General features: G+C 73.7%; 52 protein-coding genes (1 of these 52 only partly in view). 23 read left to right on the top strand and 29 right to left on the bottom strand.

What is annotated here, in order from left to right; translation table 11 throughout:
- Positions 1-96 precede the first annotated feature (96 nt).
- A complete protein-coding gene (locus ANAE109_RS08415; RefSeq protein WP_049768549.1) occupies positions 97-753 on the top strand; it encodes an alpha-ketoglutarate-dependent dioxygenase AlkB in 657 nt (218 codons plus the stop codon).
- Between the two features lie 21 nt (positions 754-774).
- Here the strand turns inward: ANAE109_RS08415 and ANAE109_RS08420 are convergent, their stop codons facing one another.
- Positions 775-1,239, bottom strand: coding sequence for a VOC family protein (locus ANAE109_RS08420; RefSeq protein WP_011985964.1), 465 nt, complete (start codon positions 1,237-1,239; stop codon positions 775-777).
- Positions 1,240-1,457: 218 nt separating this feature from the next.
- Here ANAE109_RS08420 and ANAE109_RS08425 point away from each other — a divergent pair, with 218 nt between their 5' ends.
- The 3 genes from ANAE109_RS08425 (at position 1,458) to ANAE109_RS08440 (ending at position 5,091) form a co-directional block, all read left to right on the top strand.
- Entirely contained in the window at positions 1,458-2,876 is a 1,419-nt protein-coding gene (locus ANAE109_RS08425) for a cytochrome ubiquinol oxidase subunit I (protein WP_011985965.1), read from the top strand.
- Positions 2,876-3,904 (top strand): cytochrome d ubiquinol oxidase subunit II, encoded by a 1,029-nt coding sequence (gene cydB / locus ANAE109_RS08430; protein ID WP_011985966.1) that lies wholly within the window; start codon positions 2,876-2,878, stop codon positions 3,902-3,904. The genes ANAE109_RS08425 and cydB overlap by 1 nt, the downstream gene beginning before the upstream one ends.
- 776 nt (positions 3,905-4,680) lie before the next feature.
- Positions 4,681-5,091, top strand: a complete 411-nt coding sequence (locus ANAE109_RS08440; protein ID WP_011985967.1) for a four helix bundle protein — start codon at positions 4,681-4,683, stop codon at positions 5,089-5,091.
- 50 nt (positions 5,092-5,141) lie between these two features.
- Here ANAE109_RS08440 and ANAE109_RS08445 read toward each other — a convergent pair whose 3' ends face one another.
- Complete coding sequence (locus tag ANAE109_RS08445) at positions 5,142-5,543, bottom strand: four helix bundle protein (protein ID WP_011985968.1); 402 nt, start codon at positions 5,541-5,543, stop codon at positions 5,142-5,144.
- A gap of 471 nt (positions 5,544-6,014) precedes the next feature.
- Positions 6,015-6,410 carry a hypothetical protein gene (locus ANAE109_RS08450; protein WP_041448211.1) on the bottom strand — a complete coding sequence of 132 codons (396 nt, stop codon included), beginning with the start codon at positions 6,408-6,410 and terminating at the stop codon, positions 6,015-6,017.
- A gap of 211 nt (positions 6,411-6,621) precedes the next feature.
- Between ANAE109_RS08450 and ANAE109_RS08455 the strand changes: the two genes are divergently transcribed.
- The 8 genes from ANAE109_RS08455 to ANAE109_RS08490 all read left to right on the top strand — a co-directional run bounded on the left by ANAE109_RS08455 (position 6,622) and on the right by ANAE109_RS08490 (position 15,730).
- Positions 6,622-8,391, top strand: a complete 1,770-nt coding sequence (locus ANAE109_RS08455) for a hypothetical protein (protein WP_041448212.1) — start codon at positions 6,622-6,624, stop codon at positions 8,389-8,391.
- Positions 8,392-8,596: 205 nt separating this feature from the next.
- A complete protein-coding gene (locus ANAE109_RS08460) occupies positions 8,597-9,079 on the top strand; it encodes an adenosine-specific kinase (protein WP_011985970.1) in 483 nt (160 codons plus the stop codon).
- A 147-nt stretch (positions 9,080-9,226) separates the two neighbouring features.
- Positions 9,227-10,558: an ABC transporter substrate-binding protein gene (locus tag ANAE109_RS08465; RefSeq protein WP_011985971.1), complete on the top strand. Its 1,332-nt coding sequence runs from the start codon at positions 9,227-9,229 to the stop codon at positions 10,556-10,558.
- A 137-nt stretch (positions 10,559-10,695) separates the two neighbouring features.
- Entirely contained in the window at positions 10,696-11,739 is a 1,044-nt protein-coding gene (locus ANAE109_RS08470; protein WP_011985972.1) for an ABC transporter ATP-binding protein, read from the top strand.
- The gene (locus ANAE109_RS08475) at positions 11,730-12,662 is read left to right on the top strand and encodes a carbohydrate ABC transporter permease (protein WP_011985973.1); all 933 of its coding nucleotides are present in this window, start codon (positions 11,730-11,732) and stop codon (positions 12,660-12,662) included. Before ANAE109_RS08470 ends, ANAE109_RS08475 begins: the two co-directional genes overlap by 10 nt.
- A 17-nt stretch (positions 12,663-12,679) precedes the next feature.
- Positions 12,680-13,525 carry a carbohydrate ABC transporter permease gene (locus ANAE109_RS08480; RefSeq protein WP_011985974.1) on the top strand — a complete coding sequence of 282 codons (846 nt, stop codon included), beginning with the start codon at positions 12,680-12,682 and terminating at the stop codon, positions 13,523-13,525.
- A 17-nt stretch (positions 13,526-13,542) separates the two neighbouring features.
- Entirely contained in the window at positions 13,543-15,021 is a 1,479-nt protein-coding gene (locus ANAE109_RS08485) for a CoA-acylating methylmalonate-semialdehyde dehydrogenase (protein WP_011985975.1), read from the top strand.
- A 58-nt stretch (positions 15,022-15,079) separates the two neighbouring features.
- Entirely contained in the window at positions 15,080-15,730 is a 651-nt protein-coding gene (locus tag ANAE109_RS08490) for an NADPH-dependent FMN reductase (protein WP_011985976.1), read from the top strand.
- A 16-nt stretch (positions 15,731-15,746) separates the two neighbouring features.
- On the opposite strand, the gene ANAE109_RS08495 is transcribed toward ANAE109_RS08490, so the two are convergent.
- Genes ANAE109_RS08495 through ANAE109_RS08505 form a run of 3 tightly spaced genes read right to left on the bottom strand, consistent with a single transcriptional unit; the run spans position 15,747 to position 18,151 of the window.
- Positions 15,747-17,543 (bottom strand): ThiF family adenylyltransferase, encoded by a 1,797-nt coding sequence (locus ANAE109_RS08495; protein ID WP_011985977.1) that lies wholly within the window; start codon positions 17,541-17,543, stop codon positions 15,747-15,749.
- A 10-nt stretch (positions 17,544-17,553) separates the two neighbouring features.
- On the bottom strand, positions 17,554-17,745 hold the full coding sequence (locus ANAE109_RS08500; RefSeq protein WP_041448213.1) for a hypothetical protein: 192 nt from the start codon (positions 17,743-17,745) through the stop codon (positions 17,554-17,556).
- Between the two features lie 16 nt (positions 17,746-17,761).
- Positions 17,762-18,151: a hypothetical protein gene (locus ANAE109_RS08505; RefSeq protein ID WP_011985978.1), complete on the bottom strand. Its 390-nt coding sequence runs from the start codon at positions 18,149-18,151 to the stop codon at positions 17,762-17,764.
- A gap of 200 nt (positions 18,152-18,351) precedes the next feature.
- Here ANAE109_RS08505 and ANAE109_RS08510 point away from each other — a divergent pair, with 200 nt between their 5' ends.
- Positions 18,352-19,938, top strand: a complete 1,587-nt coding sequence (locus ANAE109_RS08510; protein ID WP_049768550.1) for a DUF438 domain-containing protein — start codon at positions 18,352-18,354, stop codon at positions 19,936-19,938.
- A gap of 159 nt (positions 19,939-20,097) precedes the next feature.
- Here the strand turns inward: ANAE109_RS08510 and ANAE109_RS08515 are convergent, their stop codons facing one another.
- Positions 20,098-20,577 (bottom strand): membrane protein, encoded by a 480-nt coding sequence (locus ANAE109_RS08515; RefSeq protein ID WP_011985980.1) that lies wholly within the window; start codon positions 20,575-20,577, stop codon positions 20,098-20,100.
- Positions 20,578-20,846: 269 nt separating this feature from the next.
- Here ANAE109_RS08515 and ANAE109_RS08520 point away from each other — a divergent pair, with 269 nt between their 5' ends.
- Positions 20,847-23,114, top strand: coding sequence for an ATP-binding protein (locus ANAE109_RS08520; RefSeq protein ID WP_011985981.1), 2,268 nt, complete (start codon positions 20,847-20,849; stop codon positions 23,112-23,114).
- On the opposite strand, the gene ANAE109_RS08525 is transcribed toward ANAE109_RS08520, so the two are convergent.
- From ANAE109_RS08525 to ANAE109_RS08580, 12 genes are all read right to left on the bottom strand, one after another.
- Positions 23,111-23,845 (bottom strand): phosphatase PAP2 family protein, encoded by a 735-nt coding sequence (locus ANAE109_RS08525; protein WP_011985982.1) that lies wholly within the window; start codon positions 23,843-23,845, stop codon positions 23,111-23,113. The two genes, ANAE109_RS08520 and ANAE109_RS08525, sit on opposite strands and share 4 nt — an antisense overlap.
- Before the next feature lie 213 nt (positions 23,846-24,058).
- Positions 24,059-24,565 (bottom strand): blue (type 1) copper domain-containing protein, encoded by a 507-nt coding sequence (locus ANAE109_RS08530; RefSeq protein ID WP_011985983.1) that lies wholly within the window; start codon positions 24,563-24,565, stop codon positions 24,059-24,061.
- 237 nt (positions 24,566-24,802) lie between these two features.
- On the bottom strand, positions 24,803-25,588 hold the full coding sequence (locus ANAE109_RS08535; protein ID WP_011985984.1) for a 3-hydroxybutyrate dehydrogenase: 786 nt from the start codon (positions 25,586-25,588) through the stop codon (positions 24,803-24,805).
- The gene (locus tag ANAE109_RS08540; RefSeq protein WP_011985985.1) at positions 25,585-26,529 is read right to left on the bottom strand and encodes a branched-chain amino acid ABC transporter permease; all 945 of its coding nucleotides are present in this window, start codon (positions 26,527-26,529) and stop codon (positions 25,585-25,587) included. Before ANAE109_RS08540 ends, ANAE109_RS08535 begins: the two co-directional genes overlap by 4 nt.
- A complete protein-coding gene (locus ANAE109_RS08545; RefSeq protein WP_011985986.1) occupies positions 26,526-27,389 on the bottom strand; it encodes a branched-chain amino acid ABC transporter permease in 864 nt (287 codons plus the stop codon). Before ANAE109_RS08545 ends, ANAE109_RS08540 begins: the two co-directional genes overlap by 4 nt.
- A gap of 6 nt (positions 27,390-27,395) precedes the next feature.
- Positions 27,396-28,610, bottom strand: coding sequence for an ABC transporter substrate-binding protein (locus ANAE109_RS08550; RefSeq protein WP_011985987.1), 1,215 nt, complete (start codon positions 28,608-28,610; stop codon positions 27,396-27,398).
- 22 nt (positions 28,611-28,632) lie between these two features.
- On the bottom strand, positions 28,633-29,352 hold the full coding sequence (locus ANAE109_RS08555) for an ABC transporter ATP-binding protein (RefSeq protein WP_011985988.1): 720 nt from the start codon (positions 29,350-29,352) through the stop codon (positions 28,633-28,635).
- A complete protein-coding gene (locus tag ANAE109_RS08560) occupies positions 29,349-30,101 on the bottom strand; it encodes an ABC transporter ATP-binding protein (protein ID WP_011985989.1) in 753 nt (250 codons plus the stop codon). Before ANAE109_RS08560 ends, ANAE109_RS08555 begins: the two co-directional genes overlap by 4 nt.
- Before the next feature lie 269 nt (positions 30,102-30,370).
- Positions 30,371-34,162, bottom strand: coding sequence for a cell wall/surface repeat-containing protein (locus tag ANAE109_RS08565; protein ID WP_011985990.1), 3,792 nt, complete (start codon positions 34,160-34,162; stop codon positions 30,371-30,373).
- Between the two features lie 353 nt (positions 34,163-34,515).
- Entirely contained in the window at positions 34,516-35,466 is a 951-nt protein-coding gene (locus ANAE109_RS08570) for an aldo/keto reductase family protein (protein ID WP_011985991.1), read from the bottom strand.
- 215 nt (positions 35,467-35,681) lie between these two features.
- A complete protein-coding gene (locus ANAE109_RS08575; RefSeq protein ID WP_011985992.1) occupies positions 35,682-36,254 on the bottom strand; it encodes a hypothetical protein in 573 nt (190 codons plus the stop codon).
- Entirely contained in the window at positions 36,254-37,033 is a 780-nt protein-coding gene (locus tag ANAE109_RS08580; RefSeq protein ID WP_049768551.1) for a metallophosphoesterase, read from the bottom strand. The genes ANAE109_RS08575 and ANAE109_RS08580 overlap by 1 nt, the downstream gene beginning before the upstream one ends.
- A gap of 424 nt (positions 37,034-37,457) precedes the next feature.
- On the opposite strand from ANAE109_RS08580, the gene rnk reads away from it, so the two are divergent.
- Positions 37,458-37,874 carry a nucleoside diphosphate kinase regulator gene (gene rnk / locus ANAE109_RS08585; protein ID WP_011985994.1) on the top strand — a complete coding sequence of 139 codons (417 nt, stop codon included), beginning with the start codon at positions 37,458-37,460 and terminating at the stop codon, positions 37,872-37,874.
- Positions 37,875-37,908: 34 nt separating this feature from the next.
- Here the strand turns inward: rnk and ANAE109_RS08590 are convergent, their stop codons facing one another.
- Positions 37,909-38,355, bottom strand: coding sequence for a hemerythrin domain-containing protein (locus ANAE109_RS08590; RefSeq protein WP_049768707.1), 447 nt, complete (start codon positions 38,353-38,355; stop codon positions 37,909-37,911).
- A gap of 11 nt (positions 38,356-38,366) precedes the next feature.
- Complete coding sequence (gene ric, locus ANAE109_RS08595; protein WP_011985996.1) at positions 38,367-39,062, bottom strand: iron-sulfur cluster repair di-iron protein; 696 nt, start codon at positions 39,060-39,062, stop codon at positions 38,367-38,369.
- Between the two features lie 111 nt (positions 39,063-39,173).
- On the opposite strand from ric, the gene ANAE109_RS08600 reads away from it, so the two are divergent.
- The 6 genes from ANAE109_RS08600 (at position 39,174) to ANAE109_RS08625 (ending at position 47,287) form a co-directional block, all read left to right on the top strand.
- Positions 39,174-40,175, top strand: coding sequence for a sigma-54-dependent Fis family transcriptional regulator (locus ANAE109_RS08600; RefSeq protein WP_011985997.1), 1,002 nt, complete (start codon positions 39,174-39,176; stop codon positions 40,173-40,175).
- A 50-nt stretch (positions 40,176-40,225) separates the two neighbouring features.
- Positions 40,226-40,864: a recombination-associated protein RdgC gene (gene rdgC, locus ANAE109_RS08605; RefSeq protein ID WP_011985998.1), complete on the top strand. Its 639-nt coding sequence runs from the start codon at positions 40,226-40,228 to the stop codon at positions 40,862-40,864.
- The gene (locus ANAE109_RS08610; RefSeq protein ID WP_011985999.1) at positions 40,851-41,489 is read left to right on the top strand and encodes a hypothetical protein; all 639 of its coding nucleotides are present in this window, start codon (positions 40,851-40,853) and stop codon (positions 41,487-41,489) included. The genes rdgC and ANAE109_RS08610 overlap by 14 nt, the downstream gene beginning before the upstream one ends.
- A gap of 94 nt (positions 41,490-41,583) precedes the next feature.
- Positions 41,584-42,930, top strand: coding sequence for a TolC family protein (locus tag ANAE109_RS08615; protein WP_011986000.1), 1,347 nt, complete (start codon positions 41,584-41,586; stop codon positions 42,928-42,930).
- Entirely contained in the window at positions 42,927-43,934 is a 1,008-nt protein-coding gene (locus ANAE109_RS08620; protein ID WP_011986001.1) for an efflux RND transporter periplasmic adaptor subunit, read from the top strand. Before ANAE109_RS08615 ends, ANAE109_RS08620 begins: the two co-directional genes overlap by 4 nt.
- Complete coding sequence (locus tag ANAE109_RS08625; protein ID WP_011986002.1) at positions 43,931-47,287, top strand: efflux RND transporter permease subunit; 3,357 nt, start codon at positions 43,931-43,933, stop codon at positions 47,285-47,287. The genes ANAE109_RS08620 and ANAE109_RS08625 overlap by 4 nt, the downstream gene beginning before the upstream one ends.
- A 145-nt stretch (positions 47,288-47,432) precedes the next feature.
- Here ANAE109_RS08625 and ANAE109_RS08630 read toward each other — a convergent pair whose 3' ends face one another.
- From ANAE109_RS08630 to pdxH, 8 genes are all read right to left on the bottom strand, one after another.
- Positions 47,433-47,756, bottom strand: a complete 324-nt coding sequence (locus ANAE109_RS08630; protein ID WP_011986003.1) for a carboxymuconolactone decarboxylase family protein — start codon at positions 47,754-47,756, stop codon at positions 47,433-47,435.
- Positions 47,757-47,886: 130 nt separating this feature from the next.
- The gene (locus ANAE109_RS08635) at positions 47,887-48,912 is read right to left on the bottom strand and encodes an ABC transporter ATP-binding protein (protein WP_011986004.1); all 1,026 of its coding nucleotides are present in this window, start codon (positions 48,910-48,912) and stop codon (positions 47,887-47,889) included.
- A complete protein-coding gene (locus tag ANAE109_RS08640; protein ID WP_011986005.1) occupies positions 48,909-49,712 on the bottom strand; it encodes a carbohydrate ABC transporter permease in 804 nt (267 codons plus the stop codon). Before ANAE109_RS08640 ends, ANAE109_RS08635 begins: the two co-directional genes overlap by 4 nt.
- Positions 49,709-50,584: a carbohydrate ABC transporter permease gene (locus ANAE109_RS08645; protein ID WP_011986006.1), complete on the bottom strand. Its 876-nt coding sequence runs from the start codon at positions 50,582-50,584 to the stop codon at positions 49,709-49,711. The genes ANAE109_RS08640 and ANAE109_RS08645 overlap by 4 nt, the downstream gene beginning before the upstream one ends.
- Entirely contained in the window at positions 50,581-51,840 is a 1,260-nt protein-coding gene (locus tag ANAE109_RS08650) for an ABC transporter substrate-binding protein (protein WP_041448215.1), read from the bottom strand. The genes ANAE109_RS08645 and ANAE109_RS08650 overlap by 4 nt, the downstream gene beginning before the upstream one ends.
- 122 nt (positions 51,841-51,962) lie before the next feature.
- Positions 51,963-52,220 carry a hypothetical protein gene (locus ANAE109_RS25265; protein ID WP_041448216.1) on the bottom strand — a complete coding sequence of 86 codons (258 nt, stop codon included), beginning with the start codon at positions 52,218-52,220 and terminating at the stop codon, positions 51,963-51,965.
- The gene (locus tag ANAE109_RS08660) at positions 52,190-52,471 is read right to left on the bottom strand and encodes a YciI-like protein (protein ID WP_011986008.1); all 282 of its coding nucleotides are present in this window, start codon (positions 52,469-52,471) and stop codon (positions 52,190-52,192) included. The genes ANAE109_RS25265 and ANAE109_RS08660 overlap by 31 nt, the downstream gene beginning before the upstream one ends.
- A gap of 17 nt (positions 52,472-52,488) precedes the next feature.
- A complete protein-coding gene (gene pdxH / locus ANAE109_RS08665; RefSeq protein ID WP_011986009.1) occupies positions 52,489-53,073 on the bottom strand; it encodes a pyridoxamine 5'-phosphate oxidase in 585 nt (194 codons plus the stop codon).
- A gap of 998 nt (positions 53,074-54,071) precedes the next feature.
- On the opposite strand from pdxH, the gene ANAE109_RS08670 reads away from it, so the two are divergent.
- Complete coding sequence (locus ANAE109_RS08670; RefSeq protein ID WP_011986010.1) at positions 54,072-55,238, top strand: HNH endonuclease; 1,167 nt, start codon at positions 54,072-54,074, stop codon at positions 55,236-55,238.
- A gap of 292 nt (positions 55,239-55,530) precedes the next feature.
- On the top strand, positions 55,531-55,837 hold the 5' portion of the coding sequence (locus ANAE109_RS08675; protein ID WP_011986011.1) for a YbaN family protein. 239 nt of this gene lie beyond the right edge of the window; the window shows 307 of its 546 coding nt (coding positions 1-307); its start codon is at positions 55,531-55,533; its stop codon lies off the right edge, out of view.

Genomic DNA, 55,837 nt, shown 5'->3' on the forward strand with positions numbered 1-55,837 from the left:
GCCGCCTCGACGAAGGGCACGGGCGGGGGAGATCGTCCTCGCGGGGCGCCCGCCGGCCGCCGTGGAATCCGCGTGGCGGGCGGTTATCTGGAGCGAGTGCCGACCGTTCCATTCCAGCCCGGCCTGTTCGATGCCGCCGCGCCTTCGTTCGACCGCTCGTTCGGAGCCGTGCGCCGGATAGCGCTCGACGAGGAGAGCTGGATCGAGCTCGCCCCGGGCTGGGTGAGCGGGTCGGACGCGCTGTTCGAGGAGGTCCTTCGGGTCCGCCGCTGGGGTCAGCGCTCGCGCAGGATGTACGACCGCAAGCTGCAGGAGCCGCGCCTCACGTCGCCGTGGAGCGCCGCCTCTGGCGAGCCGCTCGTGCCGCCCATCGTGGAAGAGATGCGCCTCGCCCTCTCGCGCCGGTACGGCGTCGAGCTCGACTCCGCCGGCTTCAACCTGTACCGGGACGGTGCGGACGGGGTGGCCTGGCATGGCGACCGGATCGTCAAGCAGATCGCCGAGCCCATCGTGGCGCTCGTGTCGCTGGGCGAGCCGCGCCGCCTCCTGCTGCGCAGGAGGGCGGGCGGGCGCAGCCTCGCCTTCGCGCTCGGGCGCGGCGATTTGCTCGTCACCGGCGGCCGGACGCAGCGCACCTGGCAGCACAGCATCCCGAAGGTCGCGCGGGCCGGCCCGCGGATCAGCATCGCCTTCCGGCACGGCCTCGACCCGCGCGCGTACGGCGGCGTCGAGGGCGAGGGCCCTCCGGAATAGCGGCGGGCACCGGCGCGCCGCTCACGGCTTCTGAGCGGACGCCCGCCGCTCCAGCTCGTCCGGCGGGACGTCCTCCACGTGCGTCGAGACGAACCAGGAATGGCCGAACGGATCGGTGAGGATGCCCGACCGATCGCCGTAGAACTGATCGGCGACCGGTCGGGTGAGCTGCGCGCCGGCCGCCACCGCCCGCGCCACCACCGCGTCCACGTCCGGCACGTAGAGGAGGAGCGACAGCGGCGTCCCACCGATCGTCTGCGGGCTGCGCGCGCCCATCTCCGGGTGCTCGTCCGCGAGCATCACCACCGAGTCGCCGATGCGGATCTCGGCGTGCCCCACGCGACCGTCGGGCCGTGCCATGCGGAAGAGCTCGGTCGCGCCGAAGGCGGCCACGTAGAAGTCGATGGCCTTCGCGGCACCCTTCACGATGAGATAAGGCGTGATGGAGTGGTAACCCTCGGGGATCGGCTTGACGGGCTGGGGCATGGCTCCTCCTCGCCCGCGCGCGGGCGTGGCCCTCCGTTGTCCGGCGGGCCGCGACCTGTCGAGTCCCGTTAGAGGCGTGAAGGGCCTCCCGGCGGCCTGGGACGCGCGCCGGCGCGCAGGCCCGCCCGGCACGTCACTCCGTGCTTCACCGCACTCCGCGGGGCGCGCAACTTGGATGTCTCCCAGCAGCGCGGGGCTTCCCGCGCCGGAGCCGCCCGATGGACGTCCTCACGCTCTCACGCGTGCAGTTCGCGCTGACGATCATGTTCCACTACCTGTTCCCGCCGCTCACCATCGGGCTGGCGGGCGTGATCGCGGTCCTGCTCTGGCGCTATCTGCGAACGAAGGACCCCGTCTACCACTCGGCGGCGCACTTCTGGACGGCGCTCTTCGCGGCGAACTTCGCCATCGGCGTCGCCACCGGCGTCGTGATGGAGTTCCAGTTCGGCACCAACTGGTCGCGCTACTCCACCTTCGTGGGCGACATCTTCGGCTCGGCCCTGGCCGCGGAGGGGATCTTCGCCTTCTTCCTCGAGTCGGGCTTCCTCGCCGTGCTCGTCTTCGGCTGGGACCGCGTCTCGCCGCGCATGCACTTCATCGCGGCGACGCTGGTCGCGGCCGGCTCGGTGTTCTCGGCGGTCTGGATCGTGGTGGCGAACAGCTGGCAGCAGACGCCCGCCGGCTTCCGGCTCGCCGGCGAGGGCGCCGCGCGGCGCGCCGAGATCACCGGCTTCTGGGACGCGGTGCTGAACCCGTCGAGCGTGGTGCGGCTGCTGCACACGCTCAACGGAGCGTACGTGCTGGGGGCGTTCTTCGTCCTCAGCATCTCCGCCTTCTACCTCTTGCGCGGGCGCCACGAGGAGTTCGCGAAGCGCAGCTTCTCGGTGGCGCTCCCGTTCGCGGCGGTGTTCTCCCTGCTCCTCCTCGTCACCGGCGACATGAGCGCCCGGGTGGTGGCGGAGCACCAGCCCGCGAAGCTCGCCGCCATGGAGGGGCACTTCGAGGACGGGCCGGCGGACCTGCACCTGTTCGGCGTCCCGCGGCCGGAGGAGGGCCGCGTCGCGCTCGGCGTCGCCATCCCGGGTGGCCTCTCGCTGCTCGTCCACCGCGACCCCGACGCCCCGATCCAGGGGCTCGCCTCGGTGCCGCCGGACGCGCGCCCTCCGGTGACGGTGCCTTTCCACGCGTTCCACCTGATGGTGGCGCTCGGCACTGCGTTCATCGCCGTGACCCTCGTCGGCCTCTGGCTGAAGCGGAAGGGGACGCTCTTCCGCACCCGCTGGCTCCTCTGGATCTTCGTGTTCGCGGTGCTCGGCACCTACGCGTCGAACCAGCTCGGCTGGATCGTCGCGGAGGTGGGGCGCCAGCCGTGGACCGTGTGGAACCTGCTGCGCACCGAGCACTCCTTCTCGCCCTCGGTCACCGCGGGCCAGGTGCTCCAGTCGGTGATCCTCTTCGGCCTCGTCTACTTCGGGCTGCTCCTCGTGTGGCTCTACGTGATGAACGCCAAGATCCAGGCCGGCCCTCCGCCCGCGGCGCCGCCTCCCGGGAAGACGAAGGGCAAGGAGCTCGTGGACGTGGCGGCCACCTACGAGGAGCCGGGCGGCGGTCACCTCGCCGGCGAGGGGAGGCACTGATGGACCTGCAGGTGCTCTGGTTCGCCCTCCTCGGCGTGCTGCTCGCGGGCTACGCGGTGCTCGACGGGTTCGACCTCGGGGTCGGCACGCTCTACCTCCTCGCCCGCCGCGACGAGCAGCGGCGGGTGCTGCTGAACTCCATCGGGCCGGTGTGGGACGGGAACGAGGTGTGGCTCGTCACGTTCGGCGGCGCGCTGTTCGCGGCGTTCCCGCGCGCCTACGCGACGACCTTCAGCGCGCTCTACACCCCGTTCATGCTGCTCATCCTGGCCCTCATCTTCCGGGCCGTCGCCATCGAGTTCCGCAGCCGGCGGCCGTCGAGGGCGTGGCGCACGACCTGGGACGTCGCCTTCTTCGCGGCGAGCGCGCTCTCGCCGCTGCTGTTCGGCGCGGCCATCGCGAACCTCATGCGCGGCCTGCCGGTGCGGGCGGACGGCGAGGCGCAGATCGCGCTGCTCGGGCTCCTCTCCCCGTACGCGCTGCTCGTCGGCGCCTTCACGCTCTCCCTGTTCGCCCTGCACGGCGCGACCTGGCTGCTCCTCAAGACCGAGGGCGAGCTGCACGAGGACGTGCGCCGCTGGGCCTGGACCGCGGCGGGGGTGTTCTCGACGCTCTACCTGCTCACCACCATCTTCACGCTCGTGGCCATCCCGCGCGCCACCGCGAACCTCGCCGAGCTCCGCTGGGGGTGGGTGGTGGTGGTGCTGAACGTGCTCGCCGCCGGCAACGTGCCACGCGCCGTGTACCTGCGGCGGTACGGCCAGGCGTTCGTGTCGTCCGCGGCGACCATCGTCGCGCTCGTCGTGCTGTTCGGCCTCGCGCAGTGGCCGAACCTCGTGACGTCGACGCTGGATCCAGCCTTCTCCATCACCATCCGCAACGGCTCCTCCACCGCGCCGACGCTCCGCAACATGGCCATCATCGCGGCCATGGGGATGCCGTTCGTCCTCGGCTACACCGGCCTCATCTACTGGGTGTTCCGCGGGAAGGTCCGCGAGGGCGAGCACCGCGGCGGGCACGGGTACTGACCCGCCGCGCTCACGTGAACGCGCCGAGGAGTACCGCCTCCGTCTGTCGAGGGCGAGGGCGGGGTCAGGGTCGCGGTCGGGGTCGGGGTCGCGGTCGCGGTCGGGGTCGCGGTCGGGGTCGCGGTCGCGGTCGGGGTCGCGGTCGCGGTCGGGGTCGCGGTCGGGGTCGCGGTCGCGGTCGGGGTCGCGGTCGGGGTCGCGGTCGGGGTCGCGGTCGGGGTCGCGGTCGGGGTCGCGGTCGGGGTCGCGGTCGGGGTCGCGGTCGGGGTCGCGGTCGGGGTCGCGGTCGGGGTCGCGGTCGTGGTCGCGGTCGTGGTCGCGGTCGTGGTCGCGGTCGTGGTCGCGGTCGCGGTCGCGGTCGGGGTCGCGGTCGCGGTCGGGGTCGCGGTCGGGGTCGCGGTCGGGGTCGCGGTCGGGGTCGCGGTCGGGGTCGCGGTCGGGGTCGCGGTCGGGGTCGCGGTCGGGGTCGCGGTCGGGGTCGCGGTCGGGGTCGCGGTCGGGGTCGCGGTCGGGGTCGCGGTCGGGGTCGCGGTCGGGGTCGCGGTCGGGGTCGCGGTCGGGGTCGCGGTCGGGGTCGCGGTCGGGGTCGCGGTCGGGGTCGCGGTCACTAGTCGTGAACGGCGCTCTCATCCCGGGCAGGCTCGTGCCACCGGTGGGTGGCACTGCCCCTGCGGCTCTCGGGTCCACGCGCCGTTCGGGGGGACGGCCTTCGTCCGGGGGCTCACAGTCGTTGGTCATGGGGCGGCTCCTTCTCCGGGGGTGAAAGGAGCCGCCCCATGGCCAACACCCTCGCTTCCCTTGCAGACGCAGCCCGCTCCACCGTCCCCTCCTCCCGCTCCCGCAATTCTTCCCCCGTCCGCGTCCTCCCTCACCACAAGCTCCACGCGTTCGCCGTCGCCCGCGACCTGCTCCTCGCCGTCCTCGGTTCGCCCATCCGCGACGCGAAGCTCCGTGACGAGGCCATCCGCTCGGCCAAGTCGGCCTGCCTCAACACGGCGGAGGGCGCCGGGCGAGTGACGAGGGGCGACAAAGCCCGCGCGTTCGCCATCGCCCGCGCCGAGACCGTCGAGGCCGCGGCGGCGGTCGAGATCGCGGCGCTGTGCGGGGACACCTCCGCCGCCCACGCGGAGGAGGTGGCTCGGATCGCGGACCGCCTCGTGGCGATGCTGACGGGGCTGGTGCGCTAGACCGGAGCGGCGCGGTGACCTCGCTCGGGTCACCGCGCCTCGTGCTGCGTTCAGCGCGTGGGGGCCCTGCGGAGCAGCCCTCGCAGCATGGCCCGGAGCCGGTCGGCGAGGGCGAGGATCTCGGCTGCGTCGGTCTCCTGGACCGCCCCGATGGCGGCTGCGAGGTCCACCGCCGCGACGACCTCGTGGAGCGAGCCGTCGGAGGCGAGGAAGTACTTGCGCCGCATGGCGACGCGATCGTCGGGGAGTCCCTCGCTGAGGTTCAGGAACGCGCTCTTGGCCGCGCGGGTGGCGTGATCGCGGAGCTCCGCGTCGGAGAGGTGGGCGCGATGAACGCGCACCGCGAGCTCTCGGGCGCAGCGGTAGACGTCGAGGGTCTGGAAGGGGAAGGGTGTGGGGGAGGGAGTGGAAACGGAACCGGGCTTCAGCTGGACGAGAACGGTGTTTGGCATCGCGCCTCCTTCACCCCGGACAGGAGGCGCGATGCCAAACGCCCAAGCTCGAACCCGTCCCCCATTCACGAGGACCACGCGCTGCAGCCGCCGTGACGGGCGAAGCCCGGCGCGGCGGCTGATCGAGCGGTTCACGTCCTCGCGGTCGGGGTCGCCCCTCGACTCCGCGCCGTCCTTCGCCAGGCTCAGGACGGCGCTACGCTCGGGACGAGCGGAAATTTCTAACGGTCGCGGTCGGGGTCGCGGTCGCGGTCGCGGTCGACGTCGCGGTCGAGGTCGCGGTCGGGGTCGCGGTCGGAGTCGCGGTCGAGGTCGAGGTCGCGGTCGCGGTCGAGGTCGCGGTCGAGGTCGCGGGTCGAAGTCGGGGTCGCGGTCGAGGTCGAGGTCGAGGTCGAGGTCGAGGTCGAGGTGGCCCGCCGAGCGAGGACATCTCCCGCTCGAAGGGCGCAGCCCGGCCGTCGTGCGCCGAGCTCAGCGGAAGCGCGCGGCGGCGTCCGCCAGCCCTTCCCGCTCGCACCACCCTGCGAAGCGCCGGGGCAGACCCTCGTCGCTCACGGTCTGGACCGCCTGCGCCACGAGGTGCTCGGCCTCCTCCAGGTCGCCGGAGAGGCAGTGGAGGAAGGCGAGCCGGACCGTCTCCCGCTCCGAGTGTGGCTCGCCGAGTCCCGCCTCCGCGAGCTCCGAGACTTCGTCCCAGCGCTGCGCCCGGGCGGCCGCGAGGGCGCGCCACCACCGGAGCTCGGCGGCGAGCTCCGGAGGCGGGCTCGCGCCGGCGTCCCTCTCGAAGCGGGCGGCGTCGGCCGGGGTAGGGGACCAGAGGGGCTCCCGGGCGAGGAGCGTGGCGAGGGGCTGGCAGTCGTGGTGCACGCAGCAAGCGTAACGCGGCGCGGGACGCGCCAGGCACCCGTCGCGCGACGGAGGGCCCGCGCAACGCTTGCGCTTGACGCGACGATGCCCTTTCCCCGATTCCTCCGACCGTCCTCCCGTGGGGTCGGAAGCCCGCAAAGTGGCTCCGGGTCCGCGCCGAGTTCATAAAATGCCCGCGCCTTCCGAACCCGTGAGCCCTCCGGAGACCCCCGTGCAAGACATCGACAAGCGCAACCTCATCGCCCAGTGGGCTTTCGACACCCGCCCGGTGCTCCTGCGCTTCCACCTCTGGCTCGAGGACGTGGAGGTCGAGCGGGCGCAGCCCGACCCGGTGTCGGCGCACGCCTTCACGCCGCGCGGGATCGCGCGCTGCCTCGCCATGACGTCGGCGGCCACCGCGCTCGGCACGAAGCTCTTCGGCGGGTACGGCGCCGGCGCCGGCAAGGACAAGGCCGCCTACAACCAGGTGAAGAAGGAGGCGGACGCGATCAGCGCGTATGTCATGAGCGAGGGGCTCTGGCACCTCACCCGCACGCTCCCCGAGAACCACGCCATCATGGTCTCGCTCGGCGAGGGGCTCATGCCCAAGGCCGGGGAGACGCCGGAGATGGGCGCGAACCCGCTGCTCGGCTTCGGCCGCGTCTACGCGCGGCCCGAGGTGGCGAGCATCGTGGACCGCCGCGTCCGCCGCCTGCTCAACGAGCCGGACCACACGTTCGAGCAGTTCTACGGCTGGCTCCAGGACCGGGGCATCACGGTGTGGGGCGCCGCGGTGGACACCCTCGAGAACACCTCCCGCTTCGCCGAGGGGAAGCCCACGGGCCCGATGGCGGTGTTCCACCTGTTCGACTCGCCGCTCACGGTCTCGCGCCCGTACGAGTCGTACATGGGGTGCCTCACGCTCCCGCGGAAGGTCGCGGCCTCCGCCGAGCGCGACTCGGTGCTGCTCGACTACCGCACCCCGCGCAAGCAGGTGATGGAGGCGATCGAGGCGACCTACCCCGGCATCCGGCGCGAGCACGTCCACGTCTGGACCCTGCGCGGGAAGAGCCGCGTCGGGCGGCTCGGGAAGCTCTGGGAGGAGTGGAGCTCGCTCGGTGCCCACCTCGTGGAGGACGGCTGGAAGGCGCCCTCCGGGCTCGAGGTGTTCACCGACTCCGGCACCTACGCGCCGACCTTCCTCGTGGGGAGCTGGATGGACGGGGCCGGGGCCACGCACGTCTTCCTGTGCGACGGCTACGCCGCCACCGCCGAGGCGATGCAGGCCGCGAGCCTCTCGTCGGTGCTCGACGTGGACGCGACCATGGCCACCTTCTCGCCGGCGTTCACGCTGCCGTGCGACGCCGAGGGCAAGCTCATGCAGCTCGACCCGCGCGCGCCCGACTTCGCGCGCCGGCTCGGCGAGCTCTTCGGCGGAAAGGTGCTCGAGGCCGGAGAGGTGAAGACGTACGCGGAGGCCATCGAGGACGCGGAGGCCGCGGGGATGCCGCTCAAGCAGCGCGTCATCCGCGCCGACGACTTCCTCCCCGAGAAGAAGTGGGGCGTGCTCGCGAGCCTGGGGTACATGAGCGACGATCCGTACACCGGCGCGCCCGGCGTCACGCAGGTGGGAGAGGGGCGCTACGAGGTGACCACCCGGCTCGCGACGAGGAAGGCCTCCGCGAAGATGAAGTTCACGTTCCGGCTCATGGAGTCCCTCGACGAGACCCGGCTCATCTTCAGCCCGCTCCTCTCGCGCTTCGTCTCCGGGGTGGATCCGGCGAGCCGCGCCGTGAAGATCTCCGACTCCGGCCGCCTCCGGAACGAGCTGCAGACCATGCTCTCGCAGGCCCTGGAGCACGACGGGGAGCGGATCCGCGTCCACTTCGACCGGGTGGACGAGAAGGTCATGCCGAAGGACAAGCAGGCTGCCATCCGGAAGGTCCTCCACTGGTACAAGGCGAACCACCCGGTGTGGTTCTCCTGGCTCGAGATCGCCTGAAGCCGCCGCTCCGCGCGGTTCGCCGCGGCCACGGCCGCTCGCCCTTCGACAGGCCCGGGGCGCGCGGATGCGGTGGCGTCCGGGCGCGGGAGGCCCCCGGCTTCGCGCCTTCCGCCAAGAGCGTCCGAGGGAGGCAACCCGCCGCGCGGCGTGCGCTCGCCCAGCGCGGCGCGATGATCGGGCCGTCCCGTCCCGGGAGGCCTCCATGGAGCTCTCTTCCGTCCGCATCGACAAGCCCGACGACCTGAACGTGATCGTCGGCCAGGCGCACTTCATCAAGACCGTGGAGGACCTGCACGAGGTGCTGGCCGGTTCCTCGCCGCACCTCCGCTTCGGCCTCGCGTTCTGCGAGTCGTCTGGGCCGCGCCTCGTGCGCCGGTCGGGGAACGAGCCCGAGCTCGTCGAGCTGGCGGTGCGGAACGCCGAGGCCATCGGCGCCGGCCACTCGTTCGTGGTGTTCCTCCGCGACGGCTTCCCGGTGAACGTGCTGAACGCGCTCAAGCTCGTGCCGGAGGTGTGCACGATCTTCTGCGCTACCGCGAACGCGGTGGAGGTCCTCGTCGCCCAGACCGACGGCGGGCGCGGGATCCTCGGCGTCGTGGACGGCGGGGCGCCGCTCGGCGTGGAAGGCGAGGGGCAGGTCGCCGAGCGCAGGGAGCTGCTCCGGCGCTTCGGCTACAAGCTGTGAACGTGGTCGTGGCGAGCACGCGGGCGCTCCCCCGGCGCGTCGCTCATGACGCGCCGCGGGAGCCCCCTCGGACCCGTGCCGGCTCCGGCGGCGACGTTAGGGCCATCCCCGACGTCACTGTTCGTGTGACGGCGGCGGGGAGGGAGCATGGCCAAGGACGGATCGCGCGGCCTGACGCGCAGGGATCTCTTGAAGGCGGCCGGAGCGGGCGCCATCGCGGCGGCGGCGGGGAGTGCCGGGCGCGCGCGCGCGCAGCCGAAGACGCTCAAGATCGTGCAGTGGAGCCACTTCATCCCAGCCTACGACAAGTGGTTCGACGGCGTGTTCTGCAAGCGGTGGGGGGAGAAGAACGGCACGCAGGTGATCGTCGATCACATCGCGATCGGCGAGATCAACGCGCGGGCGGCGGCCGAGGTGTCGGCGCAGCGCGGTCACGATCTGTTCATGTTCCTGTCGCCGCCCGCCGCGTACGAGAAGCAGGTCATCGACCACTCGGAGATCTACCAGGCGGTGGAGAAGAAGTGGGGCAAGGTCATCGACCTCGGCCACAAGTCCACCTTCAACCCGAAGACGAAGAAGTACTTCGCCTTCTCCGACAGCTACGTGCCGGATCCGGGCAACTACCGTCAGGACCTCTGGTCGCAGGTCGGGTTCCCGAAGGGACCCGACACCTGGGAGGACGTGCGCAAGGGCGGCAAGGCCATCAAGGACAAGTTCGGCAACCCCGTCGGCATCGGGCTCTCGCAGGAGCTCGACACGAACATGGCCATGCGCGCGCTGATGTGGTCGTTCGGCGCGTCGGAGCAGGACGCCGAGGGGCGCGTGACGATCAACTCGCCGCAGACCATCGAGTCGCTCAAGTTCATGCGCGCGCTCTTCAAGGAGGCCGAGACGAGCGAGGTCTTCACCTGGGACCCTTCGTCCAACAACCGCGGGATCCTCGCGGGCAAGCTGTCCTTCGTCTGCAACGCCATCTCGGTGACGCGCACCGCCGAGAAGGAGAACCCGGACATGTCGAAGAAGCTCCAGATCGTGCCCGCGCCGAAGGGTCCGGTGCGCCGCATGGCGGCCGAGCACGTGATGGACTGCTACGCGATCTGGAAGTTCGCCGAGAACAAGGAGGGCGCGAAGCAGTTCCTGGCCGACTACATCGACGCGTTCGGCGAGGCGTTCAAGCAGAGCGAGTTCTACAACTTCCCGTGCTTCCCGAAGACCGTCCCCGACCTGAAGCAGCAGATCGCGAACGATCCGAAGGGCGTCCCGCCCGACAAGTACAACGTGCTCGGCGACGTGCTCGAGTGGGCGACCAACGTCGGCTATCCCGGCTACGCGTCCGCCGCGGTGGACGAGGCGTTCAACACGTTCGTCATCCCCACCATGTTCGCGAAGGTGGCGCGTGACGAGCTGTCGCCCGAGGACTCGGTGCGGGCGGCGGAGAAGGAGCTGAAGCGCATCTGGGACAAGTGGAAGACGGCCTGAGCAGGCTTCGTGAGCGGGCGAGCGGGGGCGCGGGCTTCATGGAGGGGAACGGTCGCGAGCCCGCGCGGGCGCGACCGTTCACGGGCCCCGCCGAGCGGGGGCGGGGGCGCAGCCCCCGTGTGTGATCGGGAGGTCCCGTGGCCGTCGTCGAGACGCGCAAGCTCACGAAGGTGTTCAAGAAGGGGGAGGAGGGCGCCGTCAACGACGTAGACCTGGTCACGCGGGACGGCGAGTTCCTGGTGTTCCTCGGCCCCTCGGGCTCGGGCAAGTCGACGCTCCTCAGGATGATCGCCGGGCTCGAGGAGCCGACGCGGGGCGAGGTGCTCATCGGAGGCAACGTCGTCACGGAGCTCCCGCCGCGGGCGCGCGGCATCGCGATGGTGTTCCAGAGCTACGCGCTCTACCCGCACCTCTCGGTCGAGCAGAACATCGGCTTCCCGCTGAAGGCGCACGGCGTGGCGAAGGAGGCGCGCCGCGAGCGGGTGGGCTGGGCCGCGGAGCTGCTCGGCATCCGGCACCTCCTCGCGCGCAAGCCGCGCGAGCTCTCGGGCGGCGAGCGCCAGCGCGTGGCGCTCGCGCGCGCGCTCGTGCGCGAGCCGACCGTGTTCCTGCTCGACGAGCCGCTCTCCAACCTGGACGCGAAGCTCCGCGCCTCCGCGCGCGAGGAGCTCACCGCCTTCCACAAGCGCGTGCGCACCACCACCATCTACGTCACGCATGACCAGGTCGAGGCGATGGCGATGGGCAACCGGATCGTGGTGCTGGACAAGGGCGTCGTCCGCCAGATCGGGACCCCGCGCGAGGTCTACGACGAGCCAGCCGACACCTTCGTCGCGACGTTCCTCGGCTCCCCGCCGATGAACCTGGTCGAGGACTCGGACTTCGTCGCCGGGTTCCGGCCGGAGAGCGTCGTCCCCGCCGCGATGGTCCACGGCCCGAGCGCGCCGGTCCGCCTCCGCGTCCGGCTCGTCGAGTACCTGGGCTCCGAGCGGATCCTGCACGGCGTCATCGAGGGTGGCCGCTTCGACGGGCGCAAGGTCGTCTCTCGCGTCGCCACCGCCGCGAGCGGCGAGCTCGGAGAGGGGGCGGTCCACGACTTCGCCGTGCCGGCGAGCGAGGTGAAGTTCTTCGACCGGGCGACCGGCAAGCGCTGCCCCCCGCGGGAGCTCTCGTGGCGGTGACGGGCGCGGCGCTCGAGCGGGCGGCGCCGCGGCGGCGGCGGCGGGTGAGCGGCGCGACGCGGCTCGGGGTCGCGCTCTTCTCGCCGGCCGTGATCTACATCGCGGCCCTGCTCGGGCTGCCGCTCGCGCTGGCCTTCCTCTACAGCGTCGGAGACGTGACCGTCGGCTCGGTCGGGTACGGGTTCGTCGGCCTGGAGAACTTCCGGAGCGTCCTCGAGAGCCCGAGCTTCCGGCGGGCGCTCGCGAACTCCTTCGTCTTCACCATCGCGTCGCAGGTCGTCGTGATCGTCTGCGCGAACGCGCTCGCGCTCGCCCTGCGCGACCGGTTCCGGGGGCGCGGCCTCGTCCGCTTCCTCGTCCTGCTCCCCTGGGTCGCCCCCATCAGCCTGGGGGCCATCGGATGGAAGTGGATCCTCGACTCCATCTACTCGGTCGTGAACTGGGTGCTCGCGCAGCTCCACCTGGTGAACCTCTTCGACCCGCCGATGTGGCTCGGCGAGCCCGGCCTCGCCATGGCCTCGGTCGTCGCGGTCCACTCCTGGCGGATGATCCCGTTCTCGACCGTGATCCTCCTCGCCGGGCTCACCTCCATCCCGAAGGAGATCCCCGAGGCCGCCGCCGTGGACGGCGCCGGGTTCTGGCGCACGCACTTCGAGATCACGCTCCCGATGATGCGGCCGATCATCAACGTCGCGGTCCTCTTCGGCGTGGTGTTCACCTTCACGGACATGACGGTGGTCTACATCCTGACCCGTGGCGGTCCCTACGACACGACCCAGGTCCTCCCTTCGCTCGCGTTCCAGACCGGCGTGCTCGGGTCCGATCTGGCCGAGGGCGCGGCCATCTCCATGTTCCTCGTCCCGATCCTCGTGGCGGTCGCCGCGCTCATGCTGCGCGTCGCGCACCGCGCCGAGGTGGCCTAGCGGAGGGAGGCGCGGCCATGGCAGGCCCGCGGAGATCACCGCTCACGCGCGCCGGGCGCTGGGTCATCGTGCTCGGGTTCGCCGCGCTGCTCGCGTTCCCCTTCTACTGGATGGGGATCACCGCCTTCAAGCAGACGGGCGATCTCTACAACGTCGAGCACAACCCCTTCATCTTCAACGCCGCGCCGACCCTCGTGCACCTGAAGCTGCTCTTCGAGGAGACGCTGTTCCTGCGCTGGTTCTGGAACACGACCCTCGCCGGCGCGGCGGTGGTGGCCATCACGCTCGTGCTGGCGGTCCCGGCGGCCTGGGCGCTGGCGCGGCTCACCGGACGGTGGGGGCAGCAGCTCGGGATCGGGATCTTCCTCACCTACCTCGTCCCGCCCACGCTGCTCTTCATCCCGATGTCGCGCGTGGTGGCGGAGCTCGGCCTGCAGGACACGCTCTGGGCGATCATCGTGACCTACCCGACGTTCACCGTGCCGTTCTCGATCTGGCTGCTCATGGGGTTCTTCAAGGCGATCCCGCGCGACCTCGAGGACGCCGCGCTCGTGGACGGGCTCACCCGCTTCGGCGCGTTCGTGAAGCTCGTCATCCCCATCTCCGTCTCGGGGATCCTCACCGTCGTCATCTTCTCCTTCACCCTCGTCACGCAGGAGTTCGTCTACGCGCTCACGTTCATCTCCTCCGCGGAGCACCAGACGGTGGGCGTGGGGGTTCCGATCTACCTCGTGCGCGGCGACGTCTACTACTGGGGCTCGCTCATGGCGGCCTGCCTCATTACGAGCCTCCCGATCGCCGTCGTCTACAACCTGTTCCTCGACCGCTTCATCGCCGGCTTCACGGTCGGCGCGGTGAAGTGACGAGAGAGGAGTCGCAGATGGCCAGCAACGTCTCCCCAGCGCGGGGCCAGCCCCCGGCGCCGCTCCCGCTGCTCGTGGACGGCGCGGCCCGTCCCGCCGAGGCCGCCGAGGCGGCGCCCGTCCTCGAGCCGGCCACCGGCAGGACGCTCGCGCAGGTCCCGCTCTGCGGCCCGGCCGACGTCGACACGGCGGTCCGGGCCGCCGCGGCGGCGTTCCCGGCCTGGCGCGCCACGCCCGTGCCGGAGCGCGTCCAGGTGCTGTTCCGCTACAAGGCGCTCCTCGAGCGGGAGCAGGACGCGCTCGCGGCGTCGGTGTCGCGCGAGAACGGCAAGCTCCTCGCCGACGCGCGCAACGAGGTCCGCCGCGGGATCGAGGTGGTCGACTTCGCCTGCGGCATGCCGACGCTCGCGCAGGGCCGGACGGTGGAGGGGATCGCCCGCGGCGTCGACTCGCACACCTGGCGAGTCCCGGTCGGCGTGGTCGCGGGGATCTGCCCGTTCAACTTCCCGGCGATGATCCCGCTGTGGATGTTCCCCATCGCCATCGCGGCGGGGAACACCTTCGTCCTGAAGCCGTCCGAGCGGACGCCCATGACCGGGCTGCGGCTCGCCGAGCTGCTGCACGAGGCGGGGCTGCCCCCCGGCGTCCTCGACGTCGTGCACGGGGGTCGCGACGCGGTGGACGCCCTGCTCGATCACCCGCTCGTGCGGGCCGTCTCCTTCGTCGGCTCGGAGGGGGTGGCCCGCCACGTCTACGCCCGCGCCGCCGCGAACGGCAAGCGCGTGCAGGCGATGGCGGGCGCGAAGAACCACCTGCTCGTGCTGCCCGACGCCGATCTGGAGCTCACCGTCGCGGCGGTGATGGGCTCCGCGTTCGGCGCGGCCGGCCAGCGCTGCCTCGCGGGCAGCGTGCTCGTCGCGGTCGACGGCGCCGCGGAGCCGCTGCTCGAGCGGCTCACCCGCGAGGCACGCGCGGCGCGCGTCGGAGATCCGTTCGCGGCCGACTCCGCCATGGGTCCGGTCATCCGCGAGGACGCGCGCGACCGCGTGCGGCGCTTCATCGAGACCGGGCTCGCCGAGGGCGCCGCGCTCCTCGTCGACGGGCGCGAGGCGGCGGCCGTCGGCGACGGGTACTTCATCGGGCCGACCCTCTTCGACGGCGTGCGGCCGGAGTCGGCGCTCGCCCGCGAGGAGATCTTCGGCCCGCTCCTCGCCACGGTGCGGGCGGGGAGCGTCGAGGAGGCGGTCGCGCTCGCCAACCGCGCGCGCTACGGCAACGCCGCCAGCATCTTCACCTCGAGCGGCCGCGCCGCCGCCTACTTCCGCCGCAACGTCGAGGCCGGGATGATCGGCGTGAACGTGGGGGTCGCCGCGCCCATGGCGTTCTTCCCGTTCGCCGGCTGGAAGAGCTCGTTCTTCGGCGACCTGCACGCCACCGGCGAGGACGCGGTCCGCTTCTACACGGAGACCCGGGTGGTCATCGAGCGATGGGCCTGATGCGGATCGCCCGTCGTCACGCAGGCGACGGCGCGTCCGGCGCGCCGGGGAGGGATGCATGAGAGTGCTCGCGTTCGCGGGTTCGCTGCGCAAGGAGTCCTGGAACCACAAGCTCGTCGTGCTCGCGGGCGAGATCGCGCGGCGGGAGGGCGCGGAGGTGGACGTCGCGCGCTTCTCCGAGTTCGACATGCCGATCTACGACGGCGACCGCGACCGGGCGGAGGGGCTGCCCGCGGGCGCGCTCGAGCTGAAGCGCCGGGTCGAGGCCGCGCAGGCGATCCTGCTCGCCGCGCCGGAGTACAACTACTCCATCGCGGGGCCGCTCAAGAACGCCATCGACTGGGTGTCGCGCGCCCGGCCCATGCCCTGGCGCGGGCGGAGCGTGTTCCTCCTCGCCGCCGCTCCCTCCCCGATGGGCGGGATCCGGGGGCTCTGGCAGACCCGCATCCCGCTCGAGGGCTGCGGGGCGCTCGTCTTCCCGGACATGTTCGCGCTCGCCCGGGCGAACGAGGCGTTCGACGAGGGCGGCCGCCTCCGCGACGCGGCGCTCGCCGAGCGGCTCGAGCGCGACGTCGTCGGCTTCGTCCGCATGGCCGAGGCGGTCGCGCCGGTTTGCGAGGGCGCCCGCACGAAGGACGAGAAGGCCCGCCAGGAGGAGATCGCCGCCGCGCTCGAGGACGAGTCCAGGATCCAGCCTCCTTCGCGCTGATGATCGGCCTGGCGCGTCAGGGGTCCTCGCGCAGCGCCTGCTGGAGCGCGTCGCGGCGCGGCCCACGGAGCGGCACGTCGCGGGGATCGACGCGCCCGGCAGGATCGCCGCACACCGGGCAGTCGGCGCGCGGGGAGGGCGTGAGCCAGACGCTCTGGTAGGCGTGCTGCCCGGGCGTCTCTCCGAAGACCTGCGGGTAGAACCAGTACTCCGCGACGGTGGAGAGGGTGAGGTACGGCGTCCCCGCTGCGAGCGCGCCCTCGGCGACGCCGGCCAGGGGGGCGTCGCTCCCGGCGAGGAGCAGCGACAGCCCGAGCTTCACCGCCGCGCTCGCCACGTGGTGGACGTCCGCGCCGAGGGCGATCTCGCCGCGCAGGCGCGCCGTGCCGTAGTCGACCTCTCGCGCGACGCCGCCCGCGCGCTCGAGGGCGCCGCGCGTGCGCGTCGCGCACAGGTAGCAGGGCGTGCGGCCGGGCACCGTCATCACCACCTCGCCGCCCTGCGCGCCCGCGTAGAGGCCGACGAGGACCGCAGGCCGACCCCGGCCGTAGGCGAAGCGATCGAGGGCGCGCTGCGCGGCGGGATCGTCGGTCGCGGCGACGACGAGGTCGGCCGCGCGCACCTGCGCGTCGAGCGCCTCGGGTCCGAGCGCGTCGACGGCGCAGGCGAGGACCTCGATCTGGAGCGCCGGCTGGACGGCGAGGAGGCGGCGCGCGAGCGCCTCGACCTTGAGGCGGCCGACATCGCCCACCTCGTACGACGTCCGCGAGAGGTTCACCGCCTCGACCGTCTCGGGATCCACGAGGGAGAGCGCGCCCACCCCGCTCCGCGCGAGTTGCTCGGCGACGTACGACCCCACCGATCCGCACCCCGCGACGAGGACGCGCCGCTCCCGCAGCGAGTCCCCGGCCGTACCCGCGCCGCGCGCGAGCAGCGCGGTGCGCAGCCCCTCCGCCACCAGCGCCGGCTCGCCGCCGGCGAGCCGCCGAGCCCACCCGGCCAGCCTCGCCCGCTCCGGATTCGAGGTGAGCCCCGGCCCGCCGGGCGGACCGTAGACGGGGCGATACGGCCCGGGCGGCTCGACGGCGGTGCGCACCGCGGTGCAGAGCCGGACCTCCTCCGGCGCCCCGAGCGGCCAGGGGATGGAGAGCTGCTCGGTGTCGCCCCCTGCGCGCGTGGCGAGCACGAGCGGCGGCAGCGTGGGATAGCCGTCGCCCACGACCACGAGGAGCTCGAGCTCGTCCGCGCGCACCCTCGCCGCCGGAAGGGCGGCGTCACCCACGTCCACCACCGTCACGCCCGCGGCGACGCCGTCGAGCTCGCGCGCGAGCCGCTCGGCGTCGCGGAGGAGCGGCACGATCGCGACGCGCAGGGGGCTCACCTCGGGGCCGTGCGCCGTCCGCCTGGCGGCGAAGAACGAGATCTTCCCGGAGGGGAGGGCGAGCTCGTGCGGGCCGAGCGGGCCAGGCCCGCGGGTCACGATGGGCGCGAGGTAGATCGCGATGTGGCCGTTGCGCGCCAGCCCCTCCGCGAGCTCCGCGACGTCCTGGGCCGAGGGCGCGTCGAGCAGCGCGGGGTGGGAGTGGACGAGGCCCTTCAGCTCGAGCCCCTCGTCGCGCTCGAGCGCCTTGACCCGCGCGTCGAGCGCGCGCGAGGGGCGGTAGGTCGAGGGCGTCGCCGCCGCCTGAGGATCGGGGACGAGCTCGGTGACGAGCGGCACGCCGCGCGGGCCGACGAGGGCGCCGCCGCGCTCGGGGGCGTGTGCCGCGAGCTCCGCCTCGATCGCGCGGACGACGGCGTCGAGGACGCGCACGGATCCAGGGCTACGCGAAGACCGCCTGGTGGACCTCGGAGAGCGACTGTCCCTCGTCGCCCCGCGGCAGCCGGTCGCCGATCACGATCCGTCCGCCCGGATCCACGAACACGCGGCGCCGCTTGTCGCGGGGCGTCACGTCCCCCGTACGCCGGTTGTCGAACAGGACCTCACGAAGCTGGGCGAGCGCTGCATCGGACATGGTGATCCTCCTTCGGTCAGAACGGGAACGTTCCCGTGCGCTGGTAGACGCTGAAGCCGTTCGCCCACAGGACGCTCTTCGCGTAGGCGCCCTCGAGCGTGGGCATCCCGCCGCCCTCGTCGGAGGAGAGGCAGATGCGGGCGTGCGGGAACAGGTGGCAGGCGTGCGGATCGTGGCGGGACACGTCTGGATTCGCGACGGCGACCTGGTAGGCGGCGCCGTCGAACCAGAGGAAGAGCTGGAGCCGATCGCCCGCCTCGGTGATGACCGGGTACAGCCAGCCGCGCACGCCGTCCACGACGATCGCCCGCGTGGCCGAGGGGAGGCTCTGCTCGACGGCGGCGCGGTCGCGGAGCGCGTCGTGCACCGGCCCCGCGCCGAGCTCGCCGCCGAACAGCCGCCTCATCCCCCGCCTCCCGCGCGCCAACGCGCGCTTGCCCCGAGATCGAACCGTAATGGCGCCGAGCGCGCGCGGCAGCCTGTCGCGGCCACCGTCATCGCGGTGCGAGCGACAACCGCGGGGCGGTGCGCCAGCAGGGTCGTGCTCGGAAGCGCTGGGATCCCGGGGACTTGGCGCTGGCCAGGACCTTGCTCTCAGGTCGCCGCATGAGCGAGCTCATCGAGACCGGCGCACCGCCCCGGAAGGACCTTCTCAAGCACCTCATCCTCCAGCTCCATGGCGGCGTCGCCCCCGACGCGGTCCAGCGGCAGCTCGTTCGCCTGCTGGGGCAGGTTCCGTACGGGCTCGTGGTGGAGGTGGAGCAGGAGCTTCTGGCGGACGGCATGCCCGCGGCGGAGGTGACGCGACTCTGCCACCTCCACTCGGCGGCGCTGCAGGGCGCGATCGACCTCTCGGGAGTGCGCACGCCGCCCGCGGGTCACCCGGCCCGCGTCTTCTCCGAGGAGAACGCCGCGCTCGCCAAGCAGGTCCAGGCGCTCGAGCACGCCGCCGACGCGCTCGATGCGGTCGTGTCGGAGGGCGGCGCGGGCGTGCACCTCCTGCAGGCGCGCGTTCGCGTCAACGCGCTCACCGACGTCGAGAAGCACTACCTCCGCAAGGAGCACCTGCTCTTCCCGTTCCTCGAGCGGCACGGCATCACCGGCCCGCCGCAGGTGATGTGGGGCAAGCACGACCAGACTCGCGCGCTGCTGCGCGCGGCGCACGCGGCGCTCGCGTCCGCCGCCGGCGATCCCGCCGCGGCGCGAGCGCTCTCGGACGGCGCGCTGCGGCCGCTGGCGAGCGCGATCCGCGACATGGTGGACAAGGAGGAGAACATCCTCTTGCCCATGGCGCTCGACGTGCTCGACGAGCGCGAGTGGTGGGAGATCGCGCGGCAGAGCGACGAGATCGGCTACTGCCTCGTCGAGCCCGAGGCGAGCTGGCGCCCCGACTCCGTGGACGCGACCGAGGCCGCCGCGCCGGCCGCGCGCGTGAAGCTCCCCACCGGCAGCCTCGCGCCCGCGGAGCTCGAGGCCATCCTCGGCGCCCTGCCGCTCGACGCCACGTTCGTGGACGCCGAGGACCGCGTCCGCTGGTTCAGCCACGGCAAGGAGCGCGTGTTCTCGCGCAGCCGCGCCGTGATCGGCCGCAAGGTGCAGTTCTGCCACCCGCCGTCTTCCGTCGGCACGGTCGAGACGATCCTCGCGGGCTTCCGGGCGGGGACCCAGGACCGCGCGTCGTTCTGGATCCAGCTGCGCGGGCGCTTCGTCCACATCGAGTACCGCGCCCTGCGGGACGTCTCCGGAGCATATCTCGGCTGCCTCGAGGTCACGCAGGACCTCACCGAGAAGCGCGCGCTCGCCGGCGAGCAACGGCTCCTCTCGTGGGAGGCCACCGCGCAGCAGGCCAGCGCGCCGGTGCAGGCGTGCCCGGCGCACCCAGGGGCCCCGTCCGCCGCCGCGCCGCACCCGGCACGGGCCGAATCGGCGGCCGCGAGGCCTGCCTGGCTCGAGGGCGCACGCGTCTCCAGGTCGCTCGACGCGCGCCCGCTCCTCGCCGCCGGCGCGCACCCGGTGCAGGAGGTGATGCAGGAGCTCGCCACGCTCGCCCCGGGCGCCGTCTTCGAGCTCGTCGCTCCGTTCGTGCCCGGCCCGCTCCTCGAGCGGGCGCGCGCCGCCGGCTGCCTCGCGCACTCGGAGCAGGAGGCGCCGGGGCTGGTGAGGACGTGGTTCACGCGGGGTGGGGCGGCGTAAGGGACCCCGAGCCCGACCCCGACCTCGACCCCGACCCCGACCGCGACCTCGACCCCGACCCCGACCGCGACCTCGACCGCGACCTCGACCCCGACCGCGACCTCGACCTCGACCTCGAGCCCACCGCGACTCTCATCCGGGTTGCCGCGGAGCCCGCTCCTACCTCCTCTCGAGCCCCCGCGGCGTCTGCACGACCTCTTCCCCCACCTGGAAGGTGAGGGGCGGACCGGACGCGAAGGTCTCGCTGCCGCCGTCCTCGAAGCGGACGAAGATCTCGTAGGTCCGCTGCTCGGCACCGCCCTGGCTCGCGGCCGCGCCCACCACCGCGCCGCCGATCGCGCCGGCCACGGCGCCCGCCCCGCTGCCGTGGTGGTGGACCCGGCCGTAGCGGTCGTAGTGCGCCCGGCCGCCGATCGCGCTGCCGAGGAGCCCGCCCACGACCGCCCCCGCGACGGCGCCCGCGCCCGGGTTTCCCTGCTGGCGCGTGACGGTCTCGCGGATGGAGGCGACGTAGCCGACGCGCGCCCACTCTGGCGAGGAGCCCTCGCCCCACGTGGTCGAGGTGGTGGTCGTCGTCGCGCACGCTGTCGACAGGAAGGCGGCCAGGGTGGCGAGCGAGGCGAGGCGGCCGGGCTTCATGGAGCACCTCCGAGCGGTCGTCCGGGGGAAGGGTTGGCGGACGACCGTTCGTAGTGCACACCGCGGACCAGCGGTCACAGCTCCAGAACCGGCCTGATCCGGAGAGATTGCGGGAGCCAGGAGGGGGCGACGGCGTGACGCCACCGCACACGTGGCGCGCGCCGGAGTCGGGTGGGGCGTTCTCCCACGGTCCCGGGTTCCGCCTGGCATGCGCGACGCCGCGGCGCCCCTCCCGAGGGTTGGAGGGTCCGCCTGACCGCTGATAAGCAATGCGCGCGACGTCGACGATGTCCGCCCCCGCCCATTGGCCGCGAAGGCCTATCGCGCTGCGGCGGCTCCTCGTTGCGCTCGCCCTCGGCTCGCTCCTCCCGATCGGCGGCTTCGCGGCCATCGTCGTCTGGCGCCTCACCGGGGAGGAGCGCGCCAGCATCGAGCGGCGGCTGATCCACGCCGCCCGGCTGCTGGCGGGCGACGTCGACCGCGAGATGATTGCCACGTTCCGGACGCTGCGCGCCCTCGCCGAGTCGGACCGGCTGGACGCCGGGGCGCTGGGCGCCTTCGACGGCGACGCGCGGCGCGTGCTCGCGACGCAGCCGTCCTGGCGCGCCGTGCTGCTCAGCACGCCGGACGGCGTTCACCTGCTCAACACGCTGCACCCGCCGGGCGCCGAGCCCGAGCACACGTTCGATCGCGCGAGCCTCGCCCGCGTCGTGGAGACCCGCGCGCCGGCGGTGGGCGACCTCGCGAGGCGTCCGGAGGGCTGGTCCGTCGCGCTGCGCGTCCCGGTGATCCGCGACGGCCAGGTGAAGTACGTGCTGACCGCGCTCATGTCCCCGGCGGCCTTCGCCGACCTCGCCGGCCGGGCCCAGCGGCCCGAGGAGGAGTGGACGCGCGTCATCACCGACTCCGCCGGCGTGGTCGTGGCGCGGACGCGCGACCCCGAGCGGTTCGTCGGGGTGAGCGCCACCGCCACGTACCAGGAGCGCACGCGCGGCGCGGCGGAGGGCGTGTACCGGGACACGACGCTGGACGGCGCGGAGGTGTACCTGGCGTTCGCCCGCGCCGCGGTCTCGGGCTGGACCGCGGGCATCGCGGTGCCGAGCCACCTCATCGAGGGTCCGACGCGGCACTCCTCGCTCGCCATCATGGCGGCAGGCCTCGCGCTCCTCGTGCTCAGCGTCGGCGGCGCGATCGTCATGTCCCGCCGGCTGTCGGCCGGCATCGCCTTGGCCGCCACGGCCGCCGAGACGCTCGCCCGGGGCGGTCGGCCGCGGCCGGCGCCCTCCCGGGTCGCGGAGCTCGAGCGCCTGGGCGAGGCGCTCGAGCGATCCGCGGCGCTCCTCCGCTCGCGCGAGGCGGAGCGCGACGAGCACCTCGCGCGCGCCGAGGCCGCGCGGGCCCAGGCCGAGACCGCCAGCCGCACGAAGGACGAGTTCCTCGCCATGCTCGGGCACGAGCTCCGCAACCCGCTCTCGCCGATCGTGACCGCCCTCCAGCTCATCAAGCTGCGGGGGGACGGCCAGCCGCGGGAGTACTCGATCATCGAGCGGCAGGTGAGCCACATGTCGCGGCTGGTCGAGGACCTGCTCGACGTCTCGCGCATCACGCGCGGCAAGATCGTGCTCCAGCCGGAGCTGCTCGAGCTCTCCTCGGTGGTGGCGAAGGCGCTCGAGATGGCGGGGCCGCTGCTCGAGGCGCGCGCGCACCGGCTCGCCGTCGACGTCCCCGCCGAAGGGCTCCCCGTCCGCGGCGATCCCGTGCGCCTCGCGCAGATCGTCGCGAACCTGCTCACGAACGCAGCGAAGTACACCCCGCCCGGCGGACATGTCGAGGTGTGGGCGGGGCGCCACGGCGCCGAGATCTCGCTGACCGTGAGCGACGACGGCCAGGGGCTCTCGCCGGAGCTGCTCCCGCGCCTGTTCGATCTGTTCGTCCAGGGGCCGCGTGCCCCCGATCGCCACGAGGGGGGCCTCGGGCTCGGCCTCGCGGTGGTGAAGAGCCTGGTGACGGCTCACGGCGGCACGGTCGAGGCGCAAAGCGCGGGGCTCGGGCGAGGCAGCACCTTCACCGTCCGGCTGCCCGCGGCGGCTGCCGAGGCCGCCCCGCCGGCGCTCGGGCCGCGGCCGGGGGCCCTCCGCCGCGCCGCCCGGCCGCTGCGGGTGCTCGTGGTGGACGACAACGCCGACGCCGCCGAGCTGCTCGCGGCGGTGCTCTCGGCGGCCGGGCACGCGGTGCGGGCGGCGCACGACGGCGTCGGCGCGCTCGCCGCGCTCGACCAGTTCACCCCCGAGGTCGCGGTCCTCGACATCGGCCTGCCGGTGATGGACGGGCACGAGCTCGCCGCGCGCATCCGCGACCGGATGGGCGCGGCTCCGCCCGCGTTCATCGCGCTGACGGGGTACGGACAGGCGACCGATCTCGCGCGCAGCCGCGCGGCCGGATTCGAGCACCACCTCGTGAAGCCCGTCGACGCCGACGCGCTGCTCGCCGTGCTGGAGGCGCTCGCGGCGGACCGTTCGGCGCCGCGCGCCAGCTAGACGCCGTCGGACCGGCCGCGGCGATCGAGGAGATCCACGGCGAGCCAGCACGCCACCGCCCAGCTCGCGCCGACGGTCCAGCCGGCGAGGACGTCCGTGGGCCAGTGCACCCCGAGGTAGACGCGGCTCGCGCCGGCGAGCGCGGTGAAGAGCAGCGCCCACCCCAGCACGAACGCCTTCAGGCGCCGGCGAGGCAGCACCCGGGCCACGAGCGCCCCGAGGGTCAGGTACGCCACCGCGGACAGCATCGAGTGTCCGCTCGGGAAGCTCGCCGTGTAGACCGTGGTCTCGTGAGGCACGAGCGACGGGCGGGGCCGGTCGAAGCCGCGCTTCAGCGCGAGCGAGAGGAGCGCGCCCGAGACGACCGCGAAGACGAGCAGGGTCGCCGAGCGCCGCTGCCCCACGAGCCAGAGCGTGGCGGCGACCGCCGCCACGACGCAGCCGATCAGGGTGACGCCGCCCAGGGCGGTGAGGTCGCGCGCCGTCTCCTCGACCCACGGGGGCCCGATGGGATCCGCCGGGTCGCCCGGGTTCCGCATCGCGAGGAGGATCGCCTCGTCGAGCGCGCGCGTCTCTTCCTCGCGCACGGCCTCGGCGATCTCGACGAAGGCGAAGAGGCCTCCTGCGAGGGCGGCGACGAGCCCGAGCGTGCGGAGCTCGCGGGCGGCGATCCAGCGGCGGACGGTCCCCGTCGCCGCGCCGAGCCGGGCGTACCATCGCGGGCCGTGCATGGCGCCGGAGTCTATCCGGCGCGCGGGGCGCGGGCGCGGGAAGGGCGGGGCGGCGCGCTACTTGCGCGGGAAGTCGGGGGTGGGGCGGAGCGCGCTCCGCCGATCGGCCTCGAGGAGGCCGTTCCAGAGTCGCACCAGGAGCGAGGTGAGCTGCTTCATGCCGGTGAAACCATCGGCGGGAGGCTGCCATTCCGGTGCCGGCGCGGTGGCTCGTCACTCCGTGTCGTACGGGCCCGGGGAGCCGCCCGGCGTCGACGGCGTCGCCGGCGTGCCGGAGGGGTTCGCGGGCGTGGCCACGATCGCGATCTCGCCGGTCGGGGTCACCATCGTCTGCAGGTGGGACGAGCAGTAGTACGGGACGCTCGCGCCGACCGGCGCGTTCGCCGGGATCGTGAACGTCGTCACGCCGGTGAAGAGGCCGGTGTCGAACGAGACGCCGCTCGCCGCGCCCGGGCGGAACGTGCCGGGAGCGCCCTCGCTCGTCACCGAGTGCACCATGTCGTCGAGGTTCCGCACCGTCACGGTGCCGCCGGGGGTCACCTCGAGCCGAAGAGGGCTGAACGCGTTGCCCTGGATGGTGATGACGGACGAACCGCCCGGATTGGCGGCGGGCGTTCCGTCCGGCGTGCCGTCCGTGGACGTCCCCCCACCCCCGTACGACGACCCGCCCCCGCATGCCACCAGCGCCGCGATCAGCGGTCCCCACGTCGCCCCGCGCATACCTGCGACCTCCCGACTTGCTTTGACGCCGGAGCGGTCGGCGGAGTGACGCCGAGCCCCCTCGGGGACGCTCAGTGGGCGGGTGGGAGGCAGGCGCTCTAGCGCCCGGGCGTGAGGCCCCTCCGGACGGTCGCGGTCGAGGGTCGCGGTCGAGGGTCGCGGTCGAGGGTCGCGGTCGAGGGTCGCGGTCGAGGGTCGCGGTCGAGGGTCGCGGTCGAGGGTCGCGGTCGAGGGTCGCTACTGCGCGGTGTATCCGCCGTCGATCACCGCCGCCGCGCCGGTGATGCCGGCGGCGCCGTCGCCCGCGAGGAACAGCGCGTAGTCGGCGACCTCGCGCGCGGTGAGGAGCCGCCGGAGCGGGACGAGCGGGTAGATGACGTCCTCGAGGACGCGTTCGAGCGGGACGTCGCGGGTGCGGGCGAGGTCCGCGAGCTGGTTGCGGACGAGGGGGGTGTCCACGTAGCCAGGGCAGAGCGCGTTCACGGTGATGCCGTGCGGCGCCCCCTCGAGCGCGGCGGCCCGCGTGAGCCCGATGAGCCCGTGCTTCGCGGCGTTGTAGCCCGACTTGCCGGCGAAGCCGACGAGGCCGTTGATGGAGGCGAGGTTGACGATGCGCCCGAAGCGCTGCTGCTTCATCACCGGGAACGCGTGCTTGATGGCCAGGAAGGGCGCGACGAGCATCACCCGCAGGAGGAGCTCGAACCGCTCGGTCGGGAACTCGTCGATGGGCGCGACGTGCTGGAGCCCCGCGTTGTTGACGAGGACGTCGAGGCGGCCGTCCTGGGCGACCACCTCGGCCAGCACGGCCTCGATCTCCGCCTCGTGCGTGACGTCGCACGCCACCCCGCGCGCGCCGAGCCCCTCCCCCGAGAGGGCGGCGGCGGCGTGCGCGGCGGCGGGCCCGTCGAGGTCGGCCAGCGTCACGCGCGCCCCCGCCCGGGCGAGCTGCCCGGCGATCTCGAGGCCGATCCCGCTCGCGGCCCCCGTCACCACCGCGATGCGTCCCTGGATCTCCACGGTCATGGCTTCCCTCCGATGAAGGACCGGCGCACGATCGCCCGCACCTCGCCGACGATGCCGCGGCGGAAGGCGAGGACGCACGCCACGAACACGGCCCCGGTGATGACCGTGACCCAGGAGCCCATGTCCGCGAGGTAGTTCTCGAGCGTGAGGACGAGCAGCGCGCCGACGGAGGGGCCCATCACCGTCCCCATGCCGCCGAGCAGCGTCATGAGCACGACCTCTCCGGAGCGGTGCCAGTGGACGTCCGAGAGGGACGCGAACTGGAGCACCACCGCCTTCAGCGACCCGGCGAGCCCCGAGAGCCCGGCCGAGAGCACGAACGCGAGCAGCTTGTAGCGAGGCACGTCGTAGCCCAGGGAGAGCGCGCGCGGCTCGTTCTCCCGGATCGCGCGCAGCACGTGCCCGAACGGTGAGTGAATGGCGCGCTGGACGAGCCAGAAGCCCGCCAGGAACGCGCCGAACACGAAGTAGTACATCGTGAGCGGCCGATCGAGCGCGATCAGGCCGAGCGCCCGGCCGCGCGGGATCCCCTGCAGCCCGTCCTCCCCGCCGGTCCACGGCAGCTGGACCACCAGGAAGTAGACGAGCTGGGCGAAGCCGAGCGTGATCATCGCGAAGTAGATCCCGGAGCGGCGGATCGCGAGCGCGCCGAACACGAGCCCGAGCAGCGTCGCGACCGCCGTCCCGGCGAGCACCCCCAGCTCCGTCGGCAACCCCCAGCTCCGCAGCGCGTACCCGGTGACGTACGCCGCGGAGCCGAGGAACGCCGCGTGGCCGAAGGAGAGCAGGCCCGCGTAGCCGAGCAGGAGGTTGAACGCGCTCGCGAACAGCGCCAGGCAGAGCACGTTCATCGCGAACACGGGGTACACGAGGTACGGCGCGACGAGCCCGAGGAGGACCAGGCCGGCCCAGGCCCACCGCCGCAGCGCGCGCCCGCTCACCGCTGCCTCCCGAAGAGCCCGGCCGGGCGGACGAGCAGCACGAGCGCCATCACCACGAACACCACCACGCTCGAGGCCTCAGGGTAGAGGTAGCGCGTCAGCCCCTCCACCAGCCCGATGCCGATCCCGGTGACGATCGAGCCCGCGATGGACCCCATCCCGCCGATCACCACCACCGCGAACACCACCATGATGACCGAGCTGCCCATGAGCGGCGTCACCTGGTACACCGGCGCCGCCATGACCCCCGCGAACGCGGCGAGCGCGACGCCGAAGCCGTAGGTGAGCGTGAACATGAGCGGGACGTTCACGCCGAACGCCTGCAGGAGCTTCGGGTTCTCCGTCCCCGCCCGCAGGTACGCGCCGAGCTTGGTCCGCTCGATCACGAACCAGCTCGCCGCGCAGACCGCGATCGACACGACCACCACCCAGCCGCGGTAGATGGGCAGGTACATGAAGCCCAGGTTCACGCCCCCGCGCAGCGCGGCGGGGACGGCGTAGGTGTTCCCCGAGTTCCCGTACGCGTGGTGGAAGAGCCCCTCGGCGATGAGCGTGAGGCCGAAGGTGAGGAGGAGGCCGTACAGGTTGTCGAGCCCGTACAGCCTCCGGAGCAGGAGCCGTTCGACCGCGACGCCGACGAGCCCCATCGCCGCGGGGACGAGCAGCAGCGCCCAGAAGTACCCGACGCCGAGGTACGTCGCCGCCATCCAGGCGGCGAAGGCGCCCATCATGTACTGCGCGCCGTGCGCGAAGTTCACGACGTTGAGCAGCCCGAAGATGACCGCCAGCCCCAGCGACAGGAGCGCGTAGAACGACCCGTTGATGAGGCCGACGAGGAGCTGCCCGAAGAGCGCCTGCATCGGGGACTACTTCTTGGCGAGCGGGCAGGCCTGCTGCTCGACCGAGGGGAACGCCTCGGCGGCCGGGATCGTCTTCACGATCTCGTAGTAGTCCCAGGGCTTCTTGGACGCGCCGGGCGCCTTCACGCGCGCGAGGTACATGTCGTGGCGGAGCAGCCCGTCCGGCCCGATGCGGGCGTTCTTCGCGAAGAAGTCGTTCACGGGCGTCGCCTTCATCTTCGCCATCACCGCGTCCGCCCCGTCCGTCCCGGCCGCCTTCACCGCCTGGAGGTAGTGGGTCACCGCCGAGTACACCCCGGCCTGGACCATCGTCGGCATCTTCTTGTGCTTCTCGAAGAAGCGCCGCGACCACTTGCGCGTCTCGTCGTTCAGGTCCCAGTAGAAGGCCGTCGTGAGGTACATGCCCTGCGCGGTCTCGAGGCCGAGGCTGTGGACGTCGGTGATGAACACGAGCAGGCCCGCGAGGCTCTGCTTGGGCGTGATGCCGAACTCGTTCGCCTGCTTGATGCAGTTCACGGTGTCGGCGCCCGCGTTGGCGAGCCCGACGATCTTCGCCCCCGAGGACTGGGCCTGGAGCAGGTAGCTCGAGAAGTCGGTCGTGCCGGGCGACGGATGACGGGCGAACCCCTGCACCTTGCCGCCGGCGGCCTTCACGACCTTCGTGGTGTCCTCCTCGAGCGAGCGGCCGAAGATGTAGTCGGCCGTCACGAAGAACCAGCTGTCCCCGCCCTGGCGCACCACCTCGCGGCCGGTGCCGTTCGCGAGCGCCCAGTTGTTGTACGTCCAGTGCACGTTGTACGCGGTGCACTTCTCGCCGGTGAACGCGGTCGTGCCGGGCCCGGAGAGGAGGGTGATGCGCTTCTTCTCCGCCGCGACCGGCATGACCGCGCCCGCGGTGGACGACGACACGAGATCGACGATGGCGTCCACCTGATCCTGGTCGAACCACTTGCGCGCGGTGTTGGAGGCCACGTCGGCCTTGAGCTGGTGGTCGGCCGAGACGAGCTGGACGGGCTTGCCGAGGACCTTCCCGCCGAAGTCCTCGATGGCCATCCGGGCGGCGAGCACCGATCCCGGCCCGGCCAGATCGGAGTAGTAGCCCGTCATGTCGGTGAGGACGCCGACCTTGACGACGCCGTCCGAGACCTCGTCGGCGGCGGGGGCGGAGCCCGCCGCGAGCAGCGCGGCGAGGCAAGAGGCGAGGCGGATCGACTGGCTCATGTGCGCTCCTTGGTGGTTGGGCTCAGACGCCCAGGAAGCGGTGCAGCGACTCCATCCGTCCGGGCAGCTCGTCCCGGGTGATCGCGTCCACCACCCGCCCGCGCTCCAGCAGGAAGTGGCGGTCCGCGAGCGGCGCGACGAAGCGGAAGTTCTGCTCGACGAGGATCACCGTGAAGCCGCGGTCACGGAGGGCGCGCACGGCGCGCCCGAGCGCCTGGACGATCACCGGCGCGAGCCCCTCGGTGATCTCGTCGAGGAGGAGCAGGCGCGCCCCGGTGCGCAGGATCCGCGCCATGGCGAGCATCTGCTGCTCGCCCCCCGAGAGGCGCGAGCCCGGGCTCTTCCGGCGCTCGCGCAGGTTCGGGAACATCTCGTAGAGCTCGTCGAGCGACATGCCGCCCGAGCGGACCGCCGGCGGCAGCGTCAGGTTCTCCTCCGCGGTGAGGCTCGCGAAGACGCCGCGCTCCTCCGGGCAGAAGCCGACGCCGAGCTGCACGATCCGGTGAGTGGGCATCCCCATCGTCTCGCGGCCGCTCACCACGATGGACCCCGTGCGGCGGCCGACGAGGCCGAGGATCGCCTTCAGCGTGGTCGTACGGCCCGAGCCGTTGCGGCCGAGGAGGGTGACGAGCTCGCCGGCGCCGACGGCGAGGTCCACCCCGTGCAGCACGTGCGACTCTCCGTAGAAGGCGTGCACGTTGGCGAGGCGCAAGAGCTCCGGGCGTGCCGCGGGCTCGGTCACGGCGTCGCTCCGAGGTACGCCTCGAGCACGGAGGGATCGCGCGAGACCTCGGCGTAGCTGCCCTCCGCGAGCACCGCGCCGCGCGCGAGCACCGTCACGCGCCGCGCCAGGTCCTGCACCACCGACAGGTTGTGCTCGACGAGCAGCACCGTGCGTCCCTCCGCGACCCGGCGGATGAGCGCCACCACCCGGCCGACGTCCTCGTGGCCCATGCCCTGGGTCGGCTCGTCGAGCAGGAGCAGCTCGGGATCGAGCGCGAGGGTGGTCGCGAGCTCGAGCGCGCGCTTGCGCCCGTAGGGCAGCTCGACGGCGACGGTGTCCCGGTCGCGCTCCAGCCCGACCGCCGCCAGCAGCTCGACCGCGCGCGCGTCGAGCGCGTCCAGGGTCCGCTCCGAGCGCCAGAAGTGGAACGAGGTCCCGAGCGGCCGCTGCAGCGCGACGCGCACGTTCTCGAGCGCGGTGAGCGCGGGGAACACCGCGGACATCTGGAAGGAGCGAACGATGCCGCGCCTGGCCACGTCGGCGGGGCGCGCGTGCGTCACGTCGTCGCCCTTGAACAGGATGGCGCCGCGGGTCGCGGGGAGGAACCGGGTCAGGAGGTTGAAGACCGTGGTCTTCCCGGCGCCGTTCGGGCCGATGACCGCGTGGATACTGCCGCGCGCCACGCGGAGCGAGACGCCGTTGACGGCCACGAAGCCGGCGAACTCCTTCACGAGGTCGCGCGTCTCGAGGATCGTCTCCTCGGGCATCCGGCCTCCGGTGGGGGACCCAGGTGAGAAAGGATCCTTTACAGGTCGTCGAATGCGACGAAACGCCCCAGGGGGAGCGGGGACCACTGCGGGAACTCCAGGCGCGCCGCCCAGCGGACCGTGCGGCGCGCCGGAGGCGGTCCCGCGCCGCGCGCGCGGTGCTCCGCGAGCGTCTCCCGACGCCCGCAAAAGAACGCACGCGCGGCCCGGCAGGCCCGCGCGTGCGTGAGGGGACGAGCCGGACGGCCGGCCCGCGGGTCACGGCATGATCAAGGAGCGCAGAGCGGGTCTCCCGACTTGCCGAAGGCCGCCGTCACGGTCTTCGCCATCGTCATCGTCACGTTGCAGGGACCCGTACCGGAGCACGAGCCGCCTCCCCATCCCGTGAAGGTGTCGCACGCCGTGCGGGGCGTCGCGGTGAGCGTCACGGTCGCGCCCGCCTCGACCGACGCGGTGCAGCCGGCGGTGGCGCCGGTGGAGCACGCGATGCCCGCTCCGTCGACGCTGCCCTGGCCCGTCCCGCTGGTCGTCACCGTGAGCTGGTACGTGTCCGGCTGGAAGGCGGCGGTCGCGCTCCTCGCGGCGGTCATGGTGATGGAGCAGACGGCGCCGCTCGTCGAGGAGCATCCGGTCCAGCTCTTGAAGACCGAGCCCGGCGCGGGCTCCGCCACGAGCGAGACGGTGGCGCCGTTCGCGACGGCCGTGGTGCAGCCCGTCGACGCGCCCGGCGTACAGCTGAGGCCGGGCCCGGTGATGGTCCCGTTCGCCCCGTAGATCGCGGAGGCGGTGACGGTCAGCGTGAACTCGCTGGGCGCGAACGAAGCGGTCACCGTCCGCGGGCTCGACAGGGTGACGGTGCACGCCGCGCCGCTCGTCGACGAGCAGCCCACCCAGCTCTTGAAGATCGAGCCGGGCGCGGGCTCGGCCACGAGCGTGACCGTGGCGCCGTTCGCCACCGCGGTGGAGCAGTCGCTGGCGGCGTCGGCCGTGCAGCTGATGCCCGGGCCGCTGACGGAGCCGCTCGCGCCGTAGGTGCCGGAGAGCGTGACGGCCAGCGGGTACTCGCTCGGCATGAAGGTGGCCGTCACGGTCCTCGGCGTCGAGAGGGTGACGGTGCAGGACGCGCCGCTCGTCGAGGAGCACCCCACCCAGCTCTTGAAGAGCGACCCCGGGGCAGGCTCCGCCACGAGCGTGACGGTGCCGCCGTTGGCGACGGGGGCGGAGCAGCCGGTGGTGGCGCCGGGGCTGCAGGCGATGCCCGGGCCGGTGACCGTCCCGGTTCCGCCGTAGGACTCGGTCGCGCTGACGGTGAGGGCGTACTCCGCCGGCTCGAAGGCGGCGGTGACGCTCCTCGCGCTGCTCATGGAGACCGTGCAGGTGGCGCCGCTGTACGAGCTGCACCCGGTCCAGCGCTTCAAGATCGCGCCCGCGTTGGGAGTCGCCGTGAGCGTGACCGTCTCACCGTTGGCGATGGGCGCGGAGCAGCCGGTGGTCGCGCCGGGGCTGCAGGCGATGCCCGGGCCGGTGACCGTGCCGGTCCCGCCGTAGACCTCGGTCGCGCTGACGGTGAGGGCGTACTGCGCCGGCTCGAAGGCGGCCGTGACGCTCCTCGCGTTGGTCATCGAGACGGTGCAGGTCGCGCCGCTGTACGAGCTGCACCCGGTCCAGCGCTTGAAGATCGAGCTCGCGTTGGGGGTCGCCGTGAGCGTCACCGTGGCGCCGTTGTCGATCGGGGCGGAGCAGCCGGTGGTCGACCCCGTCGTGCAGTCGATCCCCGGACCGGCGACGGTGCCCCCTCCGCCGTACGTCCCGGCCGAGCTCACGGAGAGCAGGTACTTGCTCGGCTGGATCGAGGCGGTCACGTTCCTCGGGCCGGAGACGGTGATCGTGCAAGCGTTCCCCGACGTGCTGGAGCACCCGTACCAGGCCTTCAGGATCGAGTCGGCGTCGGGCGCGGCCGTCAGGGTGAGCACCTTGTACGGCGTCGTGTTCGCGACGGCGGTGGCGCAGATCGTCGTCGTGCCGGTCGTCGTGCAGGAGATCCCCTCGCCGGCGACCGAGCCCGCCCCGCCTCCAGAGAGGGTCACCTTCACCTCGTAGGTCGCGGGCTGGAAGCTGGCGGTGACGTTCTTCGCGGAGCTCATCGCGAACGTGCAGTCGCCGAGGCCGGTACACCCGCCGGTCCAGCCCTTGAACACGGCGTCCTGGCCGGGCGCGGCGCGCAGCGTGACGCCGTCACCGGTCGCCACGACCGCGCTGCAGCCCGCCGTGGAGCCTGCGCTGCAGGAGATCGTGCCGGCTCCCACCGGGCCCGTGGATCCGCCGCTCACCGTTCCGGCGGAGCCGCCGGTGGTGGACACCGCGAGGCGATAACCGGGGAGGAAGCTCGCGGTGACGTCCTGCGCCGCGTCCATCGCGACGACGCAGGTCTCCATGCCGGAGCACGCGCCCGACCAGCCGGCGAAGACGGAGGTCCCGCCCGGCGTCGCGGAGAGGGTCACGAGGGTCCCCTCCACGAGCTGCGCCGTGCAGGTCGCGCCGCAGACGATGCCCGCCGGATTCGAGATCACCTCCCCGGTCCCGAGCCCCGTGCGCGCGACCGTGAGCGGGTACAGCGGAGAGAACCTGGCGATGGCGAGCCGCGACTCGTCCACCGTGAGCGTGCAGGGCCCGAGTCCCGCCTGCGAGCAGGCGCCGGACCAGCCGACGAACTCCGATCCGGGCGCCGCGGAGGGGGTGAGCGTCACGACGGTGGGCGCGTCGAACATCGCTGCGCAGGCGTCGCCGCAGGCGATGCCTGCCGGCTCGGAGGCGACCGAGCCCGCGCCGTTCCCGATGAGAGAGACGGCGAGCTCGGCCCGGATGGTGATCGCCTGGGTCCGGACGCGCGTCACGGTGGTGAGGGCGTCGAGCGAATGGAGACCACCGAACGCGACGAGCACGCGGCCCGCGCCGTCGGACGCGACCGACGTCCCGGTCCCGGCCGCGCCGGTGCCGACGAGGAAGCCGGACGGATCCACCACCGCGCCGGCGGGAGTCACCCGCGCCGCATGCGCGTCGAACGCGACGCCGCTCCGCCGATCGTGCCAGGCGACGACGTAGTAGGCGCCCTCGAAGGCGACCTCCGGGGACTGCTGCGCGTCCGCCTCCGCCGTGATCGCGAGGCCGGAGAGATCGAGGATCTGGCCGTCCGCGCCGACGCGGGAGCCGTACACGTCGCTCGTCCCCGAGCGCGTGTCGTTCCAGACCACGAGGTAGCCGCTGCCGTCCGAGGCGACGGCCGGCCGCCCCTGGCTGCTTCCCGCCCGCGAGATCGGCAGCCCGCCGGCGTCGACCACGCTCGCACCGGCGACGCGGGCGCCGTACACGTCGGGTCCGCCCGCGCGACCGTCCCGCCAGGCGACGAGGCACGCGCCGGATGCGCACGCGACGGCGGGCTGCGTCTGGTGCAGAGGGGCCCCGGAGATCAGGAGCTCGGAGGCGAGCACCGAGCCGTTCGGGCTCACGCGTGCGCCGCGCACGTCGGCGAGGCCGCCCCGGCGATCCTCCCACACGACGAGGTAGCTCGTCCCGTCGAACGCGACCGCCGGCTCGACCTGGTGCTCGGCCGCGGTGCTGATGGCGATCCCGCCCGGATCGAGCACGGTGCCGTCGGGGCTCACGCGTGCCCCGTAGACGTCACGTCCCGTGCTGCCGCGCTGGTCCTGCCAGACGACGAGGTAGTTCGTGCCGTCGAACGCGACCGCCGCGGTGATCTCGTCGCCCGGGCCCGCGGAGATGACGAGCGGGGCGGGGTCGAGCAGGACGCCGGCGGCGCTCACGCGCGCGCCATGCAGGTCCTGGCCCGCGCCACCCCGCGCGTCCGACCACACGACGAGATGGCTCGTCCCGTCGAATGCGACGGCCGGGCTCGACTGGGAGCCGGTGGGAGGCGGGAACACGCTGGCCTGGTTGCCGTTCACGACGGCGGAATCGGTCGATTCCAGGGTGACGCGTTCCGGCGAGCCCGCCCCTTCGCAGGCGAGCAGCATCGTCAGCAGCACCAGCGAAGGCTTCCTCATGGCGTACTCCTCCCGGCGAGGCGTCGACCGAGATCCCCTCCTACGGGTGATCTCGTGTCGGTCGGGGCGCACCGTAGGTGGACCATTCACGACATGTCGTGATCCCGGATGGGGCGAGTCTACTCTGACCTGCGACCCATAGGGAAGAGTGCCCGCTTGCCGCGCGGTTGCTGGCCCATGGATCGCATGAGTGATATCGCCCAGCGACCCAGGGTGAACGTCCTGGACCTGGAACGTGCGCGCGGACGGACGATCCCGCCGACGGGTGCGCTCGTCCCCCGGCGCTGCCGGCGGCCGGGCTGCTCACCGCTGGTGATGAGTGTTCGAGCCGGCTCGGCGCGCCCGGCTCGAATTCACGGATAGTGCGATACCGGTCCGTCGAAGGCGGCGTCGATCCGGCGCAGCACGTCCGCCGAGAGCTTCACGCCGGACGCCTGCGCGTTCTCCACCACCTGCTCCGGCCGCGACGCCCCGATGATCGCCGAGGCGACCTCCGGCCTCCGCAGCACCCACGCGAGCGCGAGCTGCGAGAGCGTGATCCCGAGCTCGGCGGCGATGGGGCGGAGGGCCTGCACGCCCGCGAGGACGCGATCGTCGAGCCGCTTCTGGATGAAGACGCCCATCGACTCGCTCGTCGCGCGCGAGCCCGGCGGCGGCGCGGCGCCGGGCCGGTACTTGCCCGTGAGGATCCCCTGCGCGAGCGGGGACCAGACGATCTGCCCGATCCCGGCCGCCTGGCAGACGGGGAAGACCTCCGCCTCCGGCGCACGCCAGAGGATCGAGTATTGCGGCTGGCTCGAGACGAAGCGCTCGCCGGGCAGCGCGAGCGCGGCGCGGATCTGATCGGGGCTCCACTCCGAGAACCCGACGTAGCGCGTCTTCCCCTGGCGCACCGCCTCGGTGAGCGCCTCCATCGTCTCCTCGAGCGGGGTCTCGGGATCGTAGCGGTGGCACTGGTAGAGGTCGACGTGGTCCAGGCGCAGCCGCCGGAGCGAGCCGTCGAGCTGCTTGCGCACCTGCGCGGCGGAGAGGCCGCGGTCGTGCTGCGACATGGGGAAGTAGAGCTTCGTCGCGAGGACGTACCGGTCGCGGGGCATGCCCCTCAGCGCCTCACCGAGGAGCTCCTCCGCGCGGCCGCCGGAGTAGACGTTCGCGGTGTCGATGAAGTTGATCCCCGCGTCGAAGGCCGCCTGGACGCAGGCCTGCGCCTGCTCGCGCGCGACGCCGCCACCGTAGGTCAGCCAGGAGCCGAGCGAGATCTCGGAGACGACGAGGTCGCTGCTGCCGAGCTTGCGGTACTCCATCGGTCTCCCCGTCTCCGGCCGCCAGCCGGCGCGCCCGTCGGGCGCGGCCCTGTCCATACGCCGGAGAGCCCGGGGATGCACGCACGGATGGTCGTCCCTCGACTGAGCGACGCCGCCAGGTCGGCGTCGCCACGGTCGAGGTGAGCGCCGTTCGATCGATCGGGCTGCGGGTCGAGGTCGCGGCTCCCCTCGACCGGGGCTCCACCACGACGGTCCTAGAACGCCGCCCTCACCCCGAGCGCGACGCTGACCACGTCGTCCGCGTCGAGCGCCTCCGGGTTCTTCGCCCAGAAGAACAGCATGGCGTCGAGCGCGACGAGCTCGCCGTAGAGCGACAGCTCGGGGAGTCCCCACGCCGGCCGGCCGACGCTGGCGCCGACCGCGAGCCCGCCGCGGAGCGCGCTCGGGATCGAATAGTAGCGCCTAGGATACTGGTCGGGGAGGCGCAGGACGTACTCCTCGCCGAACGTGTACGTGAGCTGCAGCGCCGCGGTCAGCGGGCGCAGCGACCAGCCGGCGCCCGGCCGCAGCCGCCAGGGCGCGAACGTGAGCTTCCCGGTCAAGGCCCAGATCGACTCGCCGCCGATTCCCGGCGGGACCCATCCCAGGAAGAGATCGGTCTCGAGCCGCTCTCCGAGCCACGCCCAGCCCACGCCGGGCGAGAGAAAGCCGACGTTCCCCGCGAGCTGGACCTTGGCGTGATCCGGGACCGCCCAGTGGCGCTCGCCCTCGGCGCCCGACGCCGGCGCGGCGGCCGAGAGCAGCGCAGCGGCGAGGATGGCGCGCATCAGAACCCCACCCGCTCGACGTCGAGCCCGCCGTCCTCCCGCTCCGACACGAGCAGGTACTCCCGATCGTTCACGTGCGCCGCGAGGTAGTAGCGGACCCCGTCGCGCTCCTCGAGGCCGTAGCGATGCTCGTGCGCGTGGAAGGACGCGGCCACGCCGCCGTCGCGCAAGAGCGCGTGGAAGCCGTCTCGCAGGCGGGGATCGAACGCGTCGCTCGCCGGCTCGACGTGGGCGAAGACGAGGGCGCGGTCGTGCTCCGCGGACGGGGCGAGGCTCGCGGCCAGCCACGGCAGGTTCGGGACCTTCCCGTCGTACGCGCTCTCCATCGAGCAGGTGTTGAGGACGACGAAGCGCGTCCGTCCCCAGGTGAAGGCGAAGTCCCGGGGGCCGAACATGCGGTCGTAGATGTCTCCGCCGTTGGCCAGGTGGTCGTGGTTCCCGATGGCCACCAGGTACGGGACGGGGAGGCGCCGGAAGAGGTCGTTCATCGCCTCGTACTCCGGCGCGAGGCCGAGGTCGGTGAAGTCGCCGACCTGCACGACGAAGGAGAGATCGCCTCGCCTCGACAGCGCCTCGATGGCGCGCGCCGCGTCGTCGAAGGCGGTCTGGGTGTCGCCCAGGACCGCGAACCTCAGGCGGGAGGGCGGGGGCTCGGCCACTATCCGCGCGAGGTTCTTCCGGTTCACGTCCCGGTGGCGGTCCTCCGACGGCAGGGCGTGGGGGCTGTACTCCAGGCACGAGGTGGCGAGCACCAGCGCCGCGGCGGCGACGACCCGCATCCGCACAAACATGCGGACCGCGTCGGCGGCTGTCAGCCGCGAGATGGGGGCAGGGAGGCGCGGCCGTGAATTCACTCATCGTCATGATGCGAGCCGCGGCATCCCCAAGACGCCCGCGCCGCTCGCCTTGACGTTTCGGCCCGCCGCCGCTATGCGAGGAGGCGACGTGTCGTCACTCGCCTGCCAGCGCCCGCGCCCGAACCGCGCGCCATCGGGTCCCCGGTCCCCGACGCGGCGGGCCGCGGCGTACCCGCTGCGCGCGCGCGAGCCGGCCTGCCTCCTCGCAGGCGCCTCGCGCTCCCTGCCGTAACGAGCGCGAGGCGCCTCCACGTCACGACCCGCCGCGCCGCGGCGGTTCCCGCGCAGCTTCGCTCTCACCCAAGGCCTCCCGCCGCGTCACCGGCCGGCCTCGCCAGGAGTCTCCATGTCCGCCCGCAAGCCCATCCACGTCACTCACGCAGATCTCGACCGGCTCCGCGCGCTCGTGGACCAGCACCTCGCCGGACGGGACGCCCGGGCCGCCGAGCAGCTCGACGCGGAGCTCGATCGTGCGGTGCCCATCGAGGTCGCGCCCCCGGACCTCGTCACCATGAACGCCCGCGTGGCCTTCGTGGATCTGGCGAGCGGCGTGCGCCGCGAGCTGGTGCTCGTCTATCCGCGCGACGCGGACGTGGCGGCCGGTCGGGTCTCCGTGCTCGCGCCCATCGGCGCGGCCCTGCTCGGCCTCTCGGTGGGGGAGGAGATCGACTGGCCGCTCCCGGACGGCCGCGTGGCGCGCCTTCGGATCCTCTCGGCGGCGGCCCCGAGCCCCGAGGAGCCGCGGGAGCGGCCGGAGGCATGAGGGCGCCGAGGGGCGCCCTCACGGCGCGCCGCCATCAGCGCGGCGGGTCGCCGACCTGCGCGCGGCAGGCGTCCCCGCCCAGCGTCCGGTCGAGGATGGGGAAGAGGACGTGCTCCTCGAGCTCGAAGTGCGCGAGCACCACCCCGAGCAGCCGGTCCGCCTGACGCGCGAACGCGCGCGGGTCGTCCCCGGCCAGCCGGGCGAGCTCGGCGCTCCAGCGATGGATGATCTCGTGCTCGTAGCGCATCGACGCGCTGAACGCGGCGGGACCCTCGCACGCGTACTTGTCGACCACGGGGTGCAGCGTCCGTTCCTCCCACGCGAGGTGGGGGCGGAGGATTCCGTCGAGCCCGGACACGAGCGCGAGCATCTCGCGGCGCGCGGCGTCCTCGGTCAGGGACGGGAGGGCTCCCACGCGCTCCGACAGCACCGCGAGCACCTCGCGGAGGTGGGCGCGCTGCGCGCGCAGCGGAGCGGTCACCGGATGCGAGCTCAGCACCTCGCCTCCCGGCCCGCGGCGAAGCGCGGCATGAGGACGTGGTTCTCGAGGTGGACGTGGCGGAGCACGTCGCCCTCGAGCTGCTCGAGCTCGCTCATGAGGACCCGGTAGCTCGAGCAGCCCCACTCCGGGGTGACGTAGCCGTCGGCGGCGCCCCGCAGGCGCGCGAGCAGCTGCCCGACCGCGAGGTGATCCTCGTACATGGCGGCGAGCTCGCGCCGGACGAGGGCGAGGTCCGGGGTGCGCGACATGAGCGCCGGGAAGAGCACCTCCTCCTCCTCGTCGAGGTGCGGCTCGAGCGCGTCGGCCAGCTCGAGGAGCGTTCGGCGCAGCTCGGCGAGCTTGCCGTTGTGGGAGCCGTGGACGCGGGCGACCTTGTCGGCGAGCGGCGCGATGAAGGGGAGGGCGCGCCGCAGATAGCCGTGGTGGTGCTCGATGATATGGGCGACCAGGGCGGGGATCGGCAGCGAGCGCGGATCCGCCTCCAGCGAGGACTCGCCGCTCGCGGGGAGGGCCGCCTCGAGCTCGGCGAACACGGCCTCCGGGTCGAGGCGTCCCCCGCAGGCCTCCGGCACCGTCACGTCGCCGTGACAGCAGAAGTCGATCTGGAGCCGCTGGAAGACACGCGCGGCGACGGCGTGGTCGGAGACGAGCTGGGCGACGGTGGCGCTGCGGTCGAGCTGGGGCATTCTGGGTTCCTTTCGGGCACCCCAGGAGCACGCGGCATGCCGCCGGGAAAATCGCCGTCCCGCGCGGTTGTGCCGCGGCGACGGCGGCGCTAAGCACCAGGATGGAACACCATGGAACAGCGGCGGAAGCTCCCCGTTCACGAGCCCTGCGACGTCTGCGGCCTGGGCACCGTCGTCCCGCGGACCTCGCGGACGGCCCACCTGGTCGCCGGCAGCCCCGGCATGCAAGCAGCCCTTCGCCGGGCGCACGACTTCGCCGACTCCGACGCCCCGGTGGTCATCCTCGGGGAGAGCGGGACGGGCAAGGAGGTGGTGGCCCGGGCGCTCCACGCGGCGAGCCCCCGCGGCGCCCGCCCGTTCGTCCCCGTCAACGTCGCCGCGCTCCCGGCGGAGCTGCTCGAGTCGGAGCTGTTCGGCCACGTGCGCGGGGCCTTCACCGGGGCCACCGGGGACAAGCAGGGCCTGCTCGAGGCGGCCGACGGCGGGACGCTGTTCCTGGACGAGATCGCAGAGATGCCGCTCGCGCTCCAGGCGAAGCTGCTGCGCGCGCTGGAGGACGGCGAGATCCGCCGCGTCGGCGACACGCGGTCGTTCGGGGTGGACGTCCGCTTCGTCTGCGCCACCCATCGCGACCTCGCGCAGCGGGTCACCGCGGGCCAGTTCCGCGAGGACCTCTACTATCGCCTGAAGGTCCTGGTGCTCCGCCTGCCTCCGCTCCGGGAGCGCGTCGAGGACATCCTCCCGCTGGCGAGGCAGTTCCTCGCCGCCGAGCGACGCCCGGCCGCCGGCCTGTCCGCCGAGGCCGAGGAGAGGCTCCTCGCGCATCCCTGGCCCGGCAACGTGCGCGAGCTCCAGAACGTGATGCGGCACGCGGCCGTGCTGGCGCGCGGCGCGGAGGTCCGGCCCGAGCACCTGCCCGAGGAGCTCCAGCGGCCCGCCCGCCGCGCGGAGGGGCCGGCGCGGACGCTCGCGGAGGTCGAGCGCGAGCACGTGCTCCGCGTGCTCGAGGTCTGCGGCGGCTCGCAGGTCGAGGCCGCGCGCGTGCTCGGGATCGGCCGGAACACCCTGTGGCGCAAGCTGCGCTCGTATCGCGCCGGCGAGGCGGGAGGGTAGCGGGCCGTAGCCTTGACGCCGGGACCGGAGTCGCTCATCTTGCGCGGCCCATGCCCGTCCTCGGTGGTGCAGTCACGTTCGCCCGGTTTCGCTCGGAGCCCGGCAAGAAGATTCCCTCGGACACCCGCCGCTGGCTCGCCAGGGGGCTCGCCTCCGGCGCGTTCGAGCCGCTCGACCCTTCCAAGGGCGACGAGGAGCGCGCCGCCGGCTTCGTCGAGCTCGAGGACCACGACGCGACCGAGTTCGCGTCGGTGATCCAGGGCGAGTACGCGCTCTTCGCGTTCCGCGTCGACACGCTGAAGGTGCCGGGCCCGGCGGTGCGCGCCGAGCTCGAGCGCTGGCGCGTGGGGTTCGAGAAGGAGCACGGCCGCGCGCCGTCGAAGCGCGAGAAGGCGGAGCGCAAGGAGGCTGTCCACCACCTCCTGCGGCAGCGCGCGACACCCACCACGCGCGTGCACGACGTGAGCCTGAATCTGAAGGCCGGACAGGTCCAGATCTGGGCGGCCTCTCGCAAGGCGGTGGACGAGGTGGTCGCCGCGCTCGAGGGCGCGCTCGACCTGAAGCTCGCGCCGCTCACGCCGGCGGCCGTGGCCGCCAGGGCCGGGACCCCGGAGGGTGCGCTGGCGCCGACGGCGGAGCTCGTGGGGCTGGAGACGTCCAGGCGGGAGGTGGCCGATGTCGAGGCGTGAGCGGGCGCGGGCGGACGCGGCGATCCAGCGCGGCGACGCAGGGGTGGATGGGCTCCCCACCGAGGAGGAGCGCCGCGACGAGGCGGAGCTCGAGAAGGACAAGGCGCGCGAGCAGCTGCTCCGCGGGCGGACGTACCTCGGCCGCGAGTTCCTCACCTGGCTGCTCTGGCGGTCCGAGTCCACGGACGCGGTGACCGAGCTCGACGGCGCGGGGATCGTCGCCGTGTTCACTGGCCGGCTCACGCTGCGCGGGGTGGCGGGCGACGTGACCGAGCTCGTCGCGCGAGGGGCGCTCGCGCCGTACTCGGCGCAGGTGCGGCGCGCGCTCGACGCGGGCCTGCTCGTCCACCAGGCGCGCCTGCGCCTCCAGCACGCGGAGCGCGTGTACGAGGCGACCCTCGACGCGGAGTTCCTCGACGTGCGCGCCGCGAAGCTCCCCGAGCTGCTGACCGAGGAGGAGGACGATCGGCTCCTCGAGCGGCTGGAGCTCACGGAGCGGCTCTCGGAGCTCGTGGATGCGCTCGTCGGCGCGTTCCTCGAGGTCCGGACGAGCCGCGTCTGGCGCAAGCGGGTCGCGACCCTCAAGGCGTGGATGCGCGCGGACGGAGAGTCTAGCCTCGGCTAGAGCCGTCGCCGGCCGAAGCGGTTCGCCCACGCCCCATCGGCGTCGGGAGAGATCGCAGCCGAAACTTTTCACGCGATGACGGCTCGCATCGCGTGTGAAACGACATCCGAGAACGTGGAAGAGGCTCGCCGCCGCGCTCGTCGCCGCCGCGGCGGTGCCCGCCGGCGCCGCCGCGCCGCCCGTCACGATCGCGGAGGCCATCCGCGCCGCCTGGGCCGAGAACGCCGGCTTGCGCGCGTCCTCCGCCCAGGTCGAGGCCGCCCGCGCAGAGGCGGCGCGTGCGCGCGCCGGTCACCTCCCGACCGTGTCGCTGTCCGTCCGCGGCGTCCGGACCGACGAGCCGATGATGGCCTTCGGGCTGAAGCTCGACCAATCGCGCATCACCCAGGAGGACTTCGCCCCCGCGCGCCTCAACGATCCCCAGGCGATCGGCGGCTGGGGGGCGGGGGCCACCCTCAACCTCCCCGTGTACATGGGGGGGCGCGTCTCGGCCGGATCCCGTGCCGCGGGGGCCATGGCCGGCGCCGAGGCGGCGAGCCACGAGCGCCGGCGCCTCGAGACGGCCGTGGCGGTCGTGGAGGCGTACTTCGGCGCGCAGGCCGCGGAGCAGGGGGTCCGCTACGCGGAGGACCTGCTCGCGCAGGCGAAGGAGACGGAGCGCTTCATGCGCGAGCGCGGAGCGCAGGGGCTCGCGCTCGACGCCGACGTCGCGCGCGCCGCCGCGTTCCGCGCCCAGGCGGAGGCGGAGCGGGCCACCGCGCTCCAGCGGCGCGCCTCCGCCCGCTCCGGGCTCGCCCTCGTCGCCGGCGACGCCGTGGCCGAGGCGGACCTGACCACGCCCATCGGCGAGCTGCCGCCGCCGCCGGCCGTGGCGCCCGATGCGCCGCCGCCCCCGGAGCGGCCGGACCTCGTCGCCGCGCGCCTCCAGCGAGACGCCGCCGACGCCGGCGTCGGCGTGGCCCGCGGGAGCCTGCTGCCCTCGCTGTTCGCGCAGGCCAGCGCCGAGACCTTGCGAGAGGGCGACGATCTCTCGAGCGGCGGGAGCTGGACCACGCTCGGCCTCATGCTGCGGTGGGATCTCTCCATCGCCGACGCGCGGGCGACGCGCGCGGCCCAGGCGCGCGTCCGCGCGGCCGAGGAGGCCCTCCGCTGGCGCGAGCGCGAGGCCGCCCGCGAGGTGGGGGAGGCGCGCCGCGCCGTCGAGACGGCCGACGCGCGCACCCGCTCGGCGGAGGAGGCGGTCACCGCCTCGGAGTCGGCGCGGCAGCTGCGCCGCGCTCGCCACCGCCAGGGCCTCCTCCCGCTCACCGACGTCCTCGACGCGGAGGCCGGCCTCGCCGGCGCCCGCGCCCTGCTCCTCGGGAGCCGGCTCGAGGCGCGCGTCGCGCGCGCCCGCCTCGCTCTCGCGCTCCATCAGCCCATCGAAGGGATCACGCCATGAAGACCGCTTCGCTCGCCGCGCTGGCGCTGCTCGCGCCCGCGCTCGCCCTCGCCACGCCCGACGCCCCGACCGAGCAGGGCGCGCCCAGGCGCGTCCGCGCCATCCGCGGCGAGACGCCGTCCGGCGGCCACCTCGTCCCCGCCAACGTCATCGCCGCGCGGCGGGCCACCCTGTCCACCCGCATCGCGGCGCACGTGTCATCGCTGCACGTCGAGGAGGGCCAGAAGGTGAAGCAGGGGCAGCTGCTCGTGTCCCTCTCCGATCCGGACCTCCGCGGAGCCCTCTCCGCCGCGCAGAGCGCCCAGGCCGCCGCCGCCGCCCACGAGCGGCGCATCCGCGCGCTGATCCAGGAGCGGGCCGCGACCGCCTCGGAGCTGGAGATGGCGACCTCGCAGCGCGCCCAGGCCGACGCGGCCGTGGCCGCGGCCCGCGCCAACCTCGCGTACGCCCAGATCCGCGCGCCGTTCGCCGGGACCATCCAGGCCCGGCGGGTCTCGGCGGGCGACATGGTCGGCCCCGGCCAGCCGCTCCTCGAGCTGGAGGGGGACGCGCTCGAGCTGCAGGCGAGCCTCACCGAGGCGGAGGCGCGAGGCCTCGCGGTGGGCACCTCCCTCCCATTCCTCGCGGGCGACGTCCGCGGGACCGCCGAGATCACCGCGCTCACTCCCGGCGGAGATCCCGTCTCGCACCGGCGCGGGCTGCGCGCCCGCGTGCGGAAGTTGGAAGGAGGCGAGCTGCGCTCGGGGGCGTTCGCGCGCCTCGAGCTGCCGGGCGGCGCCGAGGCGGCGGGCGGGGCGTGGGTGCCGCGCAGCGCGCTCGTGCGCCGGGGGGATCTCACCGGGGTGTTCGTGGCATCCGGTGGCAAGGCCGTCCTGCGCTGGGTGTCCCTGGGCGAGCCTGCGGGCGACGGTTTCAACGTGCGCGCCGGGGTCGGATCGGACGAGACGGTGATCGACGAGCCGCGCGCGCTGCGGGACGGCGACGTGGTGGAGGTGCAGCCGTGACGGAGCCGAAGTACGGCCTCGCCGGGCGGCTGGCGCGCCCGTTCCTGCGCTCCAAGCTCACGCCGGTCATCGTCCTCGCGTCGATCCTGCTGGGCCTGGTGGCGGTGGCGCTCACGCCGCGCGAGGAGGAGCCGCAGATCGTCGTGCCGATGGTGGACATCATGGTCCCCATGCCGGGCGCGACGCCGTCCGAGGTGGAGAGCCAGGTGGTGACGCCGCTCGAGCGCCGCCTGTGGGGCATCCCCGGGGTCGAGTACCTGTACGGCTCGAGCCGCCCGAACGTCGGGTTCATCACGGTCCGGTTCAAGGTGAACGAGCCGCTCGAGCCGAGCCTCGTGAAGGTCCACCAGGAGCTGGGCGCTCACCCGGAGCTGCTCCCAGCGGGCGCGTCGCCGCCGGTGGTGCGGGCCCTCACCATCGACGACGTCCCGTTCCTGACCGTGACCCTGCACGGGCGCGAGGCGCTCCCGGCCGGCGAGCTGCGCAAGCTGGCCGACGAGGTGGCCCGGGAGCTCGCCGACGTCGAGCGGACCGCCCAGGTCCGCGTCGCCGGCGCGGCGCGCCGGGTGGTGCGGATCGAGCCCGATCCCGCGCGGCTGCGCACGCTCGACGTCTCCCTGGGCGAGCTGCACCGGTCGCTCGAGTCGGCGCAGGCGCAGCTGCCGGCGGGCGCGATCGTCCAGGGCGGCGAGCGCGTGGAGCTCGAGGCGCGCGGCTTCGCGCGCTCCGCCGCGGAGCTGCGCCGCGTGGTGGTCTCCGTGCGGCAAGGGCGCCCGATCTATGTCGAGGACGTCGCCCGCGTGACGGACGGCCCCGAGCCGGAGCCGGCGGTGATCCTCACCGCCTCGAAGGAGCGCCCCGAGTTCGAGCAGGCGGCGACGATCGTGGTCGCGAAGCGCCCCGGGACGAACGCCACCGAGCTGGCCGAGAAGGTCACCGCCAAGCTGGACCGCCTCCGCGGCGGCCTCATCCCCGGGTCCGTCGACGCCACGGTGACGCGCAACTACGGCGAGACCGCGGGGGAGAAGTCGAACGAGCTCATCGAGCACCTGCTCATCGCCACGCTGTCCGTCATCGCGCTCATCCTCGTCGCGATGGGCTGGCGCTCGGCGCTGGTGGTGGGGATCGCGGTCCCGGTGACCCTCGCCCTCACCCTGCTGCTCACGTACCTCAACGGCTACACGCTGAACCGCGTCACGCTGTTCGCGCTGATCTTCTCGATCGGCATCCTGGTCGACGACGCCATCGTGGTGGTCGAGAACATCCACCGCCACATGCACCTGCCCGGTCCGCGCCGGAGCTTCGCGCGCGTCGTGCTCGACGCGGTGGACGAGGTCGGGAACCCCACCATCCTCGCCACCTTCGCGGTCATCGCGGCGATCCTGCCGATGGCCCTGGTGCGCGGCCTCATGGGCCCGTACATGCGGCCCATCCCGGTGGGCGCGAGCGTGGCGATGATCTTCTCGCTCGTCATCGCGTTCGTCGTGAGCCCCTGGGCCGCGCTGAAGATCTTCCGCAAGCAGGCGCGCCTCCCGGAGACGGACGAGAGCGGGCTGCACCCCGCCGACCCAGAGAGCGCCGCGCCGGAGCCGACGGTCGAGCCGCACGCGAACCCCGACACCGCGCCGGAGGGCCGCCTCGCGCGGATCGATCGGCGGGTCGTGCGCTGGCTGCTGGGGACGGGGAAGGTCCGGATCGGCTTCCTCGCCGCCGTCGGGCTGCTCCTGCTGGCCGCCTCCGCGCTCCTAGTCACGGGCGCGGTGGAGGTCAAGATGCTGCCCTTCGACAACAAGCGGGAGTTCCAGGTGCAGCTCGACCTGCCGGCCGGCGCGGCGCGCGAGGAGGCGCTCGCGCTGGGGCAGCAGGTCGCCCGCGAGCTGCTCGCGGAGCCGGAGGTGGAGAGCGTCCAGGTCCACTCCGGGGTGGCCGCGCCGTTCACCTTCGTCGGGATGGTGCGCCACAGCTTCATGCGCGAGCTGCCGGAGCAGGTGGACCTGCAGGTGAACCTGCTCCCGAAGCAGGACCGGGATGCCTCGAGCCACGCGATCGCGGTGCGGGTGCGCCCGCGCATCGAGGCGCTCGCGCACCCGAAGGACGCGCGGGTGAAGGTGGTCGAGATCCCGCCGGGCCCACCGGTGCTCGCGACGATGGTGGCCGAGGTCTACGGCAGCACGGCGGCCGAGCGCGAACGGATCGCGGGCGAGGTGCGCCGGGCGTTCGACTCCGTCCCGGGCATCGTCGACGTGGACTCGACGCTCAACCCCACCAGCCCGAAGCTGGGGCTTTCGGTGGATCGCGAGAAGGCGGCGCTCCACGGGGTCGCCCCGGCGCACGTGGTGCAGACGCTCTCCGCCGCCGGCTACGGCGCGCCGCTGGGCACCTTCCACGTCGAGCGCGGCGCGGCGCAGGTCCCGCTCGTCATGCAGCTCGCGCCGGAGCACCGCTCGCGGCTCGACACCCTGCTCGCGCTGACGGTGCCGGGCGCGCGCGGACTCGTGCCGCTGTCCGAGCTCGTGCGCGTGGAGGAGATGCGCGAGGCGCCGGAGATCCAGCACAAGAACCTGAAGCCCGTGTCGTACGTGACCGCCGACCTGGCCGGCGAGATCGAGAGCCCGCTCTACGCGCTCCTCGCGCTGGGGCACGAGCTCGAGGGGCTGCGCGGGGACCGCGGCGAGCCGGTGGCGCGGTACGGCCTCGCGCATCCGGCGGACACCGAGCGGCCCTCCATCAAGTGGGACGGGGAGTGGCACATCACGCTCGAGGTCTTCCGCGACCTCGGCCTCGCCTTCGCGGCGGTGATGCTGCTCATCTACGTGCTCATGGTCGGGTGGTTCCAGAGCTTCTCGATGCCCATCGTGATCCTCCTCCCGGTGCCCCTCTCGCTCATCGGCATCCTCCCCGCGCACGCGCTCGGCGGGACGTTCTTCACCGCGACGAGCATGATCGGGTTCATCGCGGGAGCCGGCATCGTGGTGCGCAACAGCATCATCCTGGTGGACTTCGCGGAGCTGAAGCTGCGAGAGGGCATGCCGCTGGCGGCGGCGGTCGAGGAGGCCGTCCTGGTCCGCTTCCGGCCGATGGCGCTCACCGCGCTGGCGGTGATCGTCGGCAGCGCCGTGATGCTCGCGGACCCCATCTTCCAGGGGCTCGCGGTGGCGCTCATGGCGGGCGCGGTCGCGGCGACGCTGCTCTCCCGCTACGCGGTGCCCGTCCTCTACTACATGCTCGCGCGGCGCGGCCGGGCCGCGGAGCTGCAGCGAGAGGGGGCGCGCGGCCGCACGGAGGAGGAGCGGGAGCGCCGGCCGCCCCCGCCGCTCGAGGCCGCGCTCGCGGCCGGCGGCGACGTGTACTGAGCGCCGCCGCGCACCCGCGTCAGGGCGGCTCGTCCCGAGCACGGCCCCGCAGCGACCGCTGCGGGAGCTGGTCGAGGGACGAGCCGCCGCGTGCGGGGGCGCTCGTCTCCGGGGCGATCGGCGCCGCCGTGCGGATGGGCGGCCGCTACTCCTCCTCGCCGGCGAGGTCGTCGACCCAGCTCATGGCGGCGAGCGCCGAGGGCCAGCCGATGGTGGTGATGGCGAGCCGGACGACGTGCGCGAGATCCTCTCGCGAGCAGCCGCCCGCGGTGGCGAAGCGCACGGCGGAGTGGACGCCCCCCTCCGTCCCGAGCCCCACCGCGATCCCGAGCTTCACGAGCCTGCGTTCGCGCTCGGAGAGCGGGCCGCTCTCGTGGAGCCGCCGCCCCAGCTCCTCGAAGGCGGCGTAGATCTCGGGGTGGGTCTTGGTGAAGCGCAGGAAGTTCTCGGGGAGCTTCTTCTGGGACATCGGTCACCTCGTGAGCGGGGTCTTTCGCGTGTCGTACACCGCCGCGACGGCCTCCGCGCGGCGGCGCCGTCCGAAGCCCCCTCATGGGAAGCGCGGCGGGGGTGCGGGCGGGCGCCGGGAGCCATCGCGCTCAGACAAAGGTCGACCGCCGCCCCGTGGCGCGGTCGAAGCGGTGCAGGCGGGACGGATCGAACGCGATCCGCACCGGCGCGCCGGGCGGCGCGTCGAACGCGGCGTCGCAGCGCGCGACGAGGCGCGTCCCGGCGCGCTCCACGGTGACCCAGGTCTCGGAGCCGATGGGCTCGACGAGCCAGACGCGCGCGTCGAGCCCGGGCGCCTCCGCGCGCGAGACCCGCAGGTCCTCGGGCCGCAGCGCGACGTCGAAGGCGCCCGGAGGGAGGCCGAGCACCTCCGGCGCGACGAGGTTCACGGGAGGGGTCCCGACGAAGCGCGCCACGAACGCGGTGGCCGGCGCGCCGTAGATCTCGCGCGGCGTCCCCACCTGCTCGAGCGCGCCGTCGCGCAGCACGGCGATGCGGTCCGCGAGCGTCATCGCCTCCGCCTGATCGTGCGTCACGTACACGAAGGTCGCGCCCAGCCGCTCGTGCAGCTTCTTCAGCTCGGCGCGGACGCCGAGCCGCAGCGCCGCGTCGAGGTTCGAGAGCGGCTCGTCGAGGAGGAACACCTTCGGGCGCCGGACCAGCGCGCGGCCCAGCGCGACGCGCTGGCGCTGACCGCCGGAGAGGGCCGCCGGGCGGCGCTCGAGGAGCGGGCCGAGGCCGAGCAGCGCGGCCACCTCCTCGACGCGCGCCGCGCGCTCCCGGCGCGGGACGCCCGCCACCTCGAGCGGGAAGGCCAGGTTCCGGCGCACCGACATGTGTGGGTAGAGCGCGTAGCTCTGGAACACCATCGCCACGTCCCGCTCGCGCGGGGAGAGCTCGTTCACCACGCGCCCGTCGATGCGCACGACCCCGGCGGTGGGCGCGTCGAGGCCGGCCACGAGCGAGAGCAGGGTGGACTTCCCGCAGCCGGACGGGCCGACCACCGCGAGCAGCTCGCCGTCGGCGACGGAGAGGGTCACGTCGCGGAGCGCGGCGACCGCGCCGTACGACTTCGAGAGCGACTCGAGGGAGAGGCGGACCCCGGCCACGCTCACCCCTTCACCGCGCCGGCGGTGAGGCCGGCGACGACCCGCCGCTGGAACAGGACGGCGACCGCGATCACCGGGACGGTCGCGAGGGTCGAGGCCGCGGCGAGGACGACCCATGGATCTCGGAACTCCCCTCCGAAGAGCGCCAGCGCGACCGGCACCGTGCGCCGCGCGGGCGACGTGACGAAGGTGACCGCGAAGAGGAGCTCGTTCCAGGCGAACACGAACACGAGGAGGCCGGCCGTCGCGACGCCGGGCGCGGCGAGCGGGAGCAGCACCCGGCGGAACGCGCCGAGGGGCGTGCACCCGTCCACGCGGGCGGCGCGGTAGAGCTCGGCGGGGAGGGCGCGGAACGTGCCGGTGAGGAGCCACAGCGCCAGGGGCAGCGAGAAGCTCGCGTACGGGAGGATCAGCGCGGGGAGCGTGTCGAGGAGCCGGATCGCGCGCAGCGCGCCGTAGAGCGGCGCCGCGGTGGCGATCGGCGGGAACATGGAGATCGCGAGCGCGACGCCGAGCAGCGCGCGGCCGCCGCGCACGCCGAGCCGCGCGATGGCGAAGGCGGCCGGGGCGGCGAGCGCGAGGGCGAGGGCCGCCGTCGCGCCGCTCACGAGCAGGGAGTTCGCGACGGCGCGCGCCAGGCCGCCGTCCTCGAGGGCGGCGACGTGGTTCGCCAGGGTCAGGTGGGAGGGCAGCGGGCGTGCCAGCTCCGCGTCGGGCCAGAGCGAGGTGAGGGCGAGCCAGCCGAGCGGCAGGAGGAAGAACGCCAGGTACGGTACGGCGACGGCCCAGGCCGTGCGCGGGCTCACGGCGGCGGCTCCCGCGGGCTGCGCTCGCCCAGCGCCCGCAGCCAGGCGAGCCCGATCGCGACCACGCACAGGAACGTGACGAGCGAGATCGCCGCGCCCAGCCCGAAGCTGCCGGCGCGCAGGAGCGTCTTGTACGCGTAGAGCGAGAGCGGCTCGGTGGTGTGGCCGGGACCGCCGCCCGTGAGGACGAAGACCACGTCGAAGACCCGGAAGGCGTCGAGGCTGCGGAACAGGAGCGCGAGCAGGACGGCGGGGCGCAGCAGGGGGAGGGTGATCGAGCGGAAGGTGCGGAGCGGCGAGGCGCCGTCCACCCGCGCCGCGCGGGCGAGGTCCTCGGGGATGGACTGCAGCCCGGCGAGCAGGAGCAGGGCGACGAACGGGGTGGTCTTCCAGACGTCCACGAGGATCGCCGCGTGCAGCGCCAGCGCGGGGCGGGCGAGCACCGCCGCGGCGCCGCCGGGCCACAGCCGGGCGACGAGGCCGAGGTCGGGCTGGAGGAGGAGCGCCCATAGCTTCGCCGCCACGACGGTGGGGAGGATCCACGGGACGAGCACGGCGGCGCGCAGCGCCTCCCGGCCCCGGGAGACGTGGTGGAGCGCGAGCGCGAGCGGCACGGCGAGCAGCAGCTCCAGCGTGACCGCCAGCGCGGTGAAGTAGGCGGTGTTCTCGAGCGCGCCCCAGAAGCGCGCGTCTGCGGCCAGCGCGCGGTAGTTCGCGAGGCCGACGAAGCGATCCTGGCCGAGGACGGGCACGCGGTGCCGTAAGGACAGCCAGGCGGTGGCCACGAGCGGGAAGAGCGCCACGACCGCGAGCGCCGCGCCCGCCGGCGCGACGAGGGCGGCGCCGAGCCGGCGCTCCGCGGTCCCGCTCACCGCGTCACCCCCGCGATCGCGTCCAGCTGCGCCTGCGCGCGCGCGAGCGCCTCGGTGGGCGGCCGGAGCCCGGACACCGCAGCGGAGAGCTCGCCCTGAAGCGCGTCCGCCGCCAGCATGTAATAGGGCGTGACCGGCCGCGGACGGGCGTCCTCCACGCGGGGGAGGAGCGCCGCGATGAACGGCGCCTCGCCGCGGACGCGCGCGTCGTCGTAGGCCGTACGCCGAGCGGGGTTCCGGCCGTAGGCGATCGCCAGCACCGCGTTCGCCTCGGGCGAGGTGAGGTGCGCGACCAGCCGCTCCGCGGCGGCGCGGCGCGCGGGGGGCGCCCCCGAGGAGATCCCGAGCTGCCAGCCCCCCAGCGCACCGGGCGACGGCCCCTGCGCACCGGGGAGAGGCGCGACGCCGACGCGGCCGCGCACCGGGGAGGCCGGCTCCTGCAGCAAGGGCCACGCGTACGGCCAGTTGCGCATGAACGCCGCGCGGCCCTCCTGGAACGCGCGCCGCGCCTCCTCCTCCGCGGCGGTGGCGACCCACGGCGGCGAGAGCCCCTCCGCCACGAGCCCCCGCAGCCACGAGAGCGCCGCCCGCGCCTCGGCCGTGTCGAGCCGCAGCCGCTCGCCCTCGAGCGCGGCGCCGCCGTGCCCCCACAGCGCCTCGAAGAAGACGCAGGAGAGCCCCTCGTACTGGCGGCCCTGCCACAGGTAGCCGGCGATTCCGGGCGAGCGGGCCTGCGCGGCGCGGATCGCCGCCGCGAGCGCCGCGTAGGTGCGCGGCGGCTCCGGCACGAGGTCCGTCCGGTAGTAGAGGAGCCCCACGTCCACGTACCAGGGCACCGCGAAGGTGCGCTCGCCCTGCACGACCGCGGCGGCGGCGCCTCCGAGAAAGTCGGCGCGGACGCGAGCGGGCGGGAACGCCCCCGAGACGTCGGCGAGCCACCCGGCGCGTGCGAGCTCCGCCACCCAGACGACGTCGAGGACGAAGACGTCCAGATCCTCGCCCCCCGCGCCGAGGGAGGTGACGAGGAGCTGATGGGCCAGATCGGCCGCGTTCGGGAGCGCCTGCAGCGCGACCTCGAAGCCGGTCTCGCGCTCGAAGGCGGCGACCAGCGCACGCAGCGGCTCGGGATCCGGCCCAAGGGGCTGGTAGCGGAAGACGAGGCGGGTCTTCGCTGCCGGAGCGCTCTCGTGCGTCCGGCACCCCGCCACGAGCGCAGCGGCGGCCAGGAGCGGGACGAGCGCGCGGGATGAAGTCACGCCGGGAGCGTAACGGGGTCGCAGCGCGCGGGAGCCGTTTCCGGCGGGTGCGGCCCGGGTCGGGGCCACGGAGAGGCCACGCAAGGGCCGGACAAATCTCCGCGGGCTCAGGGGGCCGGCGCTCAGGAGCTCCGGCGAGGGTCGAGGTCGAGGTCGAGGTCGAGGTCGAGGTCGAGGTCGAGGTCGAGGTCGAGGTCGAGGTCGAGGTCGAGGTCGCGGTCGCGGTCGCGGTCGAGGTCGAGGTCGAGGTCGAGGTCGAGGTCGAGGTCGACGTCGGGGTCGCGGTCGACGTCGCGGTCAGGATCGGGGTCGCGGTCGCGGTCCAGGTCGGCGTCGAGGCCGCGGTCGTCTACCCGATCGCCCCCACCACCACCTTCCACTCGCGCACGCGCCAGGAGGTGACGAGCCCGTTCCGGACGTACGGGTCCTCCCGCGCGAACGCCTCGGCGTCCTGCGGACCCTCGCCACGGAACACGAGGAGCGCCGCGTCCGGCGGATCGAACGCGCCGGCGAGGACGAGCTTGCCCTCGCGCTGCGCGCGCTCGGCGAGGGCCAGGTGCTCCGCGCGGAGCGGCTGGCGGCGCGCGAGGTAGTCCGGCACGGTGTCGTAGACGAGGGCGTAGAGCGGCATGGAGCCTCCGGTCACCTTCACGGGTTGAGGAGCGAGGCCGTCCACCCCGCCCCGAAGCGCTCGAAGAGGGTGCGGTGGTGGAGCCGGCCTTCGCCGCTGGTCCAGAACTCGATCCGCTCGGGGCGCAGCAGGTAGCCGCCCCAGAACGGCGGCCGCGGCACCTCGCGGCCCGCGAACCGCGCCTCGACGTCGCGTACGGCCGCCACGAGCGCGGCGCGGGACTCGAGCGGCCCGCTCTGGCGAGACGCCCACGCCCCGAGCTGGCTCTCCCGCGGCCGGGTCGCGAAGTAGGCGTCCGACTCCGCGTCGTCGAGCAGCACCACCGCGCCCTCCGCGCGGACCTGCTCTCCGATCGCCGGCCAGTGGAAGCAGAGCGCGGCGCGCGGGTTCCCCGCCAGCTCGCGGCCCTTGCGGCTCTCGCGGTTCGTGAAGAAGGCGAAGCCGCGCGCGTCCACCGTCTTCACGAGCACGATCCGGACGGAGGGGCTCCCGCTCGCGTCCGCCGTGGCGAGGGCCGCGGCCGTCGCGTCGAAGCTCGACGCCGCGGCGGCGCGGGAGAGGGCCTCCCGGAAGCGCGCGATGGGGTCGTCGTGGAGGGTCATGGGATGGATTGAGCATAACGGACGTTGGGCGCGGGCGCGGCGGCGGGGTCCGGGGTCGGGGTCGTCCCTCGACTTCGCGTCTCCGCTGCGGCGGAGACACTACGCTCGGGACGAACGGAAACCGATCGGTCGCGGTCGAGGCCCTTCGACTTCGCCTGTCCTGAGCGCAGCGGCCGAAGGCCGCGGAGTCGAAGGGCTCAGGGTGGTCGGCCTCAGCAGTGGCGGCGGGGGTCGGGGTCGGGGTCGGGGTCGGGGTCGGGGTCGGGGTCGGGGTCGGGGTCGGGGTCGGGGTCGAGGTCGAGGTCGGGGTCGGGGTCGGGGTCGAGGTCGGGGTCGGGGTCGGGGTCGGGGTCGGGGTCGGGGTCGAGGTCGGGGTCGAGGTCGGGGTCGAGGTCGGGGTCGAGGTCGAGGTCGGGGTCGGGTCGGGTCGGGGTCGGGGTCGGGGTCGGGGTCGGGGTCGGGGTCGAGGTCGGGGTCGGGGTCGGGGTCCTCTCGATTCATCACATCCCACGGCGACAGCACCCGCATGCCGGCAGGTCGTGTGCCGTCGCCCGTACGCAGACGGGGCTCGGGCATCGAGGGGAGAAGCGCTCGGTTCCCGGCGCGCCTGTGCCCATCATGCGGTGCGTCTTCACCGGCGTCGGCGGTGACTGGGCAGCGGGCAGAGCAGGTCCGAGAAATTGCGCGCACGCTCGGCCAACGGCGGCATTCACTCAAGGTCCTTGCTATCTCCAGCGATAGCTCTTGCGAGCCACGCGAGTCCCAGTTGCGGTGGGTGAACGTTGCCCTCTTGACGAGGTTCGAGGCGAAACGCGCTTCGACGTCCGCGGTACGTCGAGAGCACGCTCCTCGCGAGCGCAGGCAGGTCGCACCGTGCGCGTCCGGCGCGCCGCGTGGATGGCGAAGGGGCGGGCCCGGAAAACGGCGCAGGCGCGATCCTGGTGCGTTTCCGAAGGGGCCGACATCGCGTGTTACGAAGGGTGCACAGGAGGTGCACCATGCCCGCGATCGCCCCTTCCGCCCTCGACTCGACCCTCCTCGCCCAGCGCCTGCGCGAGCTCGCCGGCCAGGAGCGCGACGTCCAGGTCGAGTTCCTCCTCCACCTCGAGGTGTTCGATCGCCGCCGCGCGTACGTGGACGCCGGGTACCCCTCGCTCTGGGCGTATTGCCTGGAGGTGCTCCACCTGCGTGAGGGCGCTGCCGGGCGACGCATCCAGGCGATGCGGGTGCTGCGCCGGTTCCCCAGCCTCGAGGACGCCCTGCGAGATGGCCGCCTTTGCATCTCCACCGTCCAGCTGCTCGGCCAGGTGCTGACCGAGGAGAACCTGCCCGACCTCGTCGCCCGGGCCGCGTACCGCACCAAGGCGGAGGTGGATCACCTCGTCGCCTCGCTCCAGGCGCGCACCGCTCCGCGGACGGGCGTCCGCAAGCTGCCCGACCGCGCTCCAGCCGCGAGCGCCCCGGCGCTGCCGCTGGCGGCAGTGGATGCCGGACCTGCCGAGCCGCAGGAGGCGATCCCCGCGCCGGCGGCGGCTGGTGGGTCGCTGCCGCCCACGGTCTCTGCGCTGCCCGACGTGGCTCGCCAGAAGGCGCGGGCGGAGACCCGCGCCGTGAGCGAGAGCGGCTGGTCGCTGCGGGTCACCATCGACCGGGGCTGCAAGGAGGACCTCGAGACGCTCACCGCGCTGCTCTCGCACAAGATCCCGGACGGCGATCTCGCGGCGGTGCTCCGCGAGGCCATCCGCTGCGCCGTCGAGAAGCACGGCAAGCGCAAGGGCGCGATCGCGCCGGAGCGGCAGCGGAAGGCCGACCGGGAGACACGTCCCTCCGCCGAGCCCGCCGCGCCCACGAGCACGATCCCGGCGATAGTGCGGCGCGAGGTCTGGAAGCGCGACGGCGGACGCTGCGCCTGGGTCGCTCCGGACGGGCGGCGCTGCAACAGCCGCTGGCAGCTGGAGCTCGACCACATCCACCCGCAGGCCCTGGGCGGACCCTCGACGGTCGAGAACCTCCGGGTGGCCTGCAGGTCGCACAACCTGTTGCACGCCGAACGGACCTACGGGCGCGAGCACATGGACCGCTTCCGGCGCGGAAACCTCGCCGAGCGGACGGGGCATGCCGGCACCGCGCCAGCTGCCATTCAGCAGGGCTTGTGGGCAACGTGACCGCGGTCGGCGGAACGGGAGCAAAGCCGACCGCAGCGTCTTCCGGCGACGCGGCGGACGCGCGGCGACGCGGGCCCTCCGGCCCCCTCGTAGGCCGCTTTCCCTCGCTCGTACTGCTGCCTCGTGCGTGCCCACCGCGGTCGCGCGGTCGGCACCTCGTCCCGACTCCAGCGCGAGCCGATGTGACGAATGACAATGGGTCGAGGTCGAGGTCGAGGTCGAGGTCTGCTCGCACCCCGCCCGACCGCATCCCCCTTGCGGATCCTCCTCCCCGCGACCTAAAGAACCCGCCGTGCCCGACCTCCCGCCCCGTCCCGTCGCGACGCCCAGCCAGCGCGCCCACCGGCGCTGGCTGCTGCTCGCGCTCGGGTGGAGCTGCTTCGCCCTCGGCGCCGTCGGCGCGGTCCTCCCCCTCATCCCCACGACCCCGCTGATGCTGGTCGCCCTGTGGGCGTTCTCCTCCAGCTCGGAGCGGTTCCACGACTGGCTCTATGGACACCGCGTGTTCGGGCCGCCGCTGCAGCGCTGGCAGCGCGAGCGGGTCCTGCCGCTCTGGGTGAAGCTCGTCGCCGTGACTTCGATGGCGGCGAGCTTCGCGT

Origin of the sequence: Anaeromyxobacter sp. Fw109-5, assembly GCF_000017505.1 — a bacterium.
Taxonomy (GTDB): domain Bacteria; phylum Myxococcota; class Myxococcia; order Myxococcales; family Anaeromyxobacteraceae; genus Anaeromyxobacter.

What these genes read in the sequence shown, in the direction of transcription:
- ANAE109_RS08420 (WP_011985964.1), bottom strand. Translation starts at nt 1,239, where the DNA reads ATGCCCCAGCCCGTCAAGCCGATCCCCGAGGGTTACCACTCCATCACG.
- ANAE109_RS08425 (WP_011985965.1), top strand. Translation starts at nt 1,458, where the DNA reads ATGGACGTCCTCACGCTCTCACGCGTGCAGTTCGCGCTGACGATCATG.
- cydB (WP_011985966.1), top strand. Translation starts at nt 2,876, where the DNA reads ATGGACCTGCAGGTGCTCTGGTTCGCCCTCCTCGGCGTGCTGCTCGCG.
- ANAE109_RS08440 (WP_011985967.1), top strand. Translation starts at nt 4,681, where the DNA reads ATGGCCAACACCCTCGCTTCCCTTGCAGACGCAGCCCGCTCCACCGTC.
- ANAE109_RS08445 (WP_011985968.1), bottom strand. Translation starts at nt 5,543, where the DNA reads ATGCCAAACACCGTTCTCGTCCAGCTGAAGCCCGGTTCCGTTTCCACT.
- ANAE109_RS08460 (WP_011985970.1), top strand. Translation starts at nt 8,597, where the DNA reads ATGGAGCTCTCTTCCGTCCGCATCGACAAGCCCGACGACCTGAACGTG.
- ANAE109_RS08465 (WP_011985971.1), top strand. Translation starts at nt 9,227, where the DNA reads ATGGCCAAGGACGGATCGCGCGGCCTGACGCGCAGGGATCTCTTGAAG.
- ANAE109_RS08480 (WP_011985974.1), top strand. Translation starts at nt 12,680, where the DNA reads ATGGCAGGCCCGCGGAGATCACCGCTCACGCGCGCCGGGCGCTGGGTC.
- ANAE109_RS08485 (WP_011985975.1), top strand. Translation starts at nt 13,543, where the DNA reads ATGGCCAGCAACGTCTCCCCAGCGCGGGGCCAGCCCCCGGCGCCGCTC.
- ANAE109_RS08490 (WP_011985976.1), top strand. Translation starts at nt 15,080, where the DNA reads ATGAGAGTGCTCGCGTTCGCGGGTTCGCTGCGCAAGGAGTCCTGGAAC.
- ANAE109_RS08500 (WP_041448213.1), bottom strand. Translation starts at nt 17,745, where the DNA reads ATGTCCGATGCAGCGCTCGCCCAGCTTCGTGAGGTCCTGTTCGACAAC.
- ANAE109_RS08505 (WP_011985978.1), bottom strand. Translation starts at nt 18,151, where the DNA reads ATGAGGCGGCTGTTCGGCGGCGAGCTCGGCGCGGGGCCGGTGCACGAC.
- ANAE109_RS08510 (WP_049768550.1), top strand. Translation starts at nt 18,352, where the DNA reads ATGAGCGAGCTCATCGAGACCGGCGCACCGCCCCGGAAGGACCTTCTC.
- ANAE109_RS08515 (WP_011985980.1), bottom strand. Translation starts at nt 20,577, where the DNA reads ATGAAGCCCGGCCGCCTCGCCTCGCTCGCCACCCTGGCCGCCTTCCTG.
- ANAE109_RS08520 (WP_011985981.1), top strand. Translation starts at nt 20,847, where the DNA reads ATGCGCGCGACGTCGACGATGTCCGCCCCCGCCCATTGGCCGCGAAGG.
- ANAE109_RS08525 (WP_011985982.1), bottom strand. Translation starts at nt 23,845, where the DNA reads ATGCACGGCCCGCGATGGTACGCCCGGCTCGGCGCGGCGACGGGGACC.
- ANAE109_RS08530 (WP_011985983.1), bottom strand. Translation starts at nt 24,565, where the DNA reads ATGCGCGGGGCGACGTGGGGACCGCTGATCGCGGCGCTGGTGGCATGC.
- ANAE109_RS08535 (WP_011985984.1), bottom strand. Translation starts at nt 25,588, where the DNA reads ATGACCGTGGAGATCCAGGGACGCATCGCGGTGGTGACGGGGGCCGCG.
- ANAE109_RS08545 (WP_011985986.1), bottom strand. Translation starts at nt 27,389, where the DNA reads ATGCAGGCGCTCTTCGGGCAGCTCCTCGTCGGCCTCATCAACGGGTCG.
- ANAE109_RS08550 (WP_011985987.1), bottom strand. Translation starts at nt 28,610, where the DNA reads ATGAGCCAGTCGATCCGCCTCGCCTCTTGCCTCGCCGCGCTGCTCGCG.
- ANAE109_RS08560 (WP_011985989.1), bottom strand. Translation starts at nt 30,101, where the DNA reads ATGCCCGAGGAGACGATCCTCGAGACGCGCGACCTCGTGAAGGAGTTC.
- ANAE109_RS08565 (WP_011985990.1), bottom strand. Translation starts at nt 34,162, where the DNA reads ATGAGGAAGCCTTCGCTGGTGCTGCTGACGATGCTGCTCGCCTGCGAA.
- ANAE109_RS08570 (WP_011985991.1), bottom strand. Translation starts at nt 35,466, where the DNA reads ATGGAGTACCGCAAGCTCGGCAGCAGCGACCTCGTCGTCTCCGAGATC.
- ANAE109_RS08575 (WP_011985992.1), bottom strand. Translation starts at nt 36,254, where the DNA reads ATGCGCGCCATCCTCGCCGCTGCGCTGCTCTCGGCCGCCGCGCCGGCG.
- ANAE109_RS08580 (WP_049768551.1), bottom strand. Translation starts at nt 37,033, where the DNA reads ATGCGGGTCGTCGCCGCCGCGGCGCTGGTGCTCGCCACCTCGTGCCTG.
- rnk (WP_011985994.1), top strand. Translation starts at nt 37,458, where the DNA reads ATGTCCGCCCGCAAGCCCATCCACGTCACTCACGCAGATCTCGACCGG.
- ric (WP_011985996.1), bottom strand. Translation starts at nt 39,062, where the DNA reads ATGCCCCAGCTCGACCGCAGCGCCACCGTCGCCCAGCTCGTCTCCGAC.
- ANAE109_RS08600 (WP_011985997.1), top strand. Translation starts at nt 39,174, where the DNA reads ATGGAACAGCGGCGGAAGCTCCCCGTTCACGAGCCCTGCGACGTCTGC.
- rdgC (WP_011985998.1), top strand. Translation starts at nt 40,226, where the DNA reads ATGCCCGTCCTCGGTGGTGCAGTCACGTTCGCCCGGTTTCGCTCGGAG.
- ANAE109_RS08610 (WP_011985999.1), top strand. Translation starts at nt 40,851, where the DNA reads ATGTCGAGGCGTGAGCGGGCGCGGGCGGACGCGGCGATCCAGCGCGGC.
- ANAE109_RS08620 (WP_011986001.1), top strand. Translation starts at nt 42,927, where the DNA reads ATGAAGACCGCTTCGCTCGCCGCGCTGGCGCTGCTCGCGCCCGCGCTC.
- ANAE109_RS08630 (WP_011986003.1), bottom strand. Translation starts at nt 47,756, where the DNA reads ATGTCCCAGAAGAAGCTCCCCGAGAACTTCCTGCGCTTCACCAAGACC.
- ANAE109_RS08660 (WP_011986008.1), bottom strand. Translation starts at nt 52,471, where the DNA reads ATGCCGCTCTACGCCCTCGTCTACGACACCGTGCCGGACTACCTCGCG.
- pdxH (WP_011986009.1), bottom strand. Translation starts at nt 53,073, where the DNA reads ATGACCCTCCACGACGACCCCATCGCGCGCTTCCGGGAGGCCCTCTCC.
- ANAE109_RS08670 (WP_011986010.1), top strand. Translation starts at nt 54,072, where the DNA reads ATGCCCGCGATCGCCCCTTCCGCCCTCGACTCGACCCTCCTCGCCCAG.